General features: G+C 71.9%; 55 protein-coding genes and 2 pseudogenes (1 of these 57 running past the window's edge). 24 read left to right on the top strand and 33 right to left on the bottom strand.

The features are described 5' to 3' along the window. Nucleotides 1-782: pseudogene (locus ABD385_RS00285) on the top strand (multidrug resistance efflux transporter family protein) (its annotated part extends 19 nt beyond the left edge of the window); the annotation flags it as partial. A gap of 9 nt (nt 783-791) precedes the next feature. Here ABD385_RS00285 and ABD385_RS00280 read toward each other — a convergent pair. After that, the gene (locus tag ABD385_RS00280) at nt 792-2273 is read right to left on the bottom strand and encodes an APC family permease (protein ID WP_344572761.1); all 1482 of its coding nucleotides are present in this window, start codon (nt 2271-2273) and stop codon (nt 792-794) included. A 249-nt stretch (nt 2274-2522) separates the two neighbouring features. Between ABD385_RS00280 and ABD385_RS00275 the strand changes: the two genes are divergently transcribed. The 3 genes from ABD385_RS00275 to ABD385_RS00265 are packed head-to-tail and all read left to right on the top strand — an operon-like array spanning nt 2523 to nt 4158. After that, entirely contained in the window at nt 2523-3479 is a 957-nt protein-coding gene (locus ABD385_RS00275) for a LysR family transcriptional regulator (protein ID WP_344572759.1), read from the top strand. 23 nt (nt 3480-3502) lie between these two features. Next, entirely contained in the window at nt 3503-3790 is a 288-nt protein-coding gene (locus ABD385_RS00270) for a hypothetical protein (RefSeq protein ID WP_344572758.1), read from the top strand. Next, nucleotides 3787-4158, top strand: a complete 372-nt coding sequence (locus tag ABD385_RS00265; protein WP_344572757.1) for a fic family toxin-antitoxin system, toxin component — start codon at nt 3787-3789, stop codon at nt 4156-4158. Before ABD385_RS00270 ends, ABD385_RS00265 begins: the two co-directional genes overlap by 4 nt. A gap of 23 nt (nt 4159-4181) precedes the next feature. Here the strand turns inward: ABD385_RS00265 and bioD are convergent, their stop codons facing one another. The 3 genes from bioD to bioB form a co-directional block, all read right to left on the bottom strand. Beyond that, nucleotides 4182-4913 (bottom strand): dethiobiotin synthase, encoded by a 732-nt coding sequence (gene bioD, locus ABD385_RS00260; protein ID WP_344572756.1) that lies wholly within the window; start codon nt 4911-4913, stop codon nt 4182-4184. 98 nt (nt 4914-5011) lie between these two features. Next, a complete protein-coding gene (locus tag ABD385_RS00255) occupies nt 5012-6316 on the bottom strand; it encodes an adenosylmethionine--8-amino-7-oxononanoate transaminase (protein WP_344572755.1) in 1305 nt (434 codons plus the stop codon). Next, on the bottom strand, nt 6309-7469 hold the full coding sequence (gene bioB / locus ABD385_RS00250; RefSeq protein WP_344572754.1) for a biotin synthase BioB: 1161 nt from the start codon (nt 7467-7469) through the stop codon (nt 6309-6311). Before bioB ends, ABD385_RS00255 begins: the two co-directional genes overlap by 8 nt. Nucleotides 7470-7684: 215 nt before the next feature. On the opposite strand from bioB, the gene ABD385_RS00245 reads away from it, so the two are divergent. Together ABD385_RS00245 and ABD385_RS00240 are read left to right on the top strand one after the other, a co-directional pair. Beyond that, entirely contained in the window at nt 7685-8878 is a 1194-nt protein-coding gene (locus ABD385_RS00245; RefSeq protein ID WP_344572753.1) for an 8-amino-7-oxononanoate synthase, read from the top strand. 279 nt (nt 8879-9157) lie between these two features. After that, nucleotides 9158-9604, top strand: coding sequence for an ATP-binding protein (locus ABD385_RS00240; protein ID WP_344572752.1), 447 nt, complete (start codon nt 9158-9160; stop codon nt 9602-9604). A gap of 13 nt (nt 9605-9617) precedes the next feature. On the opposite strand, the gene ABD385_RS00235 is transcribed toward ABD385_RS00240, so the two are convergent. The 7 genes from ABD385_RS00235 to pcaD form a co-directional block, all read right to left on the bottom strand. Then, nucleotides 9618-10091 carry a C40 family peptidase gene (locus ABD385_RS00235; RefSeq protein WP_016572703.1) on the bottom strand — a complete coding sequence of 158 codons (474 nt, stop codon included), beginning with the start codon at nt 10089-10091 and terminating at the stop codon, nt 9618-9620. A 417-nt stretch (nt 10092-10508) separates the two neighbouring features. Then, nucleotides 10509-10817 carry a hypothetical protein gene (locus tag ABD385_RS00230; RefSeq protein WP_344572751.1) on the bottom strand — a complete coding sequence of 103 codons (309 nt, stop codon included), beginning with the start codon at nt 10815-10817 and terminating at the stop codon, nt 10509-10511. 6 nt (nt 10818-10823) lie between these two features. Beyond that, a complete protein-coding gene (locus ABD385_RS00225) occupies nt 10824-11459 on the bottom strand; it encodes an ATP-dependent Clp protease proteolytic subunit (RefSeq protein WP_344572750.1) in 636 nt (211 codons plus the stop codon). A gap of 727 nt (nt 11460-12186) precedes the next feature. Beyond that, nucleotides 12187-12477 (bottom strand): hypothetical protein, encoded by a 291-nt coding sequence (locus ABD385_RS00220; protein WP_344572749.1) that lies wholly within the window; start codon nt 12475-12477, stop codon nt 12187-12189. Nucleotides 12478-12584: 107 nt separating this feature from the next. Then, the gene (locus ABD385_RS00215; RefSeq protein WP_344572748.1) at nt 12585-12785 is read right to left on the bottom strand and encodes a hypothetical protein; all 201 of its coding nucleotides are present in this window, start codon (nt 12783-12785) and stop codon (nt 12585-12587) included. Between the two features lie 14 nt (nt 12786-12799). After that, nucleotides 12800-13027 carry a protein-L-isoaspartate O-methyltransferase family protein gene (locus ABD385_RS00210; protein WP_344572747.1) on the bottom strand — a complete coding sequence of 76 codons (228 nt, stop codon included), beginning with the start codon at nt 13025-13027 and terminating at the stop codon, nt 12800-12802. Between the two features lie 496 nt (nt 13028-13523). Then, nucleotides 13524-14330 carry a 3-oxoadipate enol-lactonase gene (gene pcaD / locus ABD385_RS00205; RefSeq protein WP_344572746.1) on the bottom strand — a complete coding sequence of 269 codons (807 nt, stop codon included), beginning with the start codon at nt 14328-14330 and terminating at the stop codon, nt 13524-13526. Nucleotides 14331-14429: 99 nt separating this feature from the next. On the opposite strand from pcaD, the gene ABD385_RS00200 reads away from it, so the two are divergent. Beyond that, entirely contained in the window at nt 14430-15377 is a 948-nt protein-coding gene (locus ABD385_RS00200; RefSeq protein ID WP_344572745.1) for a LysR family transcriptional regulator, read from the top strand. Between the two features lie 166 nt (nt 15378-15543). On the opposite strand, the gene ABD385_RS00195 is transcribed toward ABD385_RS00200, so the two are convergent. The 4 genes from ABD385_RS00195 to ABD385_RS00180 form a co-directional block, all read right to left on the bottom strand. Continuing rightward, nucleotides 15544-17661: an FG-GAP repeat domain-containing protein gene (locus ABD385_RS00195; RefSeq protein ID WP_344572743.1), complete on the bottom strand. Its 2118-nt coding sequence runs from the start codon at nt 17659-17661 to the stop codon at nt 15544-15546. Nucleotides 17662-17789: 128 nt separating this feature from the next. Beyond that, entirely contained in the window at nt 17790-19142 is a 1353-nt protein-coding gene (locus ABD385_RS00190) for an FG-GAP repeat domain-containing protein (RefSeq protein WP_344572742.1), read from the bottom strand. 100 nt (nt 19143-19242) lie between these two features. Further along, nucleotides 19243-20442, bottom strand: a complete 1200-nt coding sequence (locus ABD385_RS00185; RefSeq protein WP_344572741.1) for an FG-GAP-like repeat-containing protein — start codon at nt 20440-20442, stop codon at nt 19243-19245. 388 nt (nt 20443-20830) lie between these two features. Then, the gene (locus tag ABD385_RS00180) at nt 20831-21229 is read right to left on the bottom strand and encodes a hypothetical protein (protein ID WP_344572739.1); all 399 of its coding nucleotides are present in this window, start codon (nt 21227-21229) and stop codon (nt 20831-20833) included. Between the two features lie 182 nt (nt 21230-21411). Between ABD385_RS00180 and ABD385_RS00175 the strand changes: the two genes are divergently transcribed. Together ABD385_RS00175 and ABD385_RS00170 are read left to right on the top strand one after the other, a co-directional pair. Further along, nucleotides 21412-22410: a helix-turn-helix transcriptional regulator gene (locus ABD385_RS00175; RefSeq protein WP_344572738.1), complete on the top strand. Its 999-nt coding sequence runs from the start codon at nt 21412-21414 to the stop codon at nt 22408-22410. Nucleotides 22411-22958: 548 nt separating this feature from the next. After that, nucleotides 22959-23273 carry a type II toxin-antitoxin system Phd/YefM family antitoxin gene (locus tag ABD385_RS00170; RefSeq protein ID WP_344572737.1) on the top strand — a complete coding sequence of 105 codons (315 nt, stop codon included), beginning with the start codon at nt 22959-22961 and terminating at the stop codon, nt 23271-23273. Nucleotides 23274-23326: 53 nt separating this feature from the next. Here the strand turns inward: ABD385_RS00170 and ABD385_RS00165 are convergent, their stop codons facing one another. After that, nucleotides 23327-24256 (bottom strand): M28 family metallopeptidase, encoded by a 930-nt coding sequence (locus tag ABD385_RS00165; RefSeq protein WP_344573472.1) that lies wholly within the window; start codon nt 24254-24256, stop codon nt 23327-23329. A 549-nt stretch (nt 24257-24805) separates the two neighbouring features. Between ABD385_RS00165 and ABD385_RS00160 the strand changes: the two genes are divergently transcribed. The 6 genes from ABD385_RS00160 to ABD385_RS00135 are packed head-to-tail and all read left to right on the top strand — an operon-like array spanning nt 24806 to nt 29431. Continuing rightward, nucleotides 24806-25108, top strand: coding sequence for an urease subunit gamma (locus ABD385_RS00160; protein ID WP_016572110.1), 303 nt, complete (start codon nt 24806-24808; stop codon nt 25106-25108). A gap of 17 nt (nt 25109-25125) precedes the next feature. Further along, nucleotides 25126-25437 (top strand): urease subunit beta, encoded by a 312-nt coding sequence (locus ABD385_RS00155; protein ID WP_016572109.1) that lies wholly within the window; start codon nt 25126-25128, stop codon nt 25435-25437. Next, nucleotides 25430-27151, top strand: a complete 1722-nt coding sequence (locus ABD385_RS00150; RefSeq protein ID WP_344572735.1) for an urease subunit alpha — start codon at nt 25430-25432, stop codon at nt 27149-27151. The genes ABD385_RS00155 and ABD385_RS00150 overlap by 8 nt, the downstream gene beginning before the upstream one ends. A gap of 33 nt (nt 27152-27184) precedes the next feature. Continuing rightward, nucleotides 27185-27859 (top strand): urease accessory protein UreF, encoded by a 675-nt coding sequence (locus ABD385_RS00145; protein WP_344572734.1) that lies wholly within the window; start codon nt 27185-27187, stop codon nt 27857-27859. A gap of 58 nt (nt 27860-27917) precedes the next feature. Next, nucleotides 27918-28613, top strand: coding sequence for an urease accessory protein UreG (ureG, locus tag ABD385_RS00140; protein ID WP_344572733.1), 696 nt, complete (start codon nt 27918-27920; stop codon nt 28611-28613). Then, the gene (locus ABD385_RS00135; protein WP_344572732.1) at nt 28610-29431 is read left to right on the top strand and encodes an urease accessory protein UreD; all 822 of its coding nucleotides are present in this window, start codon (nt 28610-28612) and stop codon (nt 29429-29431) included. The genes ureG and ABD385_RS00135 overlap by 4 nt, the downstream gene beginning before the upstream one ends. A gap of 4 nt (nt 29432-29435) precedes the next feature. On the opposite strand, the gene ABD385_RS00130 is transcribed toward ABD385_RS00135, so the two are convergent. The 4 genes from ABD385_RS00130 to ABD385_RS00115 all read right to left on the bottom strand — a co-directional run bounded on the left by ABD385_RS00130 (nt 29436) and on the right by ABD385_RS00115 (nt 31660). Then, nucleotides 29436-29810 carry a roadblock/LC7 domain-containing protein gene (locus ABD385_RS00130; RefSeq protein WP_344572731.1) on the bottom strand — a complete coding sequence of 125 codons (375 nt, stop codon included), beginning with the start codon at nt 29808-29810 and terminating at the stop codon, nt 29436-29438. Between the two features lie 124 nt (nt 29811-29934). Beyond that, complete coding sequence (locus ABD385_RS00125; RefSeq protein ID WP_344572730.1) at nt 29935-30330, bottom strand: roadblock/LC7 domain-containing protein; 396 nt, start codon at nt 30328-30330, stop codon at nt 29935-29937. Nucleotides 30331-30400: 70 nt separating this feature from the next. Then, nucleotides 30401-31267 (bottom strand): hypothetical protein, encoded by an 867-nt coding sequence (locus ABD385_RS00120; RefSeq protein WP_344572729.1) that lies wholly within the window; start codon nt 31265-31267, stop codon nt 30401-30403. Between the two features lie 9 nt (nt 31268-31276). After that, on the bottom strand, nt 31277-31660 hold the full coding sequence (locus ABD385_RS00115; RefSeq protein WP_344572728.1) for a hypothetical protein: 384 nt from the start codon (nt 31658-31660) through the stop codon (nt 31277-31279). A 428-nt stretch (nt 31661-32088) separates the two neighbouring features. Between ABD385_RS00115 and ABD385_RS00110 the strand changes: the two genes are divergently transcribed. Continuing rightward, complete coding sequence (locus ABD385_RS00110; protein WP_344572727.1) at nt 32089-33696, top strand: alpha/beta hydrolase; 1608 nt, start codon at nt 32089-32091, stop codon at nt 33694-33696. 395 nt (nt 33697-34091) lie between these two features. Beyond that, nucleotides 34092-34505, top strand: a complete 414-nt coding sequence (locus tag ABD385_RS00105) for an SSI family serine proteinase inhibitor (RefSeq protein WP_344572726.1) — start codon at nt 34092-34094, stop codon at nt 34503-34505. Between the two features lie 30 nt (nt 34506-34535). Here ABD385_RS00105 and ABD385_RS00100 read toward each other — a convergent pair whose 3' ends face one another. From ABD385_RS00100 to ABD385_RS00080, 5 genes are all read right to left on the bottom strand, one after another. After that, the gene (locus tag ABD385_RS00100) at nt 34536-34694 is read right to left on the bottom strand and encodes a hypothetical protein (RefSeq protein ID WP_344572725.1); all 159 of its coding nucleotides are present in this window, start codon (nt 34692-34694) and stop codon (nt 34536-34538) included. 135 nt (nt 34695-34829) lie between these two features. After that, complete coding sequence (locus ABD385_RS00095) at nt 34830-35789, bottom strand: cytochrome c oxidase assembly protein (protein ID WP_344572724.1); 960 nt, start codon at nt 35787-35789, stop codon at nt 34830-34832. A gap of 117 nt (nt 35790-35906) precedes the next feature. Continuing rightward, a complete protein-coding gene (locus ABD385_RS00090; RefSeq protein ID WP_344572723.1) occupies nt 35907-36932 on the bottom strand; it encodes a 6-phosphofructokinase in 1026 nt (341 codons plus the stop codon). Nucleotides 36933-37114: 182 nt separating this feature from the next. Then, nucleotides 37115-37843: a type 1 glutamine amidotransferase gene (locus ABD385_RS00085; RefSeq protein ID WP_344572722.1), complete on the bottom strand. Its 729-nt coding sequence runs from the start codon at nt 37841-37843 to the stop codon at nt 37115-37117. A gap of 38 nt (nt 37844-37881) precedes the next feature. Continuing rightward, nucleotides 37882-39120, bottom strand: coding sequence for a MurT ligase domain-containing protein (locus ABD385_RS00080; RefSeq protein ID WP_344572721.1), 1239 nt, complete (start codon nt 39118-39120; stop codon nt 37882-37884). 185 nt (nt 39121-39305) lie between these two features. Here ABD385_RS00080 and def point away from each other — a divergent pair, with 185 nt between their 5' ends. Continuing rightward, nucleotides 39306-39875 (top strand): peptide deformylase, encoded by a 570-nt coding sequence (gene def / locus ABD385_RS00075; RefSeq protein ID WP_344572720.1) that lies wholly within the window; start codon nt 39306-39308, stop codon nt 39873-39875. Between the two features lie 18 nt (nt 39876-39893). Here def and ABD385_RS00070 read toward each other — a convergent pair whose 3' ends face one another. After that, on the bottom strand, nt 39894-40598 hold the full coding sequence (locus ABD385_RS00070; RefSeq protein WP_344572719.1) for a TetR/AcrR family transcriptional regulator: 705 nt from the start codon (nt 40596-40598) through the stop codon (nt 39894-39896). A gap of 189 nt (nt 40599-40787) precedes the next feature. On the opposite strand from ABD385_RS00070, the gene ABD385_RS00065 reads away from it, so the two are divergent. Further along, a complete protein-coding gene (locus ABD385_RS00065) occupies nt 40788-42011 on the top strand; it encodes an acyl-CoA dehydrogenase family protein (protein ID WP_344572718.1) in 1224 nt (407 codons plus the stop codon). Nucleotides 42012-42134: 123 nt separating this feature from the next. Here the strand turns inward: ABD385_RS00065 and ABD385_RS00060 are convergent, their stop codons facing one another. Beyond that, the gene (locus ABD385_RS00060) at nt 42135-42695 is read right to left on the bottom strand and encodes a 2'-5' RNA ligase family protein (protein ID WP_344572717.1); all 561 of its coding nucleotides are present in this window, start codon (nt 42693-42695) and stop codon (nt 42135-42137) included. A 351-nt stretch (nt 42696-43046) separates the two neighbouring features. Here ABD385_RS00060 and ABD385_RS00055 point away from each other — a divergent pair, with 351 nt between their 5' ends. Continuing rightward, entirely contained in the window at nt 43047-44096 is a 1050-nt protein-coding gene (locus ABD385_RS00055; RefSeq protein ID WP_344572716.1) for a hypothetical protein, read from the top strand. Between the two features lie 662 nt (nt 44097-44758). Here ABD385_RS00055 and ABD385_RS00050 read toward each other — a convergent pair. Continuing rightward, a complete protein-coding gene (locus tag ABD385_RS00050; protein WP_344572715.1) occupies nt 44759-45496 on the bottom strand; it encodes a GbsR/MarR family transcriptional regulator in 738 nt (245 codons plus the stop codon). Between the two features lie 420 nt (nt 45497-45916). Between ABD385_RS00050 and ABD385_RS00045 the strand changes: the two genes are divergently transcribed. Beyond that, on the top strand, nt 45917-47068 hold the full coding sequence (locus tag ABD385_RS00045; protein WP_344572714.1) for a serine hydrolase domain-containing protein: 1152 nt from the start codon (nt 45917-45919) through the stop codon (nt 47066-47068). Nucleotides 47069-47461: 393 nt separating this feature from the next. Beyond that, nucleotides 47462-47791, top strand: a complete 330-nt coding sequence (locus tag ABD385_RS00040) for a hypothetical protein (protein ID WP_344572713.1) — start codon at nt 47462-47464, stop codon at nt 47789-47791. A gap of 552 nt (nt 47792-48343) precedes the next feature. Here ABD385_RS00040 and ABD385_RS00035 read toward each other — a convergent pair. The 5 genes from ABD385_RS00035 to ABD385_RS00015 form a co-directional block, all read right to left on the bottom strand. Beyond that, a complete protein-coding gene (locus tag ABD385_RS00035; RefSeq protein ID WP_344572712.1) occupies nt 48344-48517 on the bottom strand; it encodes a hypothetical protein in 174 nt (57 codons plus the stop codon). A gap of 153 nt (nt 48518-48670) precedes the next feature. Then, nucleotides 48671-49999 (bottom strand): XrtP-associated glycosyltransferase, encoded by a 1329-nt coding sequence (locus ABD385_RS00030; protein WP_344572711.1) that lies wholly within the window; start codon nt 49997-49999, stop codon nt 48671-48673. Between the two features lie 31 nt (nt 50000-50030). Continuing rightward, a complete protein-coding gene (gene wecB / locus ABD385_RS00025) occupies nt 50031-51164 on the bottom strand; it encodes a non-hydrolyzing UDP-N-acetylglucosamine 2-epimerase (RefSeq protein WP_344572710.1) in 1134 nt (377 codons plus the stop codon). A gap of 235 nt (nt 51165-51399) precedes the next feature. Continuing rightward, nucleotides 51400-52098 (bottom strand): response regulator transcription factor, encoded by a 699-nt coding sequence (locus tag ABD385_RS00020; RefSeq protein WP_344572709.1) that lies wholly within the window; start codon nt 52096-52098, stop codon nt 51400-51402. Next, the gene (locus ABD385_RS00015; RefSeq protein WP_344572708.1) at nt 52095-53240 is read right to left on the bottom strand and encodes a PAS domain-containing sensor histidine kinase; all 1146 of its coding nucleotides are present in this window, start codon (nt 53238-53240) and stop codon (nt 52095-52097) included. The genes ABD385_RS00020 and ABD385_RS00015 overlap by 4 nt, the downstream gene beginning before the upstream one ends. Before the next feature lie 316 nt (nt 53241-53556). Here ABD385_RS00015 and gcl point away from each other — a divergent pair, with 316 nt between their 5' ends. Further along, a complete protein-coding gene (gcl, locus tag ABD385_RS00010; RefSeq protein WP_344572707.1) occupies nt 53557-55338 on the top strand; it encodes a glyoxylate carboligase in 1782 nt (593 codons plus the stop codon). Between the two features lie 130 nt (nt 55339-55468). Then, a pseudogene (locus ABD385_RS00005) lies at nt 55469-55595 on the top strand (hydroxypyruvate isomerase); the annotation flags it as partial.

The raw sequence follows: 55595 nt of genomic DNA, 5'->3' as shown, positions 1-55595 counted from the left end.
CCGCCGCCTGCTTCGCCACCACCTTCGTGCTCAACCGCACGATGAGCGTGGCCGGCGGTTCCTGGATGTGGAGCGCGAGCCTGCGCTACCTGTTCATGACCGTGCCGCTGCTCGCCCTGGTCGCCCTGCGCGGCGGACTCCCCGCGGTGCTCCACAGCCTGCGGGCCCGCCCCGGGCACTGGCTGCTCTGGTCGACGATCGGCTTCGGGCTCTTCTACGCGCCGCTGACCTGGGCCGGCGAACACGGCGCCGGATGGCTGGTCGCCGCCACCTGGCAGCTGGTGATCGTCACCGGCATCGCCCTCGGCGCGCTGGGCGGCGGCCGGGTCCCGCTGCGCACCCTCGCCGTCTCGGTGCTGATCGTGGTGGGGGTGGTCCTCACCCAACTCGGGCCGGCCGACGGCATCGGGGTCGCCGACGTGCTGCGGGTGGTACTGCCGGTGCTGGTCGCCGCGGTCGCCTACCCCCTCGGCAACCGCCGGCTGCTCGGCCTGGACGGGCTGGACGGGGTGCAGCGCACCCTCGCGATGACGCTCGGCTCGCTGCCGTTGTGGCTGGCCCTCGCCGGCACCGCCGCCGTCACCCAACGCCCGCCGTCCGAAGGGCAGTTGGTGCAGTCGCTGATCGTCGCACTGCTCTCCGGGGTGGTGGCCACCACGCTGTTCTTCCGGGCCACCGACCAGGTGCGGCACCACCCCGGCGCCCTCGGCGCCGTCGAGGCCACCCAGGCCGCCGAGGTGCCGTTCACCCTGCTCGGCGAGGCGCTGCTGACCGGACTCGCGGCGCCCGGGCTAGCCGGCTGGACCGGACTGGCGCTGATCGTCGCCGGGCTGTGCGCGCACGCGCTGGGCCACGTACCCCGCCGCGCCGACCGCCAGCAGCAGTACGACGGTGCCCAGGGTGAACGCCTCGAAGGTGAGCCGCGAGACGCCCCACACCGCCCGGAAGCGGTACGGGATGCCGACCGCCGCCTCCAGCGTGCCGGGGAACAGCGCCACCCATGAGCCGAGCAGGATCCAGGCGTAGACCAGCAGCGCGGCGAGGGTGAAGCCCCGGGTGCCGAACGGGACCTCGTAGGGGCGGGGCACCTCGCGGTGGCGCAGCCGGAGTGCCAACAGCGCCGGGATCACCGCCAGGTACGACAGCAGCAGCGTGGTGATCGCCACCGACAGCACCACCCCGAAGACCGCCGAGGCGTCACCGTGCGCCAGGTGCATGGCGGCGAGCATGAAGGCGGTGGCGGTCACGCCGGAGAGCAGGTTCATCCGGACCGGGGTGCCCAGCCGCGGGTGGAAGGCGCCCAGCGCCCGGGTGAAGAATCCGCCGTCGGCCGCCGCCATCGCCTGCATCCGGTCGGCGACGATCATCCAGGCGCTGCCCTGGGTCAGCAGGGCCACCGCGAACAGCACCGCGGCGCCGGTCAACAGCGGCCCGCGCCAGCTCCCGTACACCCCGAAGACCAGCTCCGCCGCGTCCATGAACCCGCCGACCCCGGTGATCCGGCCCGGCGGCGCGGCCGACAGGATCGCCGCCACCGGCAGCAGGTAGCAGCCGGTGGCGATGGCACCGGACACCCCGATCGCCGCCGGCACGTCGTGCTGCGGATCGAGCATCTCGTCACCGGCCGCGTTCGGCGCCTCGAAGCCGACGTAGGCGAAGAGCAACACCGGTACCAGCGCCAGGAACCCGACGGTGGTGGGGGAGAAGTGCGCCTGCGCCAGCCCGCGGAAGCCGTGCTGGACGCCGTAGGCCACCGCCGTGGCGGTGAAGAAGGCCAGCGCCAGGACCTTGGCCGCGGCCCCCGCGGTGGTGATCCACTTGCCGCGGCGCAGCGAGACCACCGCGGTGAGGATGGCGGCCCAGATGAAGACCAGCTTGAAGAGGTAGTCCGCGACGGTGCCGGAACCGAGCGGGAAGACGAAGCCGTCCCACGCCTGGGCGGCCAGGAACACCAGCGAACCGCCCAGCCAGACCGGGTTGGTGACCCAGTAGAACATCGTCGTCAGCGCGGCCGGCAGCCGCCCGAACGCCACGTCCACCCACACGTACGGGCCGCCCTCCTGCGGGAAGGCGGCCCCGGTCTCGGCGAACAGCAGGGCGTACGGCAGCAGGAACACCACCGCGAGCACCGCGATCCACACGACGGCCTGCCCGCCGCCCGCCGCGATCTGCCCGATCACGTCGAACGAGACCACCGCGGCGACGCCCATCGCCATGATGTCGAACCGGCGCAGACTGCGCCGCAGGTGCGGGACGGGGGCGGGGACGGACACGGGCGGCGCACCTCCGGGGGCGGGGCGGCCGGCCGGTCCGGCCGCCCGGCGGATCACATCGTGCGCCATCCGCCCGGCCCGCCCGGTGGCGGCGCGACGGGCGGACCGCGGCGGTAGCCCCGATGGCCCGGGGCACCTCGCCCGGGCCCTGTCCCCGAGCGGCGTCCCCGGTTAGGGTCGACGGGTAGTCGATCATGGCGCTTCCCCACGGCGCCCGGCGCGCCCCGCGCCGCGTACCGAGGGAGGGCCGTGGAACTCAACCTCCACCGGCTGTGGATCTTCATGCAGGTGGTCGAGCACCAGGGCTTCTCCGCCGCGGCGCAGAAGCTCTACATGAGCCAGCCGTCGGTCTCCAACCAGGTGCGCCGGCTCGAACAGTCGCTCCGGGTCACCCTCATCGACCGCTCCGGCACCCGCGCCCGCCCGACCGCCGAGGGCGAGGTGCTCGCCGCGTACGGCAAGCGGGTCTTCCTGCTGGCCGAGGAGGCGGTGGCCGCCGTCCGGCAGGTCAGCGGGCTGGTCACCGGACGCCTCCTGGTCGGCGGTTCGACGACGGTGGGCACCTACCTGCTGCCCGCCCTCCTCGCCCGTTACCAGCGGCGCCACCCCGCCATCGACTGCGACGTCTTCGTCGGCAACTACGAGGCCGTCCAGGAACGGCTGCTGGCCGGCGGCATCGGCATCGCGGTGGTGGCCGGCACCCCGCTCGGCGACCGCCTGGTCGTGGAGTCGGTCCTCGACGAGCACCTGGTGCTGATCGCCGCCCCCGACCACCCGCTCGCCGACCGCGCCGCCGTCACCCCGGACGACCTGTCCGCCGGCGGCGTCCGCTTCCTGCTCCGCGAACCGGGCTCGCAGACCCGCGCCCTCCAGGAACGCGTGCTCGCCGACTGGGGGCTGGCCGCCGCCCCGCACGCCGACATCTCGGGGCCGGAGGCGGTCAAGCGGTGCGTCGCGGCCGGGATGGGCCTGGCCCTGATCTCCGAACACGCCGTCGTCGACGAACTGCGCGCCGGCACCCTCGCCGCGCTGCCGGTCACCCCCGCCCCGCAGCCCCGCCCCATCAGCCTCGTGCGCCGCCGCGACCGCCTGCTGTCCCCCGCGGAACGGGCGTTCCTGGAGCTGCTGCGCGAAGTCCGGCACTGGCCGGGGGAGCCCGACGGCGGCGCCGGGGACACCCAGGACGACGACCCTTGCCGGTGCTAGCGGATCCGCGCTAGCGTGGAGGGGTGGCGAAGACGCAGTTGAACGTCCGGGTGGACGAAGCCACCGCCGAAGCGGCGCGGGAGCGCGCCCTCCAGCGGGGAGTGAGCGTGAACCGCTATATCGAGGAACTGGTCCTCAAGGACGCCGGCGAGGTCGGCCAGACCTTCGTCGAGGCCGCCGCGGACTTCATGAAGCAGTACGAGCGGGTCTTCGCCGAGGAGTTCGGCCTCGACCCCGGCCCGGACCGCCTCCGTTGTGCCCCCGACCAGCAGGCCGCCGACCACCGGGAAGGACAGCCGGGCACAACGTGACACTGCGCATCGATCTCGCCTGGCTCCTCCTCGTCGCCGAACAGCACACCCCCGGCGATCCCCAGGTCACCGACTGGGGTGCCCTGATGGCCGCGGTCGGCCGCCACGAAGCCGAGATATTCGGTGTCCCCGTCTACCCCGAGCCCCAGGACCGCGCCGCGGCACTGCTCCAACTCCTGCTCCACGTCCCGGCGTTGGAGCGTTCGAATGCCATGTTCGCGAGCGCCGTCGCCTACGGCTTCCTGGTCGCCAGCGGACTGAAGGTCACCACCTCGCCCGAACAGGTCCGCGAGCTGGCCCGCATGGTCAAGGACGGCACCACCGACGTCCGCGCCATCGCCGACGAACTCCGCACCTGGACGGTCTGACCTCCACCGCCCTGGCGAGGGAACTACCGGGCGGCGACGGCCGGTTCGGCGGCGAAGGACCGAGGGACGAAGGCGCCCGTGCCGCCCAGTTCCGGCGCCAGCCAGGCGGGGGCGGCGGCGCGGAAGGCGTGCGGCGGGAGGGCGCCGGAGCCCTCCGGGAGCACGCCCAGCAGCGGGGCGCCGGCCGCCGTCGGCAGGTCGTGCAGGTTGCAGTGGGCCGCGAGGTCCGGCTCGGCCGGCCAGCTGCCGACGACGACGCCGGGGCAGTCGAGGCCGTGCGTGCGCAGCGCCAGCGCGGTCAGCGCCGTGGTGTTGAGGGTGCCGAGGCCGGCCTGCACGACGACCAGGACGGGCGCGTCGGCCAGGCGCGCGGCGTCGGCGAGGGTGTGCCCGTCGTCGTCGAAGCGGACCAGCAGCCCGCCGGCGCCCTCGACCAGGACCAGGTCGTGCGAGGCGGCCAGCTTCGCCGCGGCCTCGGCGATCTCCGAGGGGCGCACCGGCGGCAGCCCCGCCCGCCGCGCGGCGGTCTCGGGCGCCAACGGCTCGGGGAAGCGGGCGAGTTCGGCGACGGTGAGGGCACCCGCCAGTCGCTCGACCTCGGCGGCGTCGCCCGGCTCGGCCGGGCCGACACCGGTCTGCGCGGCCTTGAGCACCGCGACCGAGCGGCCCTGCCGGAGCGCCGCCGCGGCGACCGCCGCGGTGGTCACGGTCTTGCCGACCTCGGTGCCGGTACCGGTCACGAACAACACCGCCATGGGTGCGCCTCCGAACTCTTCGCTGCTGGTGGGGGGTACGGGCGGCGGGGCGGGGCGGACCGGTGATCGGCCCGGCCGCCCCACCGCCCGGGCGGGGTTCAGCCCGCGCGGGCGGCCGCGCACACCGCGGCGCAGATCCGCGCCACGTCCTCGTCGCCGGTGATGTACGGCGGCATGGTGTAGACCAGGTCCCGGAACGGGCGCAGCCAGACGCCTTCCCGGACGGCGGCCCGGGTCGCGGCCGCCATGTCCACCTCGTGGTCCAGCTGGACCACGCCGATCGCACCCAGGACGCGCACGTCGCGCACCCCGGGCAGCTCCGCGGCGGGCGCCAAGGCGGCCCGGAGCCCGGTCTCGATCCGGGTGACCTCCTGCGCCCAGTCCTGCGACAGGAGCAGTTCGATCGACGCCTCGGCGACCGCCGCGGCCAGCGGGTTGCCCATGAACGTGGGGCCGTGCGCCAGCACCGGAAGCTCGCCGCGGGAGATCCCCTCGGCCACCTCCGTGGTGCACAGCGTCGCCGCGAGGGTGAGGTATCCGCCGGTCAGGGCCTTGCCCACGCACATCACGTCCGGTGCGACACCGGCGTGCCCGGCCGCGAACAGGCTGCCGGTACGGCCGAATCCGGTGGCGATCTCGTCGAAGACCAACAGCACGCCGTGGGCGTCGCAGGCCTCCCGCAGCACCCGCAGGTAGGCGGGGGAGTGGAAGGACATCCCGCCCGCGCCCTGCACCACCGGCTCCACGACCACCGCCGCCAACTCCTCGGCGTGCCGGCCGATCAGCTCCCGCAGGTGCGCCGCGTACCCGGCGTCCGGCGGGGCGTCGAAGCCGGCCGGCGGCGCCTCGGCGAAGACCTGTTGGGGCAGTACACCCTGCCACAGGTGGTGCATCCCGCCGTCCGGGTCGCACACCGACATCGGCTGCCAGGTGTCGCCGTGGTAGCCGCCGCGCCAGGTCAGCAGCCGCTGCTTGGCGGGCTTGCCCCGCGAACGCCAGTACTGCAGGCACATCTTGACCGCCACCTCGACCGACACCGAACCGGAGTCGGCGAGGAAGACGTGCCGGAGCGGATCGGGCGTGATGTCCACCAGCCGCTTGGCCAGCCGCACCGCGGGCTCGTGGGTGAGCCCGCCGAACATCACGTGGCTCATCCGCCCCAACTGGCCGCGGGCCGCGTCGCTGAGCACCGGGTGGTTGTAGCCGTGCACCGCCGACCACCAGGACGACATCCCGTCCACCAGCTCCACCTGGCCCTCGGCCGGCCGGCCCAGCCGCAGCCGGACCCCGCTGGCCGACTCGACCAGCAGCGGCTCGCTCCGGCCGGGCATCGGCCCGTACGGGTGCCAGACGTGCTGCCGGTCCAGCGCCAGCAGTTCGTCGGGGGTGAGCGGCTCAGGCATTGGGCGGCAGGTCGGTGCCGGCGCCGCGGCGGCGCACCGCGACCAGAGCGCGCCGGGCCTCCTCGGCGGGGGCCGCGCCGGCGGTCTCCGGCTCGGCGTCCGCGGCGTCCGGCACGGCGTCCGCGGCGTCCGTGCCGGCCTCCGTCGGCCTGCGGTGCGCCGGCAGCGTGGTGGTGTCGGCGCCCTCCACCTCGAACCCGGCGTCCGCGATCATCGCCAGGTCGTCCTTGCCGGCCTGGCCCTCGCTGGTGAGGTAGTCGCCCAGGAAGATGGAGTTGACCAGGTGCAGGGCGAGCGGCTGTAGGCTGCGCAGGTGCACCTCGCGGCCGCCGGCCAGCCGGACCTCCACGTCCGGGCAGACGAAGCGGACCATCGCCAGGATCCGCAGGCAGCGCTGCGGGGTGAGGTTCCACTCCTTGGCCAGCGGGGTGCCCTCGAACGGGATCAGGAAGTTCACCGGCACCGAGTCGGGGTCCAACTCGCGCAGCGCGAACACCACGTCGACCAGGTCGGCGTCGCTCTCGCCCATGCCGGCGATCAACCCGGAGCAGGCCGACATCCCCGCCGCCTGGGCCTGCTGGACGGTCTCCACCCGGTCGGAGAAGTCGTGCGTGGTGCAGATGTCGCCGTAGGTGGCTTCCGAGGTGTTGAGGTTGTGGTTGTAGGCGTCGGCGCCGGCCGCGCGCAGCCGCTCCGCCTGGCCGTTGTCGAGCAGGCCCAGGCAGGCGCAGATCTCGACGCCCTCGTTCTGCTCCTTGATGGCGGCGATGGTCTGCGAGACCCGGTCCACGTCCTTGTCGGTGGGCCCCCGGCCACTGGCGACCAGGCACACTCGCTTGGCGCCGCCGGCCACCCCGGCCGCGGCCGCCTTCGAGGCGTCGTCGGGCTTGAGCCAGGTGTACTTGAGGATCTCCGCCTTCGAGCCCAGCCGTTGGGAGCAGTACGAGCAGTCCTCCGGGCACAGGCCCGACTTGAGGTTGACGAGGTAGTTGAGCTTGACCCGCCGCCCGAACCACGCGCGGCGGACCTTCCCCGCCGCGGCCACCACGTCGAGCAGTTCGTCGTCGGTCGTCGCCAGTACGGCGAGCGCCTCGTCACGGGTCGGCACCTCGCGCCGCAGTCCCTTGTCCACCAGTGTGTTCAGCAGGTCCATGGCGATGATCCTGACGTACGTCCCGGCCCCCGGCCAAGGAGGATTCCCACAATGCCCGGTGATCGGGGTGTGTGCATCACCACACCGTCTGGCTGCGGAACGACCGCTAACGTCTATCGACAGCCCACAATCGAGGCGCTACCGGCCCGTTGCCGGGACCGGGCGTCCGGCGTGTCGCCGGGCCCGCTCCCGCCACCCACCGACGAAGGACGCCGATGCTGCAGGACCCCGCCCCACCGCTGCCGTCCGCCGCGGCCCCCCGGCCGGCCTCCGGCGCGGCGTTCGACTGGATCGACGAGGCCCGCGCCGCCCGCCACCGTGCCGGCCTGGTCCGCACCCTGCGGCCCCGGCCCGCCGATGCGTCGGTGCTCGACCTGGCCGGCAACGACTACCTCGGGCTCGCCCGGCACCCCGAGGTGACGCGCGCCGCGGCCGAGGCGGCCGAAGCATGGGGCGCCGGCGCGACCGGTTCCCGGTTGGTGACCGGCAGCACCGAACTCCACGCCCAACTGGAGTGCGAACTCGCCGAGTTCTGCGGATTTGAGGCGGCCCTGGTGCTGTCCTCCGGCTACACCGCCAACCTCGCCGCGGTCACCGCCCTCACCGCCCCCGGCACCCTGGTGATATCCGACGCCGGCAACCACGCCTCCCTCATTGACGGCTGCCGGCTCTCCAGGGCCCGCACCGAGGTCGTCCCGCACGCCGATCCGACGGCCGTCCGCACCGCGCTGGCCGGGCACCACGGCCGGGCGCTGGCGCTCACCGACGCGGTCTTCTCGGTCGACGGTGACGCCGCGCCGCTGCCCGCGCTCGCCGACGCCTGCCGGACCCGGGACGCCGCGCTGCTGGTCGACGACGCGCACGGGCTCGGCGTGTTGGGCGACGGGGGCCGCGGTGCGCTGTGGGCGGCCGGGCTGTCCGGGGACGCCGACGTGGTGGCGACCGTGACCCTCTCCAAGTCCCTCGGTGCGCAGGGCGGCGCGGTCCTCGGCCCGGCCCGGGTCGTCGAACACCTGGTCAACACCGCCCGCTCGTTCATCTTCGACACCGGACTGGCCCCGGCGTCGACCGGTGCCGCGCTCGCCGCCCTGCGGCTGTTGCGGCGCGAACCGCAGCGGCCCGCCCGGGTCCGGCAGGTGGCGCGGGAGCTGCACGCCCGGCTCACCGCGGCGGGCCTGACCGCGGTCCGTCCGGACGCCGCGGTGATCTCGGTGCGCGCGCCCTCCCCGGAGGCGGCGGTCCGCTGGGCCGCGGCCTGTCGGGCGGCCGGGCTGGCGGTCGGGTGCTTCCGCCCGCCGTCGGTGCCCGACGGGATCTCCCGGCTGCGGCTCACCGCCCGGGCGGACCTGACGGACGCCCAGATCGCCATGGCGGCCGGCGTCGTCGTGGCGACCGCACCGGTGGCCTGAAGCCGTCACTCGACGCCGGCGGCACCGCGCGCTTCCCACCGTGTTGCCGCCCCGCACGCCACACACGCCCCAAACGCCGTCTGCCGCAGCACAGTTCACCGCATCGGGGGAGAGATTCGCGACAGAACTCCGTATATGTTGGGCGATCACCCACCACACCGGCAGCATGGGTGGCAGTCTGGCGCACAGTACACATCCGACGCCGTCGGCACCCCGGCCGGCATCCCGGCCGGCCGGCGGACCGCAGCGGCGCCTCGGCGGGAAAGGGACGGCGTCGTCATGGCAGACCACCAGGAGTCCACCCGTACTCTGCCGAGCCTCCCCGACTCGGTCGCCGCCGCCCGCGGACACGTCCGGCAGGTCCTCGCCCGATGGGGCCTGCCACCGGGATCGGCCGTCACCGACGATCTGCTGCTGATCGTCTCCGAACTCGCCACCAACGCCGTCCAGCACACCCGCGGCAGGTCCCCGGCCTTCACCGTCGAGCTCCGTCTGGAGCGCGAGGAACACCTCTGCCTGGGGGTGACCGACGGCCATCCCCGCCCGCCGCGCCGGCTGCCCGCCGCGGTGCAGCAGGACAACGGCCGGGGCCTGGTCATCATCCGCTCGCTGGCGGCCGAACGCGGCGGCCGCCTCTGGGTCGAGCCGGTCGCGGCGGGCGGCAAGACGGTCTGGGTGACGGTGCCGTGGCCCGTGCCGGCGCCCGGCCGCACCCACGGCGCCTGACCGCCGCCGCGGGTCAGCGCACCCGCCCGTACCAGACGGTACGGCTCCAGATCCGCTCCAGCCGCACCACCGTGCCGGCCTTGGGCGCATGCCAGATCCGGTCGTCGCCGGCGTAGATGCCGACGTGGTAAACCCCTTTTCCGGAGTGGAAGAAGACCAGGTCGCCGCCCCGCCGCGAGGAGCGCGAGACGTGCTCGGTGTGGCGGTACTGCTGCGCCGCGGTACGGGGCAGGGCACGCCCGGCGCGCCGGTACGAGTAGAGCGTCAGCCCCGAACAGTCGAAGCTGTCGGGCCCCTGGGCGCCCCACTTGTACGGTGCGCCCTGCTTCGAGGCGGCGATCCGCAGGGCCTTGGCGGAGACGGCCGCCAATTGGGCCTCCGCAGCGGCCCCCGGGGCCGCTGCGGGGCCGCCCAGGGTGGCCAGGGTGAGGGCGGAGACGGTGCCGGCGCGCACCAGGAGGTGCGGCAGCTGCTCGCGCATGGTCATGCGCAACCCTTCGTCAGCCGGTGATCCGGATGACGGCGGAACAACGGGTCGTCCGGACCGCCCCGTCGCTGTGGCGGGGGCTTGTCGTCGAAAGGGATCGTCACGCACCGCCCACCCGATTTCCGAGCTGAAATTGCAGTGTGTGACATTGGTCACGCTTGACCCTAATGAGTGGTTCTATGTCATATGCGGCAGTTTCGGCGGTGAGGGCGGGGCCGGGACCAGCGCCGAAACCCAAGGGGGGCGGGAAAATTCGCCGACCCGCGCAATTCCTCGCCCCCTTACCGCAGCCGCGCGCACTACGCCGTATGCGCACTTCGGAGCCGTACGTGTCCCCCTCGCGCGCGGCGCCAACCGCCACGACGCACCCCGCGATGGGGCCCGTCCGACTCCCGCGTCCGCCGGTCGGCGCCCGGGTCAGGCGACGTCCTGCGGCGGCACCGTCACCCGCCGCGCCCGGCGCTCCCCGTCCAGGACCCGCAGCGCCCGGCCCAGGGTCGCGGTGTGCAGTTCGCTCTCCCCGCGGTCGTGCATCAGCGCCAGCGCGTCCCGCAGCTCGGCGGACTTGCCGACCAGCGCCTGGGCCGCGCGCAGTCCGCCGTACGTCGCGCTGCCGCGGGCCGGGTTGATGCGCCCCAACAGGTCGAGGACCGCCAAGTAGCTGTCGATCAGTGCGCCCTCGGCCCGGGTCAGTGCGGGCAGCGGCGGCAGTTCCGGCGGCAGCACCGCGCGTCACCGCCCGCCGGGGAGCGGGGGCGTGCCCTTGCGCCCGCCGGTGAGGGCGTCGATCAGGCCGTACTCCTGGGCGGCCGGCGCGTCGAAGAAGGCGTCCCGTTCGAGGTCCGCGGCGATCCGTTCGCGGCTCCGGCCGGTGTGTTCGGCCAGCATCTCGGTCAGCTTGTCGCGGGTGCGCAGCAACTCCTCGGCCCGGATCCGCAGGTCGTCGGCCTGCCCCTGGACCGGCTCGCCCAGTGACGGCTGACGGATCATCATCCGGGCGTGTGGGAGGGCCAGTCGCTTGCCCGGCGCGCCGGCGGCCAGGAGGACCGCGGCCCCCGCGACCGCCTGTCCCAGACAGACCGTCTGCACGTCGCACGAGACGTAGCGCATCGTGTCGTAGATCGCGCACATCGCGGTGAACGAGCCGCCGGGCGAGTTGATGTAGAGCGAGACGTCCCGCTCCGGCGCGGCGTGTTCGAGGTGGACGAGCTGGGCCATCACGTCGTTGGCACAGGCGTCGTCGATCGGCGTCCCCAGGAAGACGATCCGCTCGCCGAGCAGCTTGGCGTACGGGTCCGACGTCCGGGTCCCGTAGCTGGTGCGCTCGGTGAACTCCGGCAGGACGTGACGCGCCGTCATAGGCAACATGGCTACTCCCTTCTTCTGTGAAAAATGTACAGGACGTACATCCTCTTCGGACACGATTCCAGTGATCCACTGAAATGCTCAGACCAGAGGGACTCTTGGCTTCTTGGTGAGGGCTCACCTCTCACGTCACGGCCACCGGCGGCCACATTGACGGGGCGTCGTCACCCTTGCTCCAGCAGCTCGACAGTCGTCCTCCCGGCGCCACTGGCCAGCCTGGTCTGCGAGCTTGTCGCGACTCGCCGCGGTAAGGCCGAGGTAGGCACCCCGGACGACGTTCCTTGGTTGTCCCCGGGCGGTCGTCCAGGGCACCCGCTCCCCGACAGCCAGATCGGCAAGCGCCTCCACGACGTCGGTATCCGGCCCCAACGGGATCGGTCCGCTGCGCTGTTCACCCTGAGAGCGAGCTGCCTGCCGCGATCGTCGCGCGGATGCTGGGCGTCCAGATCAAGGTCGCCGTCCAGTGGCCGAAGGCATCGGCCGGGGGGCCTGTGCCACCGATGCCTGCCAGCGAGGGAGAACGTGCGCTCCACCGCTCCACCGCTCCTCTGCTGGCTCTGACGGACCGACATGCCTGCCGCAAGGAGAAGGTCCCCTGGTCCCAGAACTCCAACCGGGTCCTTGGCTTGGCCGCCTGACCCTACGTCAGGCGGCCTGATGCCCCATGCTGTTCAGAACGCCGCATCTGGGCTATCGAGCCACGGTTGGTGTGTGCCGTCAGCGTCGACGGTCATCCCGAAGCGGCCGGGCGCCCGTGAGCGGTGTACCGGGCCCAGGCGGCTTCGACCTCGCCCCACAGTCGGCGCGGGCCGTGCTGCCAGACGGTGAACGTGTCGCCTCCGTCCTCCTTTTCGTCGATGGCGGCCCAGGACGTGGTGTCGACGGTGGCGACCCAGAGCCGGCGGACGACTCCTTCGACGGCGGGGTTCTCGTGCCACGCGAACCGCAGGTCCGGCAGGCACAGGGCGAGCGCGAACTGGGCGGCGAAGTCCTCGTCGCCGGCGACCGCGTCCGGTGCCACGGTGGTTCGGGATTCGGTGGGCTGGTGGTGGGCTGGTGGTGGTCGGCGACGACGTCGCCGAAGATGCGCAGGTCGAGGCGTTGCCCGTGTGCGGGCATGAAGTCGGCTTAGGGGTGGAAGCGGCCCTGAGCGCTGCCGTCGTCGTGGACGGTCAGGTGGAGCAGGCCGTAATTGCACCAGGGCCTGGACCACGGTGTGAGGATCGTGCCACCGGGCCGGGTCTGTTCCAGCAGGGCTTCGGGGACGTGGTTGAGGGAGCACGTCACCACGATGCGGTCGTAGGGCGCGCCGTCACAGACACCGAGCATGCCATCGCCCACCACTACCCGGGCGCCGGGGCCAGGCGCTCCAGGTGGTCCGCGGCCTGCCCGGCCACCTTTGCGTCCACCTCCACGGAGGTGACGTTCTGCGGGCCCACAACGTGAGCCATCAGGGCGGCGTTCCAGCCGGTCCCTGCCCCCACCTCCCACACCCGTTCCCCGCGGCGGGCGTTGAGGATGCCCAGCATGCGGGCGACGACCGCCGGTGCCGAGCGTGAGGGACTTCTCATCGACCTTGGTGATCGCGGCATCCCAGACGTACAGCGTCGAGTTGTCCATGAGGGCCACCTCGATGCTCTTCTTCGTGATCACCAGCCGGGCGTGCCACGGTCCCGTTTCCCCCGAGGCCATCAGGGGTTGGCCCAGGCCCACCCAGCGCCCGTGGAACGTGCTCGGTACGGGGGTGGACGTGGGGCCCTTCGCGTTGTCCTGCGTATCCCGGCCCGACTGTGGGCGTGTACGCGAGCGCGTCCGGCGGGGGTGCGGTGGGCGGGTGAACGGGTTGCGGTGCGGGGGCGGTTTGCTCGGGCTGGGGTGTGGGCGCGGGGTCTGCCTGGGCGGGCGGCGCGGTGCGGCCCGGGCCCGGCACTGCGCGTACGGGCGCCAACTCGCCGGATCCAGGCGCCTGTTCGATCAAGAGCGAGCGCCTGATCGGGAGACAACGGCCTGTCAGAGCCTGCTGTCGGGGCAGCGGGAAGGAGCCGTCCAGACACGACGCAGCAGCCGTCAAGACTGTTCTGTGAGGAAGGCCACCACAGCATCCAAGAACTCCGCCTGCGCTTCGACGTTCGCCATGTGCACCGTGGGCAGGACGGTGAACCGCGCGCCGGGGACGGTCGCGGCGAGCTCCTTCCCGTGGTCGGCTGACGTGACGGTGTCGTGCTCGCCCGCGATGACCAGTGTCGGGTTGTGGATGAGTGTGGCCGTGCGGCGCAGGTCGTAGTCGCGCACCGCAGCCCAGCTCCCGGCCACGCCCTCGCGCTGCGTGGCGAGCAGGGTGTGGCGGAAGCCCTCGACAACCTTGTTGTCGCCTTGCAGCATGCGGGCCGGGAACCAGTTGTGCAGGAACCTCTCCGCGGTGACCTGCATGTCGGGGGCTGCCAGCAGTTCGGCGATCGGTCGATCCCACTGATTCGCCGGGCCGAGGTACGCGGCGGTGTTGGAGAGCACCAGGCGGTCAACGCGCTCCGGAACGTGGATCCCCAACCACTGCGCGACGATTCCGCCCAGGGACAGGCCCAGCACGTGCACCCGCTGTAGGCCCAAGGCATCCAGCAGTTCCACCACGTCGCGCCCCAACCGGTCCAGGGAATACGGGCCGTTCGGGACATCGGAGGCGCCGTGGCCGCGTGCGTCGTAGCGCAGCAGCCGGAAGTGCTCGGTCAGAGCCGACACCTGGCCATCCCACATGTGGAGGTCGGTGCCGATGGAGTTCGAGAGCAGCAGCACCGGCTTGTTCTCGTCACCGTCGAAGCGGTAGGCGATGCGGACGCCGTCGCCGGTGGTGAGGGCGGTAGGGGTCTGAGAAGTCATGTCAGCTCCAGTGATCCAGCGGGTATGCGCTCAGCCTATGAACAGCACCTGCAGAGTTCTATTACAAAGATCGAACGAGCCCTGTAGGTTGCCTGGACAATGTCGAACTTCACGCTCCACGAGTTGCAGTGCTTCAACGCCGTTGTGCTCGACGGCGGCTTCCAGGCCGCCGCCGAGCGGCTGCACCGTTCGCACCCTGCTGTGTTCGCAGCAGTCGCCAAGCTGGAGCGCCAGCTGGGCCTGGACCTGCTGGATCGCTCGGGCTATCGGGTTCAGCTCACGGAGGCGGGGCGCGCCTTCCACCGCAAGGTGCGCTTCCTGCTGCACGAGGCCGAGGAACTGCAGACCTACGCCGCGCAGTTGGCGATGGGCGAAGAGGCCGAACTGCGAGTGGTGCTGGGGGACCTGTGTCCACTCCCACCGGTGTTGGAGCTGCTCAGCCGCTTCTTCGCACAGTGCCCGCAGACACGACTGCACCTGCAGTTCGAGACGGTCACCGGCCCCTGGGAGCGGCTGCTGGAGGACGAAGCCGACCTCATCGTGCACCGCGTCCCCAAAAGCGACGTGCGGATGGAGTGGATCGATCTCGGCCGTGTCGCGCTGGTGCCCGTCGTGGCGCCCGGTTTCCTGCCCTTCCCTCCGGACACCGACATCACACCGCAGCGGATGCAGGCCTTCACTCAATGCGTGGTCCGGGACACGGCGCGGCATCCGTTGGAACAAGGCCATTTCCTGGTCGAAGGCGCGCCCAGGTGCTCTGTTCCGGACCACCTCATGAAGAAGGAACTGATCTTGCACGGCATGGCGTGGGGACACGTGCCGCGGTCCATGATCGAGACCGAGTTGCGTGACGGAAGCCTGCTTTCCATCGCCGGACGGCACTTTCCCGGTGTGGTCGAGGAACTCTCGGCGGCCCGCCGGCGCGACCGGCCGCACGGGCCGGTCGCCGACCAGCTATGGGACTTCTTGGCCCGCCGTGCACCGGTCCTACGGCCGACGCTGGGCCATGTACCCAAGGCGAAGAGAGCACCGGAACACGACAGGTGACATCGCCGCGATCGCCATGGGGATGTACCGAGGCCGCTGCTATGCGTCGTCAAGTGGGTTGGAGACGTGCGCTGTTCGGAAGAGTTCGCGGGTGAGGTAGCACTAAAACGCGCTCACCAACTCGCCCCGGGTCGCAGGATCCCAGGCCCCATGGCCGACGCGGCGGCTACCACCCCGTGCCTGTCTGGGTGCGGCTCCCCAGGGCCGTGTTGCCCGTGCCCGGGTAGAAGTACAGGGTTCCGGTGGAGCCGGCAGGGGCCTGGACGGCTTCGAGGTCGCCCTTGCCGTCGTTGTCGAAGTCGGCGCCGACCAGCTGGCGCATGGTGTCCCAGCCGGTACCGATCCGGGTTCGGCTGCCGAGGGTGTCGCTCGCGTTGAGGGAGCCCGTGCCCGGATACGCCCAGAGAGCACCGGAGCGGTCCACCGCGACGAGGTCGGCCCTGCCGTCGTCGTTCAGGTCGCCGGGGCTGGTGAGTTCGGTCATGGTGTCCCAGCCGGTACCGATTCGGACGCGGTTGCCGAGAGTGTTGCCGCCTGCGAGCGATCCGGCGCCCGGGTACGCCCAGAGCGCGCCGTCGGTGTCGACGGCCGCGAGGTCGGCCCTGCCGTCGTCGTTGATGTCGAGGGCGGTCAGCTCGCGCATGCTGCTCCAACCGGTGCCGATCTGGGTCCGGGCACCCAGGGTGTTCATGCCGTTCGCCGTGCCGGTGCCCAAGTACACGTACAGGCCGTTGGTGAACGAGTCCACGGCGAGGAGGTCGGCTTTGCCGTCGCCGGTGTAGTCGGCGGCGGTGAGTTTGCTCATGGCGTTCCAGCCGGTACCGATCTGGACGCGGGTCCCGAAGGTGCCGTCACCGTTGCCCGGGTAGAGCCACAGCTTTCCGGTGGCCGATTCGACGCCGACCAGATCCTTCTTGGCGTCACCGGTGAAGTCCGCGGCCGTCAGGTGGACCATGCCGACAGGTGCGGGGGCCTTGGGCCAGGGCGTGTTGATGACGACGCGTTCGCCGGTGGACTCGGTGACCATCCAGAGCTGGTCGGTGCCGGGCCAGTAGGAGAGGTTCTCCGGATTGGTGGGGGTCCTGGTCACCAGACGTACGGGCTCGCCCGGCCGGGCGTGGTAGAGGCAGCCCGGGAAGTTCCGGATGTGCTTCTGGTCCGGCTGGTGCTCGGCGGGCACGAACTCCGGGCAGGGGCCCGAGAGGACGAACCGGCCGTTGTTCATGGCGATGCCCTGCGTACCGCCCATCGGGGACGCGAAGGCCTCGTGGGCGCGCACGCGCCCGCCGGCGTCGGCCTTGAGGACGCCGGTGACCGGGTCGATGGGCCAGCGGACGACGGGAGCGGTGGCCTTGCCGAACTGCCCCTCGACCTTGCCCGGGTCGCCCTCGGCGGTGACCAGGGCGGGCTGGGAACCGCTGAGATCGAGCGAGGCCGCGGTGATGCAGGGGCGCTGCGGGACACCGGCATACGAGCCGCAGCCTGTGCCCTGGCCCGTGGAGGTGTAGGTGCCGACGCGTGGCAGGACGTAGCCGTGGCCCGCGCCGTGGGCCTTGCCCTTCGCGTCCATGCCGAACGAGCTGTCGGTGGTGACGTCCATCTTCCAGATGTCGTTCAGGTCGAAGACGTCGATGCGGCTGCCGGTGCTCGCCACGTACAGCTTGCTGCCGGCCCAGACCACCGCGTGGGCATGTCCGCCGGTGATCGGGACGAAGTTGTCGCCTGCGTCGTCGAGGGCGGCCAACTGGACGTGCCGGTAGGTGACATGGGCCGGGTCGCTCACGTCGGCGAGGGTGCCCCGCTCGCTCCCGGAAGCGCCGTACCAACTTGTTATGAGCACCTTGCGGCCGTTGACCAGGGCCTGTGACCGGGGGGATTCGCCGGAGCCGGTGAGCCCTTGCGGGATCCAGGATCCGGTGTTGTCGTCCGCGGTGGACCAGCAGAAGCCCTGGGCGCCAGCGGTGTTGGTGGGGTGGCAGAGGTCGCGGCCCGCGCCGGCCCCGGAGGTGTCGGCGAGGACGTCGGCTGTTGTGACGCGTCCCAGTGCGGGGTGGGCGGATTCGAAGGCGGAGACTCGGCGCGTCTCACGGCCGTTGTCCGATTGCAGGCCCATTCCGTCGGTGCTTGTCCGGGTGATGCTGTTGTAGGTGGCGGTGGTTCCGTCGGGAGTGGTTGCGGCGACGGCGTGGCCGCTGGTGGCCAGGTAGGCGAGCGCCATCACGCCCGCCACCGCGGCGCCTCGCCCTTCGGCGCGGGTCCTGCGGAGGAGGTGTCGGCGGGCCATGGCGGTACTGGTCCTTTCATCGGCCGGGTCGGTTTCCGGAGAGTGGCGGGGACGGGCGGGGCCGCCACCGCGGTGTGGGTGCGGTGGCGGCCCTTCGGAGAGCGGCGGTCGGGGGCCTTGCGGCGGGATTACCAGCCGGTGCCGATCTGGACGCGGGCGCCCAGGGTGTTGGTGCCGTTGATGGCGCCGGTGCCCGGGTAGCTGTAGAAGGTGCCGGTCTCGCCGACCTTGGCCTGGACGGCATCCACGTCGCCGATGCCGTCGCCGTTGAAGTCGCCGCTGACCAGGTTGGTCATCGAGTCCCAGCCGGAGCCGATCTGGGTACGGGAGCCGAGGGTGTTGGTGCCGTTGAAGGAGCCGGTGCCGGGGTAGACGTACAGGTTGCCGGTGGAAACCTCACGGGCCACGATGTCGGCGTTGCCGTCCTTGTTCATGTCGCCGGGGCTGACGATCTGGTCCATGCCGTTCCAGCCGGAGCCGATCTGGACGCGGGCGCCGAAGGTGCCGTTGCCGTTGCCCGGGTAGGCGTAGAGCTTGCCTGTGGAGGACTCGACCGCCACCAGGTCGCTCTTGCCGTCCTTGTTGAGGTCGGCGCCCGCCAGGTCGTGCATGCCGTCCCAGCCGGTGCCCGCCTTGATGCGGTTGCCGAAGGTGCCGTTGCCGTTGCCCGGGTAGATCCACAGCACTCCGTCGTTGTCGACGGCCGCGAGGTCCAGCTTGCCCGAGCCGGTGAAGTAGCCGGAGGTCAGCTCGCTCATCGTGTTCCAGCCGGTGCCGGCCTGGACGCGGTCGCCGAGTCGGCCGCCGCCGGTGCCGGGGTAGTAGAACAGCTTGCCGCTGGACGCTTCGACCGCGACCACGTCGGCCTTGCCGTCGCCGCCGAAGTCGCCGCCGGTGAGGTTGGTCATGCCGACGTCCTTCGGAGTCGGCTTGGACTCCACGATCTTGGTGTAGCGGTAGGGGCGGTAGCCGTTGTTGTTGATGTAACTGCGGGTGTAATAGGACGAGTTGACGCGGGCGGTGGTGCCCGGGCGGGCCTCTTCCCAGACCTTCGCCGTGGTGCGGCCCGAGTCGGCCCAGCCGCCGAAGAGCACGACGTGGGAGTCTATGTTGTCGAGCATGTCGCCGGGCTGCAGTTCGTCCAGGCTGGACAGCCGGGTGGCGACCTGCGGCAGCGTCCAGGTGGTGAGGCTGGTGTTCAGGTGCCACGCCATCGAGACGAACCCGGAGCAGTCCTGGCGGTAGTTGCGGCCCTGCGGGTCCGGGTCGTAGTCCGACTGGCTGTACGGAACGGCGCGGTCGACCCAGTACTGGGCACGGGACATGACCTCTGCGGTGGTGATCTCGCCCCCGACCGCGGAGGTGCCGGCCGCATGTGCCGGGGCGGCGGCCGGTCCGATGATGCCCAGACCGGTGACCGCGGAGGCGGCGACCAGGGTGGCGACGGTGGTCTTCTTCAACTTGGTTGCGAACGTGGACATGGTGGGTCTCCTGAAATCTGAGAGCGTGAAAGTCCGGAAGCGGGCGTGGCGGACTGCCGCGCGAGCGGTGAAGGTGTAGCGAAGTCGGGGTGGGGCGCGGCTACCAGCCGGTGCCGATCCGGGCGCGGTCGGCGAGGCCGCCGCTGCCGTTGCCGGGGTAGAAGTAGAGGCCGCCGGTGGAACCGGCCTGTGCCTGGACGGCGTTGAGATCGCCCTTGCCGTCGTTGTTGAAGTCGGCGCCGACCAGCTGGTGCATGCTGTTCCAGCCGGAACCGATCTGGTTGCGGGCGCCGAAGGTGTTGCTGCCGTTGAGGGCGCCGGTGCCGGGGTACTTCCACAGCGCGCCGGCCGGGTCGACGGCGACGAGGTCGGCCTTGCCGTCCGAGTCGAGGTCGCCGGGGCTCGCCAGCTCGGCCATGCTGCCCCAGCCGGTACCGATCTGGACGCGGCCGCCCAGGGTGCTGCTGCCCGCGAGGGACCCGGTACCCGGGTAGGCCCACAGGGCGCCGTTGGTGTCGACGGCAACCAGATCCGGCTTGCCGTCCTTGTTCACGTCGATCGCGGTGAGGTCCCGCATGCCGCCCCAGCCGGAGCCGATCCGGGTCCGGGCACCCAGGGTGTTCATGCCGACCGCGTTGCCGGTGCCCGGGTAGAGGAAGAGATTCCCGGTGGAGTTCTCGACGGCGAGGAGGTCGGCTCTGCCGTCGCCGGTGTAGTCGGCGGCGGCGAGTCTGCTCATGGCGTTCCAGCCGGTACCGATCTGGACGCGGGTCCCGAGGGTGCCGTCACCGTTGCCGGGGTAGAGCCACAGCTTTCCGGTGGCCGATTCGACGCCGACCAGATCCTTCCTGCCGTCACCGGTGAAGTCCGCGGCCGTCAGGTGGACCATGCCGACAGGTGCGGGCGGGGTGGTGGGGTAGGGGTCGGTGTGGTCACCGCCAAGGCCGGCGCCCGCCCCGCAGCTTCCCCAGGCGCCCGCACCCTGCCCGGCGAGGATCTTCTCGGCTATCAGGATCTGCTGCTGCTTGGTGGCCTGGTGTGGGTAAGTGGCGTACTCGCGGCCGCCGTAGGCGTTCCACGTCGGCAGGTAGATCTGCGCCCCACCGTAGTAGCCGTTGCCGGTGTTGATCTGCCAGTTCCCGCTGGACTCGCACTGGGCGACCTTGTCCCACGTGCCGACGGAGGCAGCGGTCGCGGGGGCAGCGGAGACGAGGGAGAGGGTGAGACCGGCGAGGGTCAGGGCGGCCGTGGCCGCGGACTTCCAAGCCGTACGGGACGTGGCGCGGGGTGTTTCGGGCATGACGGAACCTCAATAGTGGCGATGCGGGATGCAGTGACGGGCGGCACAGGCAACTGCCGGCCTACCTGGTGCGGCTCGGTACTGCGGTGTTGCGAAGCGTGTGCGGCCGGGGCACCGGGCTGCTGCAGCTGCCCTCCGGGAGCGGCTGGGAACGGTCCGGGGCACATGGGGCCGAAGTCCGGGGCTACGACCAGCCCATGGTCTGCCCGGGGGCGGCGGTCGCGGCCGAGGCGGCGATGGTGGCGACCGCGGCGGCCGTGGCGAGACGGAGACGGAGCATGGGAAAAGCCCTCTTCTGACGTTGGGTCGGTGTCCTCGACCGGTTCGCATCCCGCGGTGATGCTCTCCGGTCCGTTGGCCGCCGGGCGGTGTTCCCTGCTGGCAAGAACTAGTTTCGCTGCTGGTCAGAGGGGGTGGAAGGGTTTTCGGCTGGACCAAAATGGCCTTGGCCGTATCCGTCCACCGACGGACCGGCGGGTCCCCGGTCGGACAGTCGCGACGCGTAGAAGGGCGCGACCAACGGCGCCTCGACGACTGGCAGCGACCAGCCGTCGAACCTCGCGCAGCCCAGCAGCAGCCGGCAGAGGCGGGCCGCCCGGCATTCCGCGGCGGCCAGGCTGTCGGCGCGTACGTAGAGACCGACCACCGGGTGGGGCACGGCATCCGGGTGGACGGTGACGTGCTCGACGCCGTCGCCGTCGTGGATCTGGGAACGGACCAAGGACCGCGTCTCGAGCGGGAGGGAAGCGCCGGGCGGCCCCTGCAGACGGGCGTGGATGAGATACATGGCACCGACTGTCCCAAACCGACAACTCGCCTACCAGGAACGGAATGTGGACGCTTCCGTCCACGGACGCTTCCGTCCAGTACGGCACTATTTCCTTATGCCGGACATACAGATATCAGCCCGGTATGGCATGATCCACACGATTCAGGGGTGGAGTTGTACATGCATGAGGGGGATGTGCGTTGCTGACCGTATTGGGACTCGACGCAGTCGCGGAATCCGTCTACCGCGCGATGCTGGCCGATCCGCGGGGAGGGGTCGCCGAGCTCGTCGCCAGGGTGGGCAAGCCCGAGGACGAGGTGCGCGATGCTCTCGACCTGCTCAGCGAGCTGGCCCTGGTACAGCCGTCGAGCGAGCAGCCAGGAAGGCCGAGGGCGGTCTCGCCGGACATCGGCATGGAGATCCTGATGGCCCGCCAACAGGCGGACCTGGCCGCACAACAGCAGCGCCTGGAGGCATCGCGCGCCGTCGCCACGCAGCTGATCGCCGAGTACGCGGATCTGCGCCCGGCCGCCTCCAGCCCCGGCGTCGAGCAGCTCATCGGCATCGAACAGATCCGGGACCGCCTGGCCAGGCTCACCCGCGAGGTGACCACCGAGGTCATGTCGTTCGCTCCGGGCGGCGCTCAGCCCGCGGCCCAGATGAAGGCGTCGCGCCCGCTGGACGAGCAGTTGCTGGGGAGAGGGGTGCGGATACGCACCGTCTACCTCAGCAGCGTCCGCAACGACCAGCCCACCGTCGACTATGCCAACTGGCTGACAGACCTGGGCGGTCAGATCCGTACCACCCCGGCCCTGCCCACCCGAATGATCATCACTGACGGCTCCACCGCGGTCATCCCCGTCAGCAGCGACGACACCGCCACCGGCGCCGTCGTCCTGACCAGCCAGGGCACTCTCACCGCACTGTGCGCCCTCTTCGAGGGCGTCTGGTCCTGCGCTCAGCCACTCGGTGAGGCCGCCCCCAAGGACTCCCACGGGCTGAACCCGCAAGAGTCCACCACCATCGCCCTGCTGGCACAGGGCCACACGGACGAGGCCATCGCCAAACGCCTGGGGGTCTCCCAGCGCACGGCGCGACGCATCGCGACCGACCTGATGGAACGCCTCGGCGCCCGCAGCCGCTTCGCGGCGGGCGCGCGAGCCGTGCAGCACGGCTGGCTGCCGTCGCAGCCCAACTGAGTTCGGGAAAAGCTGCCTCGGAAGAGCACCACTTGGCAAGTTCGCCCCGCCGGCCAGCCCCTGCCCCAGCCCGTCCAGACGCCCGCCGAGACCCCCGCGGGGCCACCTCATGACCGCTTGCGGGCCACCGACATTCACCTTGGACGCAGACCCGGTACAACCGTCCGTGGCTGTCCAGGCACCAGTCATCCGGCGCAGCGCGTCGTAGCCGAAGCACTGCGTATCAGGCGGCCCCCGTCGGGCATCGCGGCACCCGGGACCCGGGTGATCTTGGTGATATCGCCCGCCGGGTCGCCTGGCCCTCCGGCTCGATTCGACGGGCAGGTACCCGCCTGGCCGGAGCTCCGTGCGGGGCCGGTGGAGCGGGGCGTTCCGCCGCACTGGAGGCCCGCCAGGGCTCACTGCGACCAGAAGACTTTCCGTCTCACCCCGTCTCACACATCTCTCACACACGAGAGCACACGAGAGCACGCGAGAGCCTCTGACCTGGACCTTCGCTGTTGCCGTAGACCGCAGCGGACCAAGTGGACGTTACATAGGCTAGGAGCATGGCCTACGAAATTCCGGTGACGCAAGCCCGGGCCGAACTCGCGGATCTGATCAACCGCGTCGTCTACGGCGGCGAGCGGGTGGTGGTGACCCGGCACGGCAAGCCCCTCGTGGCGCTGGTGTCCGCCGCCGACCTGGAGCGACTTGAGGAGTTGGGGCGGCAGGAGGCGGCCGCGGAGCAGGTGGAGGTGATCAGCACGGTCTCCTCCGCGCGGTACGTGGAGTCCGCTGCGGGCGAACAGCAGCGCTTCGGCATCGCGGCGGAACACCGCGACCCGGCCGCCGGGGGTCGGCGACCGGGTCGGGAGACGTGAGGGCGGGCGGCTGACGGCCGCGCGGTGCGGCGGCCGTCAGCGCGTACCCGGCGTCAGGAGCTGAGCTGCCAGATGGCGTTGGCGATGGCGTCGGTGTGGTTGTGCAGGGCGGTGTCGTCGATGTTCTTGGACGTGTCGCAGGAGCGGTGGTAGCAGGCGTCGAACGCCTTGCCCGCGGTGCCGCCCCACGCCTTCGCCTGCGCGTCGGTCTTGATGTAGTCGGCGCCGGAGAAGAGCCCGCCGACCGGGATGCCGGCGTCCTTGAAGGAGGCGTGGTCGGAGCGGCCGTCGCCCTCGGTCTCGGGCTCGGTGGCGATGTTCTTGGCGGCGAACCAGTCCTTGAAGACCTTCTCCAGCTTGGCGTCGTCGTCGTAGACGAAGTAGCCGGGGTTGGGCGAGCCGATCATGTCGAAGTTGAGGTACGCGGAGATCTTCGACCGGTCGGCGCCGAGGGCGTCGACGTAGTGCCGGGAGCCGACCATGCCGTCCTCCTCGTCGCCCCACCAGGCGAACCGGAGGTGCTTGGTGGGCTTGAGGTGCTCCCGGGAGACCGCCAGTGCGACCTCCAGGATGCCGGCCGAGCCGGAGCCGTTGTCGTTGATGCCCGGGCCCGCGTCGACCGAGTCGAGGTGCGCACCGGCCATCACCGTCGCGTCCTCGGCGCCGCCGGGCCAGTCCGCGACGAGGTTGTAGCCCTTCGCGCCGCCGCTGGTGAACTCCTGGACGCTCGTGGTGAACCCGGCCGCGTCCAACTTCCCCTTGAGGTAGTCGACCGACGCCTGGTAGCCGGCCTGTCCGTGGGCGCGGTTGCCGCCGTTGGCGTTCGCTATGGACTGGAGCTTGTCCAGGTGGGCCTTGACGGCGGCGACCGGGATGTCCGGTGCGGCCTGCGGGGTGGGGGAGGTGGCCTGGGCGACCGCGGCGGTGCCCAACAGGGCGGCGACGGCGGTGCAGGCGCCGGCGGCGAGCGCGGCGCGGCGCATACGGGACGAACGAGTCACTGGGGGCTCCGATGCTGTTGTGGGGGGTGAAGTGCAGCGGAATTCTTGACGCGTGCATGAGGATTACGAGCCCGTTTGGATTTCGTCAAGAGCGGATACCGGACACCCGCGTTCGCGCAGCGGAATACGCGTCTGGTTTGGGGAGTTAATACCGATTGATTACCTGGCGTCCTCTCCTTTTTCCGTATTCCGGAAGGGGGGTGAGGGTGTGGAATTCGCCACCATGATTCCGTACAACCTTCGGGCCCCGGACCAGTGGTGATGGCCCCGAATCCGGTCGCCAACCCGTAACACGCAGTGATTTCTGCGGTGTTACCTCAGGTGCGACAGGGGTCACGAAAGACGTCGGCCGCCGTAATGACGTCGAAATCTCGCCGAACTAGCCTTCCGCGATGGGGAAGTTGATGGTCAATTACTGGAAGTCGGTTTGCTTCGCCTTTAAACACTGTGTGGTACATCTAACGACACGGGTGTGTCGATGCCTGTGACCTGGGCAAATGCGCCCGGGTGAAAACCTGTGAGGTGGAACGTATGCAACTGACCCCGCATGAGCAGGAACGGTTGTTGATTCATGTGGCGGCAGACGTGGCCGAAAAGCGGCGAGCTCGGGGGTTGAAGCTCAACCACCCCGAAGCCATCGCCCTGCTGACTGTGCACATCCTTGAAGGGGCGCGGGACGGGCGTACCGTCGCCGAGCTCATGTCCTCCGGGCGCAAGGTGCTCGCGCGCGACGACGTCATGGAAGGCGTCCCGGAGATGATCCACGACGTCCAGGTCGAGGCGACCTTCCCCGACGGCACCAAGCTCGTCACCGTTCACGAACCCATCAACTGACCACGGGAGAGCAGACAATGATCCCGGGACAGATCCTCTACGCCGACGAGCCGGTGCGCCTCAACGAAGGCCTCCCCCTCACGCGCATGACCGTCCTCAACTCCGCCGACCGCCCCGTCCAGGTCGGCTCCCACTACCACTTCGCCGAGGCCAATCCCGGCCTCGACTTCGACCGCGCGGCCGCGCAAGGCAAGCGCTTGAACGTCGCCGCCGGCTCCGCCGTGCGCTTCGAGCCCGGCATTCCCACCGAGGTCGAGCTGGTCCCCATCGGGGGCAAGCGGATCGTCGTGGGTCTGCGCGGTGAGACCGGAGGTCCCCTCGATGGCTGAACTGACCCGCCAGGAGTACGCCGACCTGTTCGGCCCGACGGCCGGCGACCGGATCCGGCTCGCCGACACCGACCTGGTCATCGAGATCAGCGAGGACCGCTCCGGCGGTCCCGGCCGCGCCGGTGACGAGGCGGTCTTCGGCGGCGGCAAGGTGATCCGCGAGTCGATGGGCCAGTCCCGCGTCACGCGCGCCGAGGGCGCCCCGGACACCGTGATCACCGGTGCCGTGGTCCTCGACCACTGGGGCATCGTCAAGACCGACGTCGGCATCCGTGACGGCAAGATCACCGCCCTGGGCAAGGCCGGCAACCCCGACACCATGGACGGCGTCCACCCCGACCTGGTGATCGGCCCGGAGACCGAGATCATCGCCGGCAACGGCAAGATCCTCACCGCCGGCGGCATCGACACCCACGTCCACTTCATCTGCCCCCAGCAGGCGGACGAGGCGCTGGCCGCGGGCATCACCACCATGATCGGCGGTGGCACCGGTCCCGCCGAGGGCAGCAAGGCCACCACCATCACCCCCGGCTCCTGGCACGTCGCCCGGCTCCTGGAGGGCATGGACAACGTCCCGGTCAACGTCGGCCTGCTCGGCAAGGGCAACACCATGTCCCTGCCGTCGATGCGCGACCAGCTGCGCGGCGGCGTCCTCGGCTTCAAGATCCACGAGGACTGGGGCGCCACCCCCGCCACCATCGACGCCTGTCTGCGGGTGTGCGAGGAGAGCGGCGCCCAGCTCGCGATCCACACCGACACCCTGAACGAGGCCGGCTTCCTCGGCGACACCATCGCCGCCATCGCCGGCCGCTCCATCCACGCGTTCCACGTCGAGGGCGCCGGTGGCGGTCACGCCCCCGACATGATCGCGATGGTCTCCGAGCCCAACGTGCTCCCCGCGTCCACCAACCCCACGCGGCCGCACACCGTCAACACCGTCGAGGAACACCTCGACATGCTGATGGTCTGCCACCACCTCAACCCCGCGGTCCCGGAGGACCTGGCCTTCGCCGAGTCCCGGATCCGGCCCTCCACCATCGCGGCCGAGGACATCCTGCACGACCTCGGCGCCATCTCGATGATGTCGTCCGACGCCCAGGCCATGGGCCGGATCGGCGAGGTCATCATGCGGACCTGGCAGACCGCGCACGTCATGAAGCGCCGCCGCGGCACCCTGCCCGGCGACGGCACCGCGGACAACCTCCGCGCCCAGCGCTACGTGGCGAAGTACACCATCAACCCGGCCCTCGCCCAGGGCATCGACCACGTCGTCGGCTCGGTCGAGAGCGGCAAGCTCGCCGACCTCGTCCTGTGGGACCCGGCGTTCTTCGGCGTCAAGCCGCAGCTGGTCATCAAGGGCGGTCAGATCGCCTACGCGCAGATGGGTGACGCCAACGCGTCCATCCCCACCCCGCAGCCGGTCCTGCCCCGCCCGATGTTCGGCGCCATGGGTAAGGCCCCGGGCAGCAACTCGCTCAACTTCGTCTCCCAGCAGGCCCTTGAGGACAACCTCCCCGAGCGCCTCCCGCTGGACAAGTCCTTCGAGGCCATCCGCTCCACCCGCGGCGTCAAGAAGGCCGACATGCGCAACAACGACGCCCTGCCGCGCGTCCACGTCGACCCCGACACCTTCACGGTGACCATCGACGACGAGGTGGTCGAACCCGCCCCCGCCGCCGAACTCCCCATGGCCCAGCGGTACTTCCTCTTCTGACGTACCGTCAATGAAAGATCCGGAGCACCATCGATGAGCCGCGCTGCGCTGCTCGTCCTCGCCGACGGCCGGTTCCCCGCCGGAGGGCACGCCCACTCGGGCGGCGCCGAACCGGCCGTCACCGCGGGGCACATCAAGGACGCCGCCACCCTTGAGGCATTCTGCCGGGGGCGGCTGCACACCGCCGGACTGGTCGCCGCGGGCCTCGCCGCCGCGGCCGCCGCCGGCCTGGACCCGCTCGTGCTGGACGACGCCGCGGACGCCCGCACCCCGGTCCCGGCGCTGCGCCAGGTCGCCCGTCGGCTCGGCCGGCAGATGATGCGGGCCGCCCGGGCCACCTGGCCGAGCGCCGAGCTGGACGCACTGGCCGCGGCCCGCCCGCGCGGCGCCCACCAGCCCGTCGTCCTCGGCCTGGCCGCCCGGTCGGCCGGTCTGACGCCGCTGGACGCCGCCCATGCGGTCGCCTACGAGAACATCAGCGGCCCGGCCACCGCCGTGGTCCGCCTGTTGAGCCTGGACCCCTTCGACGCCACCGCCGTCCTCGCCCGTCTGGCCGTCGACCTCGAACAGGTCGCGGAAGCGGGTGCGGCCGCCGCGCACCGCGCCGTCACCGAAGGTCCGAACGCCCTGCCCGCCGCCTCCGCGCCGCTGCTCGACATCCTCGCCGAAGCACACGCCGCCTGGCCGGTCCGGCTCTTCGCGTCCTGACCTTCCGTCCACCCACCGCGCCGCGTACCCCGCGGCCGTACGAACCACTGGAGTCACCATGCACCTCGACCACCAGGACGGCTTCCCCGAGCGCCACACCTACAGCGCCGCCGACCCGGTACGTCACGACGGCACCCGGCGCGCGCTGCGGATCGGGCTCGGCGGCCCGGTCGGCACCGGCAAGACCGCCACCGTCGCCGCCCTGTGCCGCGCGCTGCGCGACGAGCTGTCCATCGCGGTCGTCACCAACGACATCTACACCCGCGAGGACGCCGAGTTCCTGCGCCGCGAAGCGGTGCTGCCCACCGAGCGGATCGCCGCCGTGGAGACCGGCGCCTGCCCGCACACCGCCATCCGCGACGACATCTCCGCCAACCTCGAAGCCGTCGAGGACCTGGAGGAGAGTGTCGGCCCGCTCGACCTGATCCTGGTCGAGTCCGGCGGCGACAACCTCACCGCGACCTTCTCCAAGGGCCTGGTCGACGCCCAGATCTTCGTCATCGACGTGGCCGGCGGCGACGACATCCCCCGCAAGGGCGGCCCCGGCGTCACCACCGCCGACCTGCTGGTCATCAACAAGACCGACCTCGCCCCCTACGTCGGCGTCGACCTCGAAGGCATGGCCCGCGACGCCAAGGCCCAGCGCGGCGAACTCCCCGTCGCCTTCACCGCCCTGAAGCAGCCGGGCGGCGTCCAGCCGGTCGTCGAGTGGGTCCGGGCGCAGCTGGCGAACTGGACCGCGGCCCAGGCATGACCCGCACCGTTCCCCGCCCCGCGGCACCGCAGGCCACCGCCCTCCCGGCGGGCGGTCTGCGGGCCACCGCCCGCATCGTCGCCCGGGCCGACGCGCACGGGGTCACTCGGCTGCCGGTCCTGGACGGCGGCGGCCCGTTCGCGATCCGCCGCATCCAGTCGCACGCCGACCAGACCCGGGTCTGTCTGATCGGGGCGATGAGCGCCCCGATCGGCGGCGACCGGCTGTGCATCGAAGCCACCGCCGAGGCCGGCACGTCGCTGCGGATCACCGCGGCCGCGGCGACCGTCGCGCTGCCGGGCCGCACCGGTGACCTGGCCACCTACGACGTCCACCTGACGGTCGGCGACGGCGCCCACCTGGAGTGGCTGCCGGAGCCGCTGATCTCCGCCGAGGGCAGCGACCTGCGGATGACCACGACCGTGGACCTCGCCCCCACCGCCCGGCTGGTCTTCCGCGAGGAGCAGGTCCTGGGCCGCGCCGGTGAGCGGACCGGCGCCCTGCGCAGTCGCCTGACGGTCCGTCAGGCGGGGCGCACGCTGCTGGACCAGGAGACCGCCTACGGGCCCGGCGCCCCGGGGTGGGACACCTCCGCGGTCCTCGGCGACAACCGGGCCGTCGGTCAACTCCTGCTCGCCGGGCCGGAGTTCGTCGACAAGCCGGCCGAGGTCCGGCTGCTCGGCGCCGCGGCCGGCGCCGAGCCGAACGCGGGCCAGGGCGTCCTGGCGCCGATCGCCGGACCCGCTGCACTGGTCACCGCGATCGCGCCGGACGGCCTGGCCCTGCGGCGACTGCTGGACGAGGCCGCCGCCGGCTGATCCCTCACACCTCCAGTTCGGCCTCCAGACGGGCAAGGCGGTGGCGCGCCAGCGCGAGATTGGCGCGCTTGCGGTCCAACACCAGGTACAGGAAGAGACCGCCGCCGTTCTTGCCCGTCACCGGCCGGATGAGGTGGTACTGCGAGGTCAGGGTGATCAGCATGTCCTCGATGGCGCCCTGGAGTTCCAGCATTTCCATCGTGCGCAATTTGGCGCGCACCACGTCGGTGTTGCCGGCCGCCGCGATGTTGAGGTCGAACGACTGCGGATCGCCCAACGTGGCCAGCGCCATGCCGCTGGTGTGATCGACCAGGGCGACGCCTATCGCGCCCTCGATCGTCGACATCGCTTCGCCGAGAGCGGTTTCCATCTGCGTCATGAGGGGTCGGGCCTTTCCTTGGGTTCGCTGGATTCCCGTCGTGCGGGAGGGTCGGTCTGCCGGCCGGAGCCGGTGGGACGCGCACGCCGACCGGCCGGGGAGGCCGCCGGGCGGGCGCGGGCGGTCAGTGGCCCGGCGGCGCGTCGAGCAGCGCCGCGATGCGTGCGGCGGCGCGCCGGGCCTGGAGGTGGAGCCGCCCGACGTTGGTGTCCGGGCCGGCCACGGCGGTGAGCACGGCGCGGTTGCCGGCCGCGTACGCCGCGACGTAGCCGCGGCTGCCACGGGTCAGGGTCTCCTCGAAGCCGCCCTGTCCGGTGGCGTCGGTCAGCCGTTTGGCGACGCCGACGGCGGCCGCGGTGAGCGCGGCCAGGCCGTCGGGTTCGATGTCCGGCAGGTCGTGGGCGATCACCATGCCGTCCGCACTGGCCACCATGCCGCCGTGCAACTGCCGTACGTGCGCGCGCAGGGCGCGCAGTTCTTCCCGGATCCCGGCCGCGATCGCTTCGGTGTCGCTCGTCATCGGTCTCCTGATGCTCCTTCTCCTGACACGCTTGCCGAATACGGGCCTCATGGCCGTCGTTCACAGGGGTTCACAGGTTCTCCTCCAGGGCGGTGCGCAGGCGGACGAGGAGGGCGACGTCCGGGGCGGCGGTCTCCAGCGCGGCCGGGTCCGGCAGCTGCCAGACCGGGGCGTCGGCCCCCGGTCGTGCCGGATCGCGCTCGGACCGGCAGGTGCCGGGGCGCCGCCGGGGCAGCCCCACGGCCGGCGGCAGCCGCACCCGCCCGGCCGCCGCGAGCCGCCGGACCTCCAGCAGCGTCAGGAACGTCGACTGCCCCAGCGCGCGGGCGAGTTCGCCGGGGGTGCGGACGCCGTCGGCGTGCGCGAGCAGCCACCGCTGCCGGCCGGTGAGCGGCGGGCGGCCCTGGGCATCCGGGGCGACCGGGACGACGGGGGCGCCGTCGACCGCCGCCCAGGACCCCCACCGGTCGAGCTGGGCCCGGCGCCGGGCCACCGCCGCCAGCAGGACGGCGGCGGCGACCGGACGCACCACGCCCAGCCAGTGTGCGTCGCCCGGGGTGAAGGAGGTGGCGGCGGACCGGGGCGGGAGGACGAAGCAGGCCGCGTCGAGCAGTGCGGCGAGCTGGCACACCTCCAGCTCGCCACGGGTCAACCAGCCCTGCCGCAGGAGGAATCGGCCGCCGTCGTGGTCCGCTCCCGCGGCGTCCGCCGCGCGTCGCCAGCGCTCCGCGGGCAGCCGCCCGGCCGTGGCCAGCCGGTCGCCGACGTCGGCGACGGCGGGGCACTCGATGCAGTAGACCGCGCCCTGGTGGAGGTAGACGCAACCGTGTGGACCGCGCAGCGCACCGGTGGCGCGCTGCGCGGCGTACCGGTCGAGCGGGCCGGGCCGGCCGGCACCGTCGGTGCCGCCCGAACGGGAGGAGGACGTCGATGTCATGACGGGGTGTCAGTCGCGGACCAGCTCCGTGGCCAGGTCGCGCAGGCGTAGCCGGGCGATGGCGAGGTTGGCCTGGCCCCGGTCCAGCCAGAGGTGCAGGCAGGTCTGGCTGTCGAAGGCGGTGGGCACCAGGCGGATCAGGTGGTAGCTGCTCCCCGCCGTGACGATCAGGTCCTCCAACGGTTCCCCGCTCCCGCCCGCGGTGTCGAACGTGGCGTTCCGGGTCACCGCCTGCACCACCTCGGCGGTGTCCGCGGCCGCCGCTTCGTGGTCGCCGTGCGGGGCCCGACCGGCCGTGCCCAGCGTCAACCCGCTGGTCCAGTCGGTCAGTCCGGCCCCCAGCACTCCGGGTATCTCCATCGCGCGGGCCAACACCTGGTCGATACCGGGCACCTGACGTCTCCCTCCGGCGGGCACGCTGCACGACGCAGCACACGGGCACAACGCGGAGGCCCTCCCACGTTGCGGTGTGTGGGAGAGCCTGCACGGAAGGTTAGTGAAGCCGCCACGCCTCGCACCGGCATATGCGGTATGTCAGTGGCAATTGACTGGTTCTCGTCATTCCGCGGCCCGTTGTCGGTGCCCTGTTGACCTGCGGTCCGCCGCCCCGTTCGACGGGCCCCGGTCGCCCCCGTCACCAGGGCCCCGACCGCGAGCGTTCGACACGCCACGGTGCATGCGGGCAACCGCTCAATTCCTACGGCTTGGTAAAGAAATTGTGGCCAAATCTGTTCAAGTGTGGTCCGTACACGACAGGATCCCCCCGTAGTTCCGTGATCGCTGCCGCCACAAGCGGCGCACCATGCTGGGGGATCAACCACGTGAAACGAACAGTAGCGCTCGGCGCTGCCGGCACCTTGGTGACCGGCGCGCTCCTCGCCGGCGCGATAGCCACGCCGGCCACCGCCGGCGAGCGGCACCCCGGTGGCACGGCCGAGGCGCGCGGCGTCGCGCTGGCCGCCGACCGGGCCGCCAAGGCGGGCGTCGCCTGGCAGGACTGCCCCGCCGACTGGGGCCTGAAGGCCCCGATCCAGTGCGGCTACGTCACCGTCCCGCTCGACTACGCACGGCCCGACGGCCGGACCCTGAAGATCGCGGTCGACCGCGCGGTCGCCACCGGCAGCCCGCAGCAGCGGCAGGGCGCCCTCGTCTACAACCCCGGCGGCCCCGGCGGCTCGGGCATGCGCTTCCCGGCCCGCGTCACCACCAAGAACCCGCTGTGGGCCAAGACCGCCCAGGCGTACGACTTCGTGGGCTTCGACCCCCGGGGCGTCGGCCACTCCGCGCCCATCTCCTGCGTGGACCCGCAGGAGTTCGTCAAGGCTCCCAAGGCCGACCCGGTGCCGGCCAACGAGGCGGACAAGCGCGCCCAGCGCGCGCACGCGAAGCAGTACGCCCAAGGCTGCCTGGCACGCACCGGCCGCGCGGTCCTGTCGCAGATGACCACGGCGAACACGGCCCGCGACCTCGACGTGATCCGCGCCGCGCTGGGCGAGAAGAAGCTGAACTACCTCGGCGTCTCCTACGGCACCTACCTGGGCGCCGTCTACGGCACGCTCTTCCCGGGCCACGTCCGCCGGATGCTCGTCGACAGCGTCATCGACCCCTCCCGCGACAAGGTCTGGTACCAGGCCAACCTCGACCAGGACGTCGCCTTCGAGACCCGCTGGGGCGACTGGACGAAGTGGGTCGCCAAGAACGACGCCGCCTACCACATCGGCAACACCCCGCAGAAGGTCCAGGCTGCCTGGGAGAAGCTGCGGGCCACCGCCAAGAAGCAGCCCATCGGCGGCGTGGTCGGCCCCGCCGAACTCATCGGCTTCTTCCAGAACGCGCCCTACTACGACAGCGCGTGGGCCGAGGTCGCCCAGGCGTGGAGCGCGTACCTGGCCGGTGACGCCAAGCCGCTGATCGACAACGCCGGTCCGCACCTCGCCGACAAGGCCGGCAACATCCAGGCCGAGAACGGCAACGCGGTCTACACCGCCATCGAGTGCACCGACACCAAGTGGCCCACCAGCTGGGCCAAGTGGGACCGCGACAACACCCGCCTGCACCGCCAGGCCCCGTTCATGACCTGGGCCAACGCCTGGATGAACCTGCCATGCGCCACCTGGCCGGTCAAGCAGCAGAAGCCCGTCGAGGTCACGTCGGGCAAGGGCCTGCCGCCCGTCCTGATCGTGCAGAGCACCCGTGACGCGGCGACCCCGTACGGCGGCGCCGTCGAACTGCACAAGCGGTTCGCCGGCTCCCGCCTGATCACCGAGCGGGACGCCGGTTCGCACGGCGTCACCGGCCTGGTCAACCCCTGCATCAACGAGCGGGTCGACGCGTACTTCCTGAAGGGCACCACGGACCCGACGGACGTCACGTGCGCCCCGCACGCCACGCCCGTCCCGGCGAAGCAGACGGCCAAGGCCGCCGGCTGACCCACCACCGGGGCCGGTCGGGGGAGCCCCCCGACCGGCCCCTCCGCATGTCCTCGCCGCCCCGACCCGCGAGCGGCCCTGCCGCCGGCCCCGCGCCGGTCGCGGCGCCCCGATCGGCCGGCGCGGCCGGACCGTGCCAGGTCACCGGGGACGATCGGGGCCGTCGGCGGTAGGGCCGGACGGCGCGGCCCGCAACCGCCCCGGCCCGGCCGGGCACCCCTGGGCCCAGGCATCCGCCGACCCGTCCGGGCGACCGCACGGCGTGGCCGCTTGTGCGCCGCGGCGCGGCGGGGTGGCCTGGGGCCGCCGGGCGCCGTCCGCCGTCCCCACCGGGCGCCGCCCCCGCCGACCGCGTGCCCACCGGGCCACCGCCCCGAGCGTTCCAGGAGACCCCGATGCCCGAGAGCCGCCGACGCCGCATTCCCCGTACCGCCGTCGCGGCGGGCGTGACCGTGGTGCTGTGCACCGCACTCGGCGCGGCCTCGGCCCGCGCCGCCGCTCCGGACGGCCCCGACGGGCTCTTCCTGACGGTCTCCGGCTCCGGCGACACGTGGATCCGCGGGGTGCGCCTCAGCTGCCCGGACACCCGCGGCACCCATCCGCACGGCGCCGCCGCCTGCGCCGAGTTGGCCGCGGTCCACGGCGATCCGGAGGCGCTGCGCGGCGACCCGCACGTCTGCACCCGGGAGTACGACCCGGTGACCGTCACCGCCTCCGGCAGCTGGCGCGGCGCACCGGTCGAGTGGCGCCGGGAGTACCCCAACGCCTGCACCATGGACGCCGCCACCGGCCCGCTGTTCCGCTTCTGACCCGCGACCGGTCGGCGCCCGCTGCGCGGCTCAGACCCGCCGCGCCGTCGCCATCCCGATCGTGAGCAGCGCCAGCACCACCCACAGGAACCACACCCAGCCGTTGCCGCCCAACGCCACGGTGTAGGCGGTCGCCACGACCAGTCCGCACACCGTGCACACGGCCATCGCTCTGGTAGATCCGGGCATACCCGCACCCTCCTCCCGGCGGCCGCGGGCCCAACGCCGCGGGCCGCGGCCAGGAGACCATCGTCCCCGGCCGCGGCCCGTGCCGCCAGATGACCTACCGCGCCGCGGCGTCCCCGCCCGGCGCGCCGCGTCGCGCTACCGCCCCCGCGCGTTGAGCGACGCCAGGTAGGCGTTGTACTCCGCCAGGTCCTTGTCGCCGTTGCGGTCCGCGGCCCGGTCGGCGCGCTGCGAGGTGCGCTCCTCGGACTTGTACCACTGGAAGACCAGCGCGATCAGCACCACCACCGACGGGATCTCGCTGAACGCCCAGGCGATCCCGCCGGCCGCCTGCTGGTCGGCCAGCGCCTCGATGCCCAGCGAGGCCGGCGGGTGCAGGAAGGTGTTCACCATCGGCTCGCTCGCCATCATCAGGGCGATGCCGAAGAACGCGTGGAACGGCATCCCGGCGAACAGCTCCAGCATCCGCATCACGTACCCCGGCCGGTGCGGGCCCGGGTCCACGCCCATGATCGGCCAGAAGAAGACCAGCCCCACCGTCAGGAAGTGCACCATCATCGCGATGTGCCCGGCCCGGGACTGCATCAACAGGTCGAACAGCGGGGTGAAGTAGAGCGCGTAGAGGCTCGCGATGAACAGCGGGATGGTGAACGCGGGGTGCGTGATGATCCGCATGTACCGGCTGTGCAGCAGCGCCACCAGCAGCTCCCGCGGCCCCTTGCGCCCGCGCCCGGCGGTCGGCAGGGCGCGCAGCGCCAGCGTCACCGGCGCGCCGAGCAGCAGCAGGATCGGCGAGAGCATGCTGATGATCATGTGCTGGACCATGTGGACGCTGAACATCGCCATGCCGTAGTCGTTCAGCTTGGTGCACATCGTCACCGCCACCGACAGCACGCCCAGCCCCCAGGCGACGACCCGGCCCAGCGGCCACGCGTCCCCGCGCCGCCGCAGCCGGACCACCGCCCAGCCGTACAGCCCCAACCCCACCAGGCAGCCGACCAGGAAGAACGCATCACCGCCGAACTCGAGGCCCCGCCCCAGCGTGAACGGCGGCAGATCCATGTTCATGCCGTCCATGCCGTGCCCGCCGTGCTGCATCCGCTCGCTCCTGATTCGTACCAATGCTCCGGCGACAAGCGTAGAGGCGCCCCCGGCCGGTGCAGCGGCCGGGGGCGCCCGAACGGCTTCGAACCCCGCGGGTGGGCTACCGGGGTCTCAGAGCACGCACTCCGCCTCGTCGTAGCGCTCGACGGGCACCGTCTTCAGGCTCTCCACGGCCTCCGCCAGCGGCACCAGCGTGATGTCCGTGCCGCGCAGCGCGGTCATCATCCCGAACTCCCCACGGTGCGCGGCCTCCACCGCGTGCCAGCCGAAGCGGGTGGCCAGCACCCGGTCGTACGCGGTCGGCGTACCCCCGCGCTGGACGTGGCCGAGGATGACCGGACGGGCCTCCTTGCCGAGCCGCGTCTCCAACTCCACCGACAGCTGCCGGGCGACCCCGGCGAACCGCTCGTGCCCGTAGACGTCGGTGCCGCCGACGTCGAAGGCCATGGTGCCCTCGCGCGGCTTGGCGCCCTCCGCGACCACCACGATCGCGAACTTCTTGCCGGCCTCGAAGCGCTCGGCGACCCGGGCGGTCAGCTCCTCGATGTCGAACGGCCGCTCCGGCACCACGATGGCGTGCGCACCGGCGGCCATCCCCGAATGCAGCGCGATCCAGCCGGTGTGCCGCCCCATCACCTCGACGATCATCACCCGCTGGTGCGACTCGGCGGTGGTCTTGAGCCGGTCCAACGCCTCGGTGGCCACTCCCACCGCGGTGTCGAAGCCGAACGTCACGTCGGTGGCGGCGATGTCGTTGTCGATGGTCTTCGGTACGCCGACGATCGGCAGCCCGGCGTCCGACAGCAGCCGCGCCGCCTTCAGCGTGCCCTCACCGCCGATCGGAATGATCGCGTCCAGCCCCAGCTCGGCGACGTGGCCGCGGGCCCGCTCCACCCCGTCCCGCAGATGCGCGGGCTGCACCCGCGACGAACCGAGGATGGTCCCGCCACGCGCCAGGATGCCGCCGACGGCGTCCAGGTCGAGCTTGCGGTATTCGCCCTCCAGCAGGCCCTTCCAGCCGTCCATGAAGCCGATCACTTCGTCGCCGTGATCGGCGGTGGCACGGTGGACGACGGACCGGATGACGGCGTTCAGGCCGGGGCAGTCGCCCCCGGACGTGAGGACACCCATACGCATTGTGTAGCAACCCATCGCAATTCAACCGGACGCCCGGACCCCGTCGTCCGGTTGGATCCCGCTCAGCCTACAAGCGCGCGGCCCCCGACACGCAGACGACCGCAGAGCGGACACCGGTGCACGGAAAACGGCCGGATCCGGGCCGATGACCCGGATCCGGCCGTCGTGGGCGGCGGAACCCGTCAGGCGTTCTGCGTCGCCGCCGCGATCCGCTCCTCGCGCAGCGCGTCGTACCACCGGTCGTCGGCCGGCGGCAGCGCGTTGACGTCCAGTGCGAGCTTGATGAGGAGGTCCGCGATGTGCGGGTTGCGGGCCATCACCGGGCCGTGCATGTACGTCCCGAAGACGGTGTCGTTCCACGCGCCCTCGTAGCCGTCGCCGACGCCGTTGCCGTTGCCGAAGCGGACCTTGGCGAACGGCCGGGCGGTCTGCCCCAGGTGGGTGACGCCCTGGTGGTTCTCGAAACCGGTCAGCGGCGGCAGGCCCAACTGCGTGTCGATGTCGGCCAGCACGTCGCCGACGCAGCGCTCGCCCTCGCCGCGGGTGCTCACCACGTCCAGCAGCCCCAGGCCCTGCTGGCGCTCGCCGAGGTCGTTGATGAACTCGTGGCCCAGGATCTGGTAGCCGGCGCACACCGAGAAGACGATCGCGCCGTTGGAGACCGCGCGGTCCAGGCCGCCGTCGCGGATCAGCCGCTCGGCCGCCAGCCGCTGCGGCCGGTCCTCACCGCCGCCGATCAGGTAGATGTCCCCGGAGGTGGGGATCTGCTGGTCGGAGCGGACGTCCAGGCGCTGGACGTCCAGGCCGCGCTGACGCGCCCGCCGCTCCACCACCAGGACGTTGCCCTGGTCACCGTAGGTGCTCAGGAGGTCCGGATAGATCCACACCACGCGCAGGCTGTTGTCACTCATGCTCGCTCGTCCTTGTCGCTGTTGTCCGTGGACCGCACTCAGTTGCCCACGCGGCGGCGCAGGTCCTGGAAGGCCGTGTAGTTGGCGATGACCTCGATCCGACCGGGCGGTGCGATCTGGACCGCCTCGTCGAGGGTCTCGCAGACCTCGAAGTCGAGCCCCGCGACCTCCAGGCGCACCGCCAGGTCCAGCCGGCGGTCGCCCAGCACGAAGATCGGGTGCCCGGCCAGCCGGGTGTAGTCCACGTCCCACAGCCAGGAGGTGTCGGTGCCGTCCGCGCCGCGGGCGTTCACCGACATGATCACCGGGGTCGGCGGTCCGTCGATCAGCGAGAAGGTCTCCAGCCAACCGGCCGGGTTCTTCGCCAGCAGCAGCCGCAGCTCGCGCTCCGCGAAGGTGACCACGTCGTAGCGGCCCGCGACGGCCTGCACCGCGAACATCCGCTCCAGGGCGACCTGCGGCGGTACCCCGAAGGCGGCCGCGACCGCGGCGGAGGTGGTGGCGTTCGCCTTGTTGGCGCGGCCCGGCAGCTGGAGCTTGATCGGCCAGGCGCTGCCGTGCGGGTCGAGCACGTGGTCGCCGGAGAGCGCCCAGCTCGGCGTCGGACGGCGGAAGCCGCACTCGGCGCAGAACCAGTCGTCGCCCGGCCGCTGCATCACACCGCCGCACGAGGGGCAGGACCAGGCGTCGTCCTTCCACTCCTGGCCGGCGGCGACCCACACCACGTTCGCGGACGACGACGCCGCCCAGACGATCAGGGGGTCGTCGGCGTTGGCGATGATCAGCGCCTTGGAGCCGGACAGGCCCTCGCGCCAGCGCTCGGCCAGCATCCGCGTCTCGGCGGCCCGGTCGAGCTGGTCCCGCGAGAGGTTCAGCAGCGCTATGGCCCTGGGCGTGACGTCCCGGGCCACCGTCGCCAGGTACTTCTCGTCCACCTCGATGACGCCGTACTTGGCGTCCGAGCCGCCCGCCAGCGCCGAGGTGATGCCCGCGGGCATGTTGGCGCCCAGCGCGTTGGACACCACCGGGCCGCTGGCCCGCAGCGCCTCGGCGATCAGTCGGGTGGTGGTCGTCTTGCCGTTGGTGGCGGACACCAGGACCACGTCCAGGTGCCTGGCCAGCGCGGCCAGCAGGTCGGGGTCGAGCTTGAGCGCCACCCGGCCACCGATCACCGATCCGCTGCCGCGACCCGCCGCGCGCGACACCGCTGCCGCGGCCTTGCCGGCCGTCACAGCCAGCTTGGCCCGCGGCGACAGCGGCTCCGTGTTGCCTGCCATCGTCTTAGATCCTCCTTGCATCCGGCGCACTCCCGCCCTGAGGCTGCCGGAAGAATGCACCTCCTCCGCGGTCGTCGACCGGCGGAGGCTTCGGTCGGGGATCAGCCTATCGAGATCCGGCGTCCGGCCCGAACTCCGCCACCTCCGTGACGTCATCCGCGAGGCCCGGCCCGTACCCTGAGCCCATGCGCCACCGCACCATCCCCGGCAGTTCCGGCCGCCCCCGACCGCTGCGCCTGTACGGCGATCCCGTCCTCACCCGCCCCTGTGCGGACGTCACCGCCTTCGACGGCGAACTGGCCGCGCTGATCGAGGACATGTACGCGACGATGTACGCCGCGAACGGCGTCGGGCTGGCCGCCAACCAGGTCGGCGTCCCCTCGCGGGTGTTCGTCTACGACTGCCCCGACGACGAGGACCGCCGGCACCTGGGGCACATCGTCAATCCCCGCCTGGTCGAGGCGGACGGGCCGGTGGTCCGCGGCCCCGAGGGCTGTCTGTCACTGCCCGGCATCGAGGCCGGCACCCCGCGTCACGACCACGCCGTCGTGACCGGCTTCGACCTCACCGGCGCACCGGTGACGGTGACCGGCACCGGCTTCTTCGCCCGCTGCCTCCAGCACGAGTGCGACCACCTCGGCGGCGGCCTCTACGTCGACCGGCTCACCGGGCTGCGCCGCCGCCGGGCGCTGCGCGCGGTGGCCCGGGCGCCCTGGGCCGCGGCGACGGAGGAGCGGGCGGCGGCACCGGTCTGACGCCGGCCCCGCCCGCGGTCAGAATCCGGGGCCGCCGGCGAGGTCCTTGACGGTGGCCAGCTGGCCCCACAGCAGGTCGGTGAGGTGGCTCACCAACTGCTCGCGGGAGCACGGGCGTTCGCGCAGCCACCAGTCACCGGCCGCGTGCATCATGCCGACGATGCCGTGCCCCCACACCCGGGCCCGCTCCGCGCCCTGGGGTCCCAGGTCGAGCCGTTCGGCGATCACCTCGGCCAGCTCCTCGCCGAGCCGGCGCAGCAGGGGGGCGGAGTGCCGGCCCACGTCGAAGCCGGACTCCGCGGGGTGGTCCTCGTCCGCCGGGTGCATCAGGAAGCGGTAGACCTGCGGCCGGGTCTCGATGGCCACCAGATAGGCGTCGAGGGTGGCCTCGACCCGCTCGCGGCGCACGACCTGGGCGTCCAGCGCGGCCCGGAGGTTGGCGAGCAGGGCGTCGGTGTGCCGGACGGCGAGCGCGCGGTAGAGGCCGCCCTTGTCGCCGAAGTGCCGGTAGAGGATCGGCTTGGTGATGCCGGCCTCGGCGGCGATGGCGTTCATCGACGCTTCCGGGCCGTCGCGCAGCACGATCCGCTCGGCGGCCTCCAACAGCTCCCGGCGTCTGCGTTCGGTCGCGCTGCGTTGCCGGTCGCCGCCGTCCGTGCCGGCCCGTTCCGTGCCGGCGGGCTGCTCCGTGCCGGTCCGCCCGGCGCTGTCGATGTTGTCCATGGTCGTGCTCCCCACCCTTGTGAATCCGTGGCGCTCGCGCAACGTAACACCCGGACTCGGTGATGCCCGAACTCCGCGCGAACTCCACCGCCAAATCGGCGGCCGGGAGGAGTTGACATCCATTACTGACGAGTAACACACTTCGGTTACCGCAAGTAACGACTGGCTGTACGCACCACTGGAGGGGACATGGCCGAGTTCACCATGGAACTCAACGACGAGCAGAAGGAAGTCCGTGACTGGATCCACGGCTTCGCCGCGGACGTCATGCGCCCCGCTGCCGCCGAGTGGGACGAGCGCGAGGAGACCCCCTGGCCGGTGATCCAGGAGGCCGCCAAGATCGGCCTGTACTCCCTCGACTTCTACGCCCAGCAGTTCTTCGACCCCACCGGCCTCGGCATCCCCATGGCCATGGAGGAGCTGTTCTGGGGCGACGCCGGCATCGGCCTGTCCATCGTCGGCACCGGCCTCGCCGCCGTCGGCGTCCTGGCCAACGGCACCGAGGAGCAGATCGGCACCTGGGTCCCGCAGATGTACGGCGACGCGAACGACGTGAAGGTCGCCGCCTTCTGCTCCTCCGAGCCGGACGCCGGCTCCGACGTCGCCTCGATGCGCACCCGCGCCGTCTACGACCAGGCCAAGGACGAGTGGGTGCTCAACGGCACCAAGACCTGGGCCACCAACGGCGGCATCGCCAACGTCCACGTCGTCGTCGCGGTCGTCGACCCGGACCTCGGCTCCAAGGGCCACGCCTCCTTCATCGTCCCGCCGAACACCCCCGGCCTCTCCCAGGGCCAGAAGTTCAAGAAGCACGGCATCCGCGCCTCGCACACCGCCGAGGTGGTGCTGGAGGACGTCCGCGTCCCCGGCCACTGCCTGCTCGGCGGCAAGGACAAGCTCGACGAGCGCCTGGCCCGGGCCCGCGAGCGCGCCAAGGGCGGTGAGCGCGTGAAGAACGCCGCGATGGCCACCTTCGAGGCGTCCCGTCCGGCCGTCGGCGCGATGGCCGTCGGCACCGCCCGCGCCGCCTACGAGGAGGCCCTGGAGTACGCCAGGACCCGCGAGCAGTTCGGCCGCCCGATCATCGACAACCAGGGCGTGGCCTTCCAGCTGGCCGACATGCGCACCCAGATCGACGCCGCCCGCCTCCTGGTCTGGCGTGCCTCCTGGATGGCGGTCGCGGGCAAGAAGTTCGAGAGCGCCGAGGGCTCGATGTCGAAGCTCTTCGCCAGCGAGACCGCCAAGAAGGTCACCGCCCAGGCGCTCCAGATCCTCGGCGGCAACGGCTTCACCCGCGAGTACCCGGTCGAGCGCATGCACCGCGACGCCGCGATCTACACCATCTTCGAGGGCACCAGCGAGATCCAGCGCCTGGTCATCGCCCGGACGCTGTCGGGGATGCCGATCCGCTAGGCGTCTTTGCCCGCCGCCCGCGCGAAGACCGCCGGCACGGCAGGTGGCCCCCGCTCCACCGCAGGCGGGGTCCACGGCCGGCGTGCGGCCGACGAGCACGGCCCGCGGGAGGTCCTGCGGAGATCATTCGCTGTCGGGCCGCGGGGACTCCCGGAGTCCGAACGCCGCCCGCAGCTGCCACCGCACGCCGTCGTGCACCATCAGGTCCACCGACGAGACCCGGGCCGTGAAGGGGAGCTCGGCGCGCAGGGCGGCTTCGATCTCGTCCAGGACGGCGTCGTCCGGACCGTCCGCGACGGTCAGGTGCGGTACGACCTCGGTGAACGCGCCGCCGTAGGGAGGGGCCTCGGGCCACCGGTCGGTGAGCGCCTCGGTGAGCCTCAGCAGCGGTGCGTCCGGCTCGGGGGCGAGGTACAGCACCCCCGGGAACCGCCCGCAGCGCTCGAACCGCAGGTCGAAGGAGTGGTGACCGCCGAGCACGTCGGCGAGGGCCTGATGGACCCGTCCCTCCACGCGACTCTCGTCGAGGAATGGGAAGACCACCGTGACGTGCGCGGGAACCCCTGCCCGGGCCGACGGATCGAACCGTTCGCGCCACGTGCGGACGGCCGCCTCCGCTTCCGGGATCCGGACGATGAGCCCGGTCCGGCCTGCCTGGAACCCGTTCGTGGTGGCGTCGGTCATGCCGGGGATGCTGCCACGTCGAAGCCGGGCGCGGCGGGCGAAGCCGGGCCTTGGACGGTGCTGCCCGCTTCTTCGCGCACCATGTTGACGATCCGGTGCCCGGTCTGCTGTGGTCGGGTGACCGCCGGCACCGGGACCGGGCGCCCGGTCGCCTCGTCGACAAGGGCCGCACAACACGCGAAGGGGGAGCGACGTGCGCCGCTCCGCGTGCGTAACTTTCCCATCAAAACCCGCCATTTCAGGAGTTCACCGCAACCTCGTCCGGCGGATTCGACTCCTCTCTCACGGAGATGCACACTGGTGTGTCCCGTACGAAGTGGGGGCAATATGACACGTATGGCGCGACAGTCGATGAGCGCGCGGAAGGCGACCGTCGGCTCCGCGGCGACGGTGGTCGCCGGACTGGCCCTGGTGATCGGGGCGGCGGCCCCCGGGCAGGCGGTGACCGTGGCGGCGGGGGCACGGTCCGTGCCGAACTGCGGTGCGGCCACGGCGGCCGGGGCGTCCGCGGCGCCGCGGACGAACGCCGCGGCGGCGACGGAGGCGGCCCCGACCCCGACCGTCACCGGAAACGCGGCGCAGCAGCTCTCCTACAGCCTCGCTCCGGAGGCGCCGATCGGCCTCTGGTCGTCCTCGAACCTCACCCTGCGCACCCCGGTCTCCAAGGGCACCGTCCACCTGGATGTCACCACGCACGGCTTCATCGCCGATTCCCTCCTGATGCAGCGGTACGACGCGAAGGCGCACCGCTGGGTCGACCTGGACGTCCGATCGGCCGGCGGCCAAAGTCCGAACAAGGGGAGGTTCTCCTTCCCCGTCTCGGCGGCGGCGAGCCCCGGCCACCCCACCACCGTGGCCCTCCGGGTCCAGGCCATCGACCGTCCCGGCCGTCTGGACGTCTCCGCCTCGGTCGACGACGGCCACGGCCACACCTACCGCGCGCCGACGCGCAGCACCGTCGTCGACCGGCCCACCGCCACCGTCACGGGGTGGACGGACGGTGCCGGCCTGGTGCGCGGCGGCGCGGCGAAGGAGTTCGACCTCCGGGTCAAGAACACCACCAAGCGGGCTTATCCGGCGCTCAACGCCGGGTTCTCCGCCTACGGCCAGGCCGGCGACCGCTTCGTGGCGCCCAAGGACCTGGTGCTCCAGCAGTACGTGCCCGAACGCGGTTGGCAGCACGTGCCGTTGGTGCCCAGCGGCTGCGACCCCGGCATGAGCGCCGCACTGGCCCCGACCGCCAAGAAGCCGCTGGCCCCCGGCGCCACCGCCGTGTACCGGTTGCGCCTGGCGGTCGCGAAGGACGCTCCCGAGGCCAAGGTGGAAGCGGCCCTGTCGGTCGGCAACGGCGACACGTCGCTCTCCTACCGGTCGCTGCCCTTCGAGATCCGCGCCAAGTAGTCCCGCCGGGCACGGCGATCCCGCGTGCGGAACCAGGGGCGGGGAGGCAGGGTGCTGCCTCCCCGCCCCTGTCGCTTGGCGGTGGGGTTGCTCGTGCTCGGGGCCGGGGGCGCATCGCCCGCCCGTCCAGGGCGAACTCCGTCCCGTGTCAACTGGCCACTGCCGGCCGATCGTCGATGACGATGCGGGTCACGGGTGGGCAGTCGTTGCCTGCCTGGTAGTGGACGGCGGCCGTTTCGCTGTCGATGGCGCGCAGGGCGACGCCGATGCGTTGGTAGAGGGTGTCGGCGAGTCGTTGAGGGCGTTGCCGAGCTTGTCGCCGAGTTCGTTGAGCCTGCGTCCGTTGCCGAAGGCCACATTCCCCCCCGGTGTTGGTGGCTCGCGTTGCAGCGGGAGGCTCCCCGTTGATCGCCGAGGTGACGCGGCGAGTTTTGGCCGTGGTGATCGTTGGGGCGTACGGGTGCAGGGGGAGTTGCCCAGATGCATTGCCGGACGCGGGCTCTCGGGCGCCTTCGCCGTGCACTCCCGCACGCCCCCGCTGAACTCCGTCGTGAGCTGCGGTCCTGGTTTCCCTCGACTGCGGCGGTGAACCTGGTGCGCGCGATTCCGTGATCGTCATGACGCATGCGGGGTCCGCGGTTGACGTGACCGCTCGGGGCCGCCTACCGGGCGGGCGGGGCCGGGGGCTGCGTGTGCGGTGCGTGGAGGAGGTCGCGGGCCTGGTCGGCGGCTCGGGCGATGTGTTCGGAGACGTAGTCGACGAAGCGGGCGATGTTTTCGAGGCGGGTGGCGGCCGGAGTGGCCGGGCCGAGGACGGCGACGCCTCGGCGTGCGGTTTCGGCGAGTTGGGCGGTGCCGCGGACGCTGGCCATCATGGATTGGTACCAGACGTCGTCGTCGACGACGTAGCGCTCGCGCCGGCGGTCGTCGCGCTCGCGGCGGACCAGGTCCTGGCTTTCGAGGTACGCGATGGCCTTGGAGACGGACGCCGGGCTGACCTGGAGGCGTTGGACGAGTTCGGCGGCGGTGAGGCTGCCGGAGTCGCTGATGCACAGGCAGGTCAGCACCCGGGCCGCCATCTTGGGCGTGCCCGATTCCACCAGGACGGTGGTGAACGTCTCCTCGTACGCACGCACCGCTTCGGGGTCGCGCCCGTGGGCCTGCGGGGGCGCGTCGGAGCCGCGGGGCGCGGGGGGCTTGCGGCGTTGGGCGCGGTGTTCGGTGGCGCGGTGGGCGAGTTCGGCGCGGTAGGCGGTGGGGCCGCCGTTGCGCAGCACTTCGCGGGTGACGGTCGAGGTGGGCCGGTCGAGGCGGCGGGCGATCTCGGCGTAGGCGAGGCCGTCGGCGAGCCCCAGTGAGATCTGTTGGCGTTCCTGCTGGGTGAGCCTGCCGCCCGGCATCGCGGTCTCCTCCGTGGTCGTTCGGGTGCGTGGTCCCTCGTGTCCCTTGGTGCGGTCACCATAGCGTTCACTTCCAGTTCATTGCAACGATGGGGGTGGGGTTGTTGCGTTAACGTTGAGGTCGTTGCAATGAATTTGTGGGATCTACCTGCGCTTATGGTGTTCGCGCGCAACGAGATCGTTGCCTGAATGTTGAATGCAACGTAGCGTTTCGGTTGTGGGAAACAGTGGATCGAAGGAGCGCGCGATGCGGGAGTTCGACACCCTCGCCCCGGTGGCCGTCGTCGTCGACGTCCTCTGACGGTGCCTCCGGCCCGCATCGCACCAAGGGCCCCATCGAGCACCAGCCGTTCGTTCGACCGATGCGCTCGACCGACGCGTACGACCGACGTGCGCCACCGAGACCAAGGAGTACCTGCCATGTCCCTCGCTCGTACCGACCAGAACGCCGTTGCCGGGCCGGAGCGCCCGGAGTTGCAGCAGGCCCTCCAGGAGATCGTCGATTCCGGTTTCGCCGGGGTGCAGCTGCGCGTGCACGATGAACGGGGCGGCTGGGTCGGCAGCGCCGGGGTGCGCAAGCTGGGCGAGAGTGCCAAGCCGTCGACCGACGGGCGGTTCCGGATCGGCAGCAGTACCAAGACCTTCACCGCGACGCTGGTGTTGCAACTGGTGGCCGAGGGCACGTTGGGGCTGGACGCGCCGGTGGCCGACCACCTCCCGCAGTTCCAGCTGGACCGGCGGATCACGGTCCGGATGCTGCTCCAGCACACCAGCGGGGTGTTCAACTTCACCGGCGAGTACTACGAGGACGGGACCTTCGCACCGGGAATCCCCTGGCAGGGGCCGGAGTTCGTGGCCAACCAGTTCCACACCTACCCGCCGGAGGACCTGGTACGGCTGGCGCTGTCCAAACCGGCGCGGTTCGCGCCGGGGGCGGACTGGAGCTACTCCAACACCAACTACGTGCTGGCCAAGCTGCTGGTCGAGGCGGTCACCGGCCGCCCGTACGCCGAAGAGATGCAGCGGCGGATCCTCGGGCCGCTCGGGCTGTCGGGCACCTCGGTGCCGGGCACCTCGCCGGAGGTTCCCGCGCCGCACGCCCACGGCTACTACACCTTCCAGGACGCCGGCCAGTGGAAGACCGTCGACCTCACCCGCTACAACGTCTCCTGGATCTCCGCCGCCGGCGACATGATCTCGACCACCGAGGACCTCCACGTGTTCTTCTCCGCGCTGATGGCGGGGAAGCTCCTGCCGGCCCCGCTACTGGCCCAGATGCGCACGCCGCACCCGAAGTTGGGCTACGGCCTGGGCCTGTTCGTGCAGGAGACGGACGGCGGCGGCACCGTCTTCCACCACAACGGTGGCTTCTTCGGCTGGGCGGCACTGATGTACGGCACCGCCGACGGCAGCACGACCCTGACCGCCTCGCTCACCACCGGGGACGCCGAACTCGACTTCGCCGCCACGGCGGCCGCGTTCCAACAGGCGCAGCAGCGGCTCGTCGACGCGGTGTTCTGCGGTGGACGGCAGCCCGCGCCGGCCCGGACCGACGGCCAGTCCGCTCACTGATCCCACCGATCCGGGTCGACGGTTGCGGGTCGCTCTCGGTCCGCCCGGGCCACCGGATGTGACCTCGGCTACGTCCCGCTGTCCTTTCCGACGGCGCGCAGCGCGCTCTCGGTCGGTCGCCGAGGGGCTTCACCGATTACGTGACGGCTTTTCGGTCGCGGCATGGCGCCATTGAGCCCGGACAGGCGCCGTCAGTGACCGTAGCGACCCGTCGTGGCCGAATTCCTGGCGCAGGTCGCGGCGCATCATAGGTGCGATGTGGAAAACCCGCTGGAAAACGCCGGGGCGGAAGGGGGAGTCAAACCGCCGAGCGGGTGATTCGTGGCGTGATGGCCGGGGATTGGTGGCATGAATTCGACGTCCTAGCGACCCCGACGTATTTCGGAGCTCAGCATGCGTATGCGCACTGCACTCACTGCCGCACTGATGTGTTCGGCTGCCCTCCTCGGTTCCGTCGGCACCGCCGTCGCCGACGACCACACGGGAGGGGTGCAGGACACCGGCACCATGAACTTCCAGGACGTGAACAATGACGACGGCGGCAACGCCTGGGTCTTCGACAGCGGCTCGGAGCACGGCAAGGAGGGGAAGGAAGGCAAGGAGGACAAGGGAGGCAAGGAAGCCAAGGACGGCACGGCCGGCAAGGACGGCAAGGAAGCCAAGGGCGGCGACCACGGCAAGGAAGCCAAGGACGGTTCGGAGCAGGCTCCGGACGAGGAGTAGAGCCCGGGCGACCCCGCCCCTCCTTCCGCCTCGGCGTAGAAGGAGGGGCGGGGTCTTTCGCCGTCCCGGCCCGCGGTGAATTCCGGATCGCGGCCACGGTCTTGGATTTCCGGGTGCGGCTCGACGGGGAATGTCCACGGCGTTCCAGGAGAAGGCCGGGGCCTGGTCGTCAGCCGTCAATCCGTCCAGTGATTCCGCCGACCTGGATGCGGTGTGGTGCGATGCGATGCAGAGCGGAATGGGGGCGGAGAAGGGGAAAGCGGGGCGCGGCGGTTCGGGGGTGCCGCTTGAGCTATGCGGCATCGCGCCCGTGCGGTGCGCGGGTGCCGGTCCCGACGTCGACTCGTTCGCCCGATTGCCGATTGCCGATTGCCGTTGCCGATTGCTCATCGACTCTTGTTCATCGGTGCATGCGGAGGGGGGAATGTCGCATTGCGCGGGCCGGCCGGGTGTGTTTCGGAACGTCAAGGGTGGCGCGCTACCGGGGCGTTGCTCCGGTGTGGGCCGGAGGGCGGTTCCGGGGCGTGTCCCGGGCCGCCCTCCCGCGCGGGGTCAGTCCCGGCCGTCGCGCGGGGCGAAGTGCAGCAGCCGGTCGGCCTCCCGCTGGGTCTCCTGCGCGACGCGGCGGCTCTCGGCGACCACGTCGCCGTGTTTCGAGACCAGGCTCTCGTAGATCGGTGAAGCGCTCGCCGGGGCGGGCGCGGGGGCTGGCAGGGGGGCGGGCATGGGTTACTCCTGAAAATCGATCGGGCAGACGGCGGCAGCCGAGCACGGTGCGCGCCGCCGGCGCCCGACTACCCAATCACGCCGAGCCCATTCACCGCCCCCGATGTGATCAGTTCCACGTCCGGATGGTGAGACGTGGCGCCTGAAGGGCGGTCACGACTCCCGTGCCACCGGGCCGTCCGTCACCGGCTCCGCGTTGCGCCGGGTCTTCGCCCAGCCGTTGCGGCCCCGCAGCATCCGCACGAAGCCCCGGGCCGACACCACGAACAGGTGGTAGGCGTACAGCCACAGTGCCAGACCCCACAGGACGGCCGTCAGGCGGGACGCCTGCGGCGCGTGGTCGCGACGGTACACCGGGCCCCACAGCACGAACGGGCCGACGGCGAGCACCGCCAGGACCGGTGCCACCGGCCACAGGACCAGCGCACCGCATCCGCCGAGCACCAGCAGCGCCGCGGTCAGCGCCAACGTCACCAGGTGCGCGACCGGCTGGCAGAAGGTGTAGAGCGTCTCCAGCACGCCCCGGCCGCCGTAGTGGCGGGAGGAGACGATGCGCGGGGCGTAGCGGACGCACTGGAGGTTGCCCTGGGCCCACCGGGTGCGCTGGGTCAGCAGCCGGCGCAGGCGCGGCAACCCCTCCTGGGAGACCCAGGCATCGGCGACGTGGGTGACCCGGTAGCCCGCGAGGATCATGTGCAGACCCAGTTCGTAGTCCTCCAACAGCGCGCCCCGCTTCCAGGGCCGGCGCTCGACGGCGGCGATCCGGTCGAGGGCGGACAGCCGGGTGAACTGGCCGTTGCCGCCCAGCCCGACCGAACCGGTGCGCACCCGCAGCAACTGCATCCCCGCGTTCGACACCGCGAACTCCATGTCCTGGACCCGGACCAGGAGCCGCGCCAGGGCGTTGGCGACCCGGCCGCGCTCGGGCAGCGGACGGCGCTCGTCCACGTTGCGCATCCGGACGCCCACCTGCACTCCGCCGACCTCCGGATCGCCGAAGCCGGCCGGTCCCGACACCGCGGCGAGCGCCCCGGGGTCCAGCCGCCCGTCGGCGTCGACCACGCACACCACGACCCCGGCGCGGTCGGCGTCCGCCGGCAGGAACTCGCCGAGCTGGTCGTAGGCCGCGTTCAGGGCGTCGCCCTTGCCGGTGCGGGCGTCGGGGCGCACCCGGCGGACGAGGTGGATCCGGCGGTCGTCCTCGGCGAGCGCGGCGACGATGTGCCCCGTCCGGTCGTCGCTGTCGTCGTCGATCACCCACACGTGGGCGGCGGGGAAGTCGCCGCGCAGCTGCGCGACGGTGGCCCCGACCACCGTCTCCTCGTCGCGGCAGGGCACGAAGAAGTGCCAGTCCAGCGCGGTCGGATCGCCGGTCTCGGTGCGGGGGCGGTGACGGTAGGCGTGCCGGGCGCCGGCCCAGTAGAGCAGGAAGCAGGCCAGCAGCACGAAGGGGAAGAGGAAGATCAGCAGACTGTCGAACACGGTGTCCTCCGGGGCGCGTCGGGGCGGCGGGTCAGGCGGCCGCGGCGTACGGTGCGGTCCGCTCGGCCACCAGACCGGTCAGCAGGCCGGCGATCCGGTGCGAGGCGCGGCCGTCGCCGAACGGGCTGGGCAGGGCGGCGAGGCGGGCGCGGTCGGCCGCGCCCCGTGCCAGGCGCTCCCGCGCGGCCCGGCCGAGCGCCGGTCCGGGGGCGACCAGCGTGGCGAAGTCGCCCAGCGCCTCCGGGCGTTCGGTGGAGTTGCGGACCACGACCAGCGGCCGGCCCAGCACGGTGACCTCCTCCTGCACGCCACCGGAGTCGGAGACCAGCAGTGCCGCGTGCCGGGCCAGCGCGAGGAAGTCGCGGTAGCCGAGCGGGCGGGTCACCCGCAGCGGGGCGAGCAGGTCGGTCAGTCCGGCGGCCTCGGCGCGGGCCCTGGTGCGCGGATGGAGCGGCAGGACGACCGGTGTTTCGGCCGCGAGCGCGGCCAACTCGCCGAGCACGGCCCGCAGTGCGGCCGGGTCGTCGGTGTTCTCGGGCCGGTGGACGGTGGCCAGGACGAAGCCGTCGGCGGTCAGTCCGCGCCGGGCCAGTTGCGCCAACCGCGCGGATGCGGACGGGAGTTGGCGGTGCACTGCCTCGACCACGGTGTTGCCCGTGACGGCGATGCGGTCCGCCGGGACGCCCTCGGCGCGGAGGTTGTCGCGGTTCTGCGGCGTCGCCGCGCACAGCACGTCGGCGAGCCGGTCGATCAGCACCCGGTTGTGCTCCTCCGGCATGTTCCGGTCGTGGCTGCGCAGCCCGGCCTCGACGTGGACGAGCGGCAGCGCACGGGCGTTGGCGGCCAGTGCCCCGGCCAGGGCGGCGTTGGTGTCGCCCTGGACGACCACGGCCCGCGTCGGCCCGGCCCGGAACACCGCGTCGAGTTGGCCGAGCGCCGCCGAGATCTGCACGGCGCGGGGCTGCCCGCCGACGCCGGTCAGGCGGGTCGGCTCGGGAATCCCGAACTCGGCCAGGAAGCGGCCGGACAGCTCCTCGTCGTAGTGCTGCCCGGTGTGCACGACGTGGGCGGCGGGGCCCAGCAGCCGGATCAGCTCGGTGAGCTTGACCAGCTCGGGGCGGGTGCCGAGGACGACGGCGACGCTGCGCGGCGGCAGGGCGGACAAGGCGACTCCCAGGGGACGGGGCGGCGGGGACGTCCGCCACGGTCGCCGCCGTCCGTTGCCGCGACGGATGACGTTCGGTTGCCCGAGGGTTGCTTTCCCGCCCCGGCCCGTAGGAGGGGACCTTCGGCGCCGCGGCGCGGGACTTCGGTCCCGGCGCGGGCGGGACGTCCGTCACCCCGCGGCACCGACCGCGGTCCCGTCCCGGCGTCGCCGGCCGGGCCGCCACCGGCCGCGGTCAGGCGTCCCCGGCCCCGTCGCCGCGGTAGCGGTAGCCCAGTCCGCGCACCGCCTCGATCGGGTCGGTGTCCGGGCCGCCCGCGGCCTGCTGGAGCTTGCGCCGCACCCGCAGCACCGCGAACTTCACCCGGTCCCGGCCGATGCCCTGCGGATCGTCCCAGACCTGGTCGAGCAACTGGTCGGTGGTGACCACCCGGCCCCGGTTGCGGACCAGCACCTGGAGCAGCCGGTACTCGATGTCGCTGAGCCGCACCTCCGCGCCGCGCCAGACCGCCGAACGGCGCTCGGGCACCAGCCGCAGCGCCTCGTCCTGCGCCGCCCCGGCCCAGCGCGCGGGGCCGGCGCGCCGCAGCAGGGCCTCGATCCGGGCCAGCAACTCGTCGTTGCCGAACGGTTTCGGAAGGTAGTCGTCGGCGCCGGCCCGCAGGCCCCGCACCCGGTCGCTCTCGGCACCGCGCGCGGTGAGCAGCAGCACCGGCAGGTCGGTCAGGTCCCGGGTGCGCTCCAGCACCTGCCAGCCGTCCAGAGTGGGCAGCCCGACGTCGAGCACCATGAGGTCGGGGTCGTCGGCGAAGAGCCGGCGCAGGCCCGCGCGGCCGTCCGCGGCGGCCAGCACCTCGTAGCCGGCCCTGGTGAGCAGGGTGCGCAGCGCCGTCGCCACGTCGGCGTCGTCCTCGACCACCAGGATCCGGGTCACGTCCGGTCCGTTCCGTCGGCGTCGTCGTCCGGTCCGGGCCCCTCGGTCGGCAGCCGCACGGTGAAGACCGCCCCGCGGCCCGCCGCGCCGGAGACGGTCAGCTCGCCGCCGTGCCGGCGCACGATGTCGCGGCTGAAGGCCAGCCCGAGGCCGGTGCCGGGGAAGCCGCCGTGCTCGGCGTTGGGGGCCCGTACGAAGCCGGAGAAGATCTCCTCGCGGTACTCCGCCGGCACGCCGATGCCGCTGTCCGCCACCTCGATGCGCCAGGCGTCGCCGTCCGGCGCGGCGTCGATCCCGACCCGGCCGCCGGACGGCGTGAACTTCGCGGCGTTCTCCAGGAGGTTGTCCAGCACCTGCGCCAGCCGGTGCTCGTCACCGCGCAGCGCCGGCCCCGGCTCGCAGCGCAGCACGGTGAACACGCCGGCCGCCGTCAGCGTGGGCATCCGGTCCAGCACGGCGTGCTCGACCAGCCGGGCCACGTCCACCGCGGCGCACTCCAGCCGGCGCCGCGGCTCGCGCAGCACCGCGGTCTCCAGCAGCGCGGTGATCACCGACGCCATCCGCTCGGCGTTGCGCCGGATCGCGGCCAGGAACTCCCGCTGCTCGGGTCCGAGCGGACCGGAGGCGGGGTCGGCGAGCAGGTCGCAGAAGCTCAGGACGGACGTCAGCGGGGTCCGCAGGTTGTGCGAGGCGGAGGCGAGGAACTCGTTGCGCCGGCGGGCGAGTTCGGCGAGCGCCGCGTTGGCGCGGTGCAGGGCCTGCTCGCGGCGCTTGGCCTCGGTGACGTCCTCGGCGGTCCACAGCGACCCGCTGGGCCGCCCGTCCGCGTCGTACAGCGGCGCCGTCTCGCGCCGGATGATCCGGCCGTCCGCGAGCGGGAACTCGGCGACGCGGTGCACCCGGCGCGCTGCCAGCGCGGTGGTGCGCGCGGCGGTCGGGTCCGGACGCACCGCGAACCGGCCGGCCACCTCCTCCACGACCGGGCCCAGCGGCGCACCGGGGGAGTGGTCCACCCCGTCGAGCGCGAACATCTCGATGAAACGGCGGTTGACGGCGACCACGTGCGCGTCGCCGCCCTGCACGATCGCCGCCCGTGGCAGGGCTTCCAGGACGGCCTGTAGTCGGTCGCGCGCACGGTCCACCCGCTCACGGTACGCGCGGGGCGGGGCGGGGCCGCGCATCTGTGGGGTCGGACGGCCGCCCGTGCCGCCGGCGGCGATCCGCCCCGTGCCGCGGGTGCGGGCCCCCGCCGGGCTCCGGTCCGCCGCCCGCCACCCGGCGCTTCCCGGGCTCGTCGCACGTCCGGCGGGGCGGCCGCGCCGGAAACCCCCCTTGACGGGTCGAATCTCTCGCTCTACGTTCTCCTTCCATAAAGCAAAACATTAATTCCATGATGCGGAATTAAGTCCGACCCCTTCGGTCGGGCCAGCCCGTGACAGGTCGACGCAGGAGTACTCGATGCCTCGAATGACAGCCGCCCGCGCGGCGGTGGAGATCCTCAAGCGCGAGGGCATTACCAACGCCTTCGGAGTGCCGGGTGCGGCGATCAACCCCTTCTACGCGGCGCTCAAGGCCGCGGGCGGGATCGACCACACGCTGGCGCGCCACGTCGAGGGCGCCTCGCACATGGCCGAGGGCTACACGCGGACCAACCCGGGCAACATCGGCGTCTGCATCGGCACCTCGGGTCCGGCCGGCACCGACATGATCACCGGTCTCTACTCCGCCACCGGTGACTCCATCCCGATCCTCTGCATCACCGGCCAGGCGCCCACCGCGGTGATCCAGAAGGAGGACTTCCAGGCCGTCGACATCGCCTCGATCGCCAAGCCGGTCGCCAAGGCCGCGACCACGGTCATGGAGGCCGCCCAGGTCCCCGGCGTCTTCCAGCAGGCGTTCCACCTGATGCGCTCCGGTCGTCCCGGCCCGGTCCTGATCGACCTGCCGATCGACGTCCAGCTCACCGAGATCGACTTCGACCCGGACCTGTACGAGCCGCTGCCCGCCTTCAAGCCGGCCGCGACCCGCGCCCAGGTCGAGAAGGCGATCACCCTCCTCAACGAGTCCGAGCGCCCGCTGATCGTCGCCGGCGGCGGCATCATCAACGCCGACGCGTCCGACCTGCTGCTGGAGTTCGCCGAGCTGACCGGCACCCCGGTCATCCCGACCCTGATGGGCTGGGGCATCGTCCCCGACGACCACGAGCTGAACGCCGGCATGGTGGGCCTGCAGACCTCGCACCGCTACGGCAACGCGAACTTCCTGGAGTCCGACTTCGTCCTCGGCATCGGCAACCGCTGGGCCAACCGCCACACCGGCAAGCTGGACCTGTACACCCAGGGCCGCAAGTTCGTCCACGTCGACATCGAGCCGACCCAGATCGGCAAGATCTTCGCCCCGGACTACGGCATCGCCTCGGACGCCAAGGCCGCCCTGGAGCTGTTCGTCGAGGTGGCCAAGGAGCTCAAGGCCGCCGGCAAGCTGCCCGACCGCAGCGACTGGGCCGCCTCCACCCAGGAGCGCAAGGCCCAGCTCCAGCGCCGCACGCACTTCGACAACATCCCCATGAAGCCGCAGCGCGTCTACGAGGAGATGAACAAGGCGTTCGGCCCGGAGACCCGCTACGTCACCACCATCGGCCTCTCCCAGATCGCCGGCGCGCAGATGCTGCACGTCTACAAGCCGCGCCACTGGATCAACTGCGGCCAGGCCGGTCCGCTGGGCTGGACCATCCCGGCCGCGCTGGGCGTCGCCAAGGCCGACCCGGAGACCCCGGTTGTCGCGCTCTCCGGTGACTACGACTTCCAGTTCATGATCGAGGAGCTGGCGGTCGGCGCCCAGCACAAGATCCCCTACATCCACGTCCTGGTGAACAACGCGTACCTGGGCCTGATCCGCCAGGCGCAGCGCAACCTCGACATCAACTTCCAGGTCAACCTGGAGTTCGAGAACATCAACTCGCCCGAGCTGGGCGTCTACGGCGTGGACCACGTCAAGGTCGCCGAGGGCCTGGGCTGCAAGGCGATCCGGGTCACCGACCCCAGCGAGCTGGGCGCCGCCCTGGAGGAGGCCAAGAAGCTGGCCGCCGAGTACCGCGTCCCGGTCGTCGTCGAGGCGATCCTGGAGCGGATCACCAACATCTCGATGGCCGCCGCGGAGATCGACAAGGTCAACGAGTGGGAAGAGGTCGCGACCGAGCCCGGTCACGCCCCCACCGCGATCAAGCCGCTCAAGGTCTGACCGACGGGGTCGGTTTCCGGACCCGATCCGGACGATGTGCCGGGCGCGGCTTGACGGTCGCGCCCGGCCCCGACCAACATCCCGTAAAGCAGAAACAGAAATCCGCTATCCGGAAGGAGCGCCGGGACCTATGGGTTTCACGGACACGCGCTTCAACGTCAATTTGTCGATCCTGTTCACTGAGCTTCCGTTGTTGGAGCGGCCGGCTGCCGCGCGGGCGGCGGGTTTCACGGCGGTGGAGCTGTGGTGGCCGTGGG

The organism is Streptomyces lunalinharesii (assembly GCF_039532155.1).
Taxonomy (GTDB): domain Bacteria; phylum Actinomycetota; class Actinomycetes; order Streptomycetales; family Streptomycetaceae; genus Streptomyces; species Streptomyces lunalinharesii.
The sequence above is the reverse complement of the archived record's forward strand: the minus strand, read 5'-3'. Positions and strand labels throughout refer to the sequence as shown.

Bases quoted from the DNA above. Each gene is read 5' to 3' on its own strand.
- bioD (WP_344572756.1), bottom strand. From the start codon at position 4,913: ATGGCGGTGTTGTTCGTGACCGGTACCGGCACCGAGGTCGGCAAGACC.
- ABD385_RS00255 (WP_344572755.1), bottom strand. From the start codon at position 6,316: ATGCCTGAGCCGCTCACCCCCGACGAACTGCTGGCGCTGGACCGGCAG.
- bioB (WP_344572754.1), bottom strand. From the start codon at position 7,469: ATGGACCTGCTGAACACACTGGTGGACAAGGGACTGCGGCGCGAGGTG.
- ABD385_RS00245 (WP_344572753.1), top strand. From the start codon at position 7,685: ATGCTGCAGGACCCCGCCCCACCGCTGCCGTCCGCCGCGGCCCCCCGG.
- ABD385_RS00240 (WP_344572752.1), top strand. From the start codon at position 9,158: ATGGCAGACCACCAGGAGTCCACCCGTACTCTGCCGAGCCTCCCCGAC.
- ABD385_RS00235 (WP_016572703.1), bottom strand. From the start codon at position 10,091: ATGACCATGCGCGAGCAGCTGCCGCACCTCCTGGTGCGCGCCGGCACC.
- ABD385_RS00225 (WP_344572750.1), bottom strand. From the start codon at position 11,459: ATGTTGCCTATGACGGCGCGTCACGTCCTGCCGGAGTTCACCGAGCGC.
- ABD385_RS00215 (WP_344572748.1), bottom strand. From the start codon at position 12,785: ATGCTCGGTGTCTGTGACGGCGCGCCCTACGACCGCATCGTGGTGACG.
- ABD385_RS00210 (WP_344572747.1), bottom strand. From the start codon at position 13,027: ATGAGAAGTCCCTCACGCTCGGCACCGGCGGTCGTCGCCCGCATGCTG.
- pcaD (WP_344572746.1), bottom strand. From the start codon at position 14,330: ATGACTTCTCAGACCCCTACCGCCCTCACCACCGGCGACGGCGTCCGC.
- ABD385_RS00200 (WP_344572745.1), top strand. From the start codon at position 14,430: ATGTCGAACTTCACGCTCCACGAGTTGCAGTGCTTCAACGCCGTTGTG.
- ABD385_RS00195 (WP_344572743.1), bottom strand. From the start codon at position 17,661: ATGGCCCGCCGACACCTCCTCCGCAGGACCCGCGCCGAAGGGCGAGGC.
- ABD385_RS00190 (WP_344572742.1), bottom strand. From the start codon at position 19,142: ATGTCCACGTTCGCAACCAAGTTGAAGAAGACCACCGTCGCCACCCTG.
- ABD385_RS00185 (WP_344572741.1), bottom strand. From the start codon at position 20,442: ATGCCCGAAACACCCCGCGCCACGTCCCGTACGGCTTGGAAGTCCGCG.
- ABD385_RS00180 (WP_344572739.1), bottom strand. From the start codon at position 21,229: ATGTATCTCATCCACGCCCGTCTGCAGGGGCCGCCCGGCGCTTCCCTC.
- ABD385_RS00170 (WP_344572737.1), top strand. From the start codon at position 22,959: ATGGCCTACGAAATTCCGGTGACGCAAGCCCGGGCCGAACTCGCGGAT.
- ABD385_RS00165 (WP_344573472.1), bottom strand. From the start codon at position 24,256: ATGCGCCGCGCCGCGCTCGCCGCCGGCGCCTGCACCGCCGTCGCCGCC.
- ABD385_RS00160 (WP_016572110.1), top strand. From the start codon at position 24,806: ATGCAACTGACCCCGCATGAGCAGGAACGGTTGTTGATTCATGTGGCG.
- ABD385_RS00155 (WP_016572109.1), top strand. From the start codon at position 25,126: ATGATCCCGGGACAGATCCTCTACGCCGACGAGCCGGTGCGCCTCAAC.
- ABD385_RS00150 (WP_344572735.1), top strand. From the start codon at position 25,430: ATGGCTGAACTGACCCGCCAGGAGTACGCCGACCTGTTCGGCCCGACG.
- ABD385_RS00145 (WP_344572734.1), top strand. From the start codon at position 27,185: ATGAGCCGCGCTGCGCTGCTCGTCCTCGCCGACGGCCGGTTCCCCGCC.
- ureG (WP_344572733.1), top strand. From the start codon at position 27,918: ATGCACCTCGACCACCAGGACGGCTTCCCCGAGCGCCACACCTACAGC.
- ABD385_RS00135 (WP_344572732.1), top strand. From the start codon at position 28,610: ATGACCCGCACCGTTCCCCGCCCCGCGGCACCGCAGGCCACCGCCCTC.
- ABD385_RS00130 (WP_344572731.1), bottom strand. From the start codon at position 29,810: ATGACGCAGATGGAAACCGCTCTCGGCGAAGCGATGTCGACGATCGAG.
- ABD385_RS00125 (WP_344572730.1), bottom strand. From the start codon at position 30,330: ATGACGAGCGACACCGAAGCGATCGCGGCCGGGATCCGGGAAGAACTG.
- ABD385_RS00120 (WP_344572729.1), bottom strand. From the start codon at position 31,267: ATGACATCGACGTCCTCCTCCCGTTCGGGCGGCACCGACGGTGCCGGC.
- ABD385_RS00105 (WP_344572726.1), top strand. From the start codon at position 34,092: ATGCCCGAGAGCCGCCGACGCCGCATTCCCCGTACCGCCGTCGCGGCG.
- ABD385_RS00100 (WP_344572725.1), bottom strand. From the start codon at position 34,694: ATGCCCGGATCTACCAGAGCGATGGCCGTGTGCACGGTGTGCGGACTG.
- ABD385_RS00095 (WP_344572724.1), bottom strand. From the start codon at position 35,789: ATGCAGCACGGCGGGCACGGCATGGACGGCATGAACATGGATCTGCCG.
- ABD385_RS00090 (WP_344572723.1), bottom strand. From the start codon at position 36,932: ATGCGTATGGGTGTCCTCACGTCCGGGGGCGACTGCCCCGGCCTGAAC.
- ABD385_RS00085 (WP_344572722.1), bottom strand. From the start codon at position 37,843: ATGAGTGACAACAGCCTGCGCGTGGTGTGGATCTATCCGGACCTCCTG.
- ABD385_RS00080 (WP_344572721.1), bottom strand. From the start codon at position 39,120: ATGGCAGGCAACACGGAGCCGCTGTCGCCGCGGGCCAAGCTGGCTGTG.
- def (WP_344572720.1), top strand. From the start codon at position 39,306: ATGCGCCACCGCACCATCCCCGGCAGTTCCGGCCGCCCCCGACCGCTG.
- ABD385_RS00070 (WP_344572719.1), bottom strand. From the start codon at position 40,598: ATGGACAACATCGACAGCGCCGGGCGGACCGGCACGGAGCAGCCCGCC.
- ABD385_RS00065 (WP_344572718.1), top strand. From the start codon at position 40,788: ATGGCCGAGTTCACCATGGAACTCAACGACGAGCAGAAGGAAGTCCGT.
- ABD385_RS00060 (WP_344572717.1), bottom strand. From the start codon at position 42,695: ATGACCGACGCCACCACGAACGGGTTCCAGGCAGGCCGGACCGGGCTC.
- ABD385_RS00055 (WP_344572716.1), top strand. From the start codon at position 43,047: ATGAGCGCGCGGAAGGCGACCGTCGGCTCCGCGGCGACGGTGGTCGCC.
- ABD385_RS00050 (WP_344572715.1), bottom strand. From the start codon at position 45,496: ATGCCGGGCGGCAGGCTCACCCAGCAGGAACGCCAACAGATCTCACTG.
- ABD385_RS00045 (WP_344572714.1), top strand. From the start codon at position 45,917: ATGTCCCTCGCTCGTACCGACCAGAACGCCGTTGCCGGGCCGGAGCGC.
- ABD385_RS00040 (WP_344572713.1), top strand. From the start codon at position 47,462: ATGCGTATGCGCACTGCACTCACTGCCGCACTGATGTGTTCGGCTGCC.
- ABD385_RS00035 (WP_344572712.1), bottom strand. From the start codon at position 48,517: ATGCCCGCCCCCCTGCCAGCCCCCGCGCCCGCCCCGGCGAGCGCTTCA.
- gcl (WP_344572707.1), top strand. From the start codon at position 53,557: ATGCCTCGAATGACAGCCGCCCGCGCGGCGGTGGAGATCCTCAAGCGC.